Below are 57,671 nucleotides of genomic sequence, written 5' to 3' on the forward strand. Positions count from 1 at the left end.
GTCGACAGCGAGCTGATGCCCGTAGAAGTCGAGGTCGACAGGCTGTTGATCGCCGTGTTCGTCGCGAACAGTTGCGAGCCGTTGATCGCGTCCGTACTGGTTGCCGTCACCCGACCGGCCGCCACGTTCGTGATCTGGCGCTCCGTACCCGGTGCACCCACGCTTACCACGCTCGTCGGGTTGGTACCCGCGTAGTTGTACGTCACCCCACCGATCGTGCCCGCCGCCGTCGGGTTCGGTGCCGCCGTCACCGAGCCAGAACCGAGCGCGACATCGTTGGCATTGGACGCTGTCGCGTTCGCACCCAACGCGACACCGTTCGTTGCGGCCGCCTTAGCAGTGTCACCGAGAGCGACACTGCTCGAGCCCACCGCAGAAGCACTGTGCCCCAATGCCGTTGAATTGGTTCCAGATGCGGAAGCTCCTTGTCCAATTGCGGTCGCTATACTGCCGCTTGCATGCGCCTGCGCACCGACCGCCGTTGCGCTGCCAGTCGACGCCACCGCCCCGCCGCCAAGAGCAGTTGCGTTTCCCCCAGTTGCCGTGGCCTGATTCCCGACTGCAGTCGCCGCATTCCCACCGTCAGCGACCGCATTGTTGCCGATCGCAATGCTCAATTGGGTACTTGCAGTCGGTGCACCTGAGCCATTGCCACCGATTGATATCGCACCTTGCTGGTTACCCGGCGTCGTCCCTCCACCTGCCGAATACTGAGCAAATACGCAAGGCGAAACTACAAGCATCGCAGCAGCAACCGCGACAACTGCTGACTTGTTCGGCTTGCTCCGCGCCGACGCCAACTCAGAAGTCGCAACCCATGCTCCAATCGCTTCGTTCCAAATTGTTCGATATGCTTTATTCATTTTCATCACCTCTTCGGCTCAAGTGCCGTCTCACGACGCTGTTCCTCGCACCAGCCATTGATATAAATAGGAATACTAATGTAAATAGCAGCTAATCGAGCGTGTAGACGTTCAGTGCCCCGCTTGCCGCCCCTCCCTACAACCTCACCTACTACCGGTGTCGTCCGCCCTCCCATTGCACAATGTGCTGTCGAATCGACCGGCCATGCCTCCCCCCTGTCCGCCATATCTTTTCGAGCAAGAGTGCCTCTGCTTCGTCGAAATCGCTCCCATTTACCGACGCCGCGCTATCTGACGAATCTGCGTGGCCAACGTAAATCCCGAATTCCAAGCCCCGCTTATATGCCTCTCGGGCCGCACCACTGAGGCGCATAGTGACATTTCGTGCAATGAGTTCGGAGACAATCGCCTCTAACGTATTAACATACGCTCTCACATTATCGATTCGCTCACCAGATGAGCCGCACAACAATGCCGCAACCATCCAACTTGCTTGATCCAACGGAGAATCAATGCTTCCGCATTCGCCATGCTTTTTCGGCTTCTCCATCTGATACCCCTTGCGTTCCCCAATAAATCAGTCAACTCAAATGGAATCAAGTTTTTCTTGATGAACCAAATCCACCTCAAAAAATATAACCAATGGTGACCATCCCGCCCATATCTCGATACGACGCCCGCTAGTTCTGCCCGGAAGTGTGTTGTTACGCAACAACTAGCGCCGTCGTCGCGTGCAACTGCATTCGGTTCGCCCCTCTCCTGCAAGAAATCCCGAATCTGCGAGTACATCGAAACCTCGGCGTATAGGGCCGAGCCCGAGTCTGGCCGTGAATCCGCACAGATTCTGAGGCTTAGCTTCCAACAAATAGGGCCTGTACAAAAACGGTCCTTTGTATCAAATTCCTAGAAAAGCACCTCGAAGGCGGAAGAGGGCCGTTGCACCATGAGACTCCAGCTTGCTTCCCGGCTGGACAAAACGGACCCTTTTTGTCCAGTAGAATTTGGGCTAGACAACCCACGTTAACTATTCTTGACAATCAGATGCGTCGATTAAATCGCCCAGCATCGTTGAAACGTTTGCGCACCGATGACCTCGCGATCGCATTGATATGATCTCCGCCAATAATTTGACATTTAATGATGCCCCTCAACAGGATTCCAACAAGGGAAAATTTACCGTCTTCCGTCACATTCACCACGAACCGTTCTCCATTGACTGAAACCATGCCTCATAGAGTTCGAATCTCGGCTACTCGCTGATGCGACCACAAGGACTTCGCGAAAATTGCATCTTACAAATTTTTAAATTTAACAAATTGAATAAAACAAAAGTGACCTATGCTCAAGTGGCACAAAAAAATGATGAGAGTGAAAATCGGAATGGCTCGCAAGCCGATTTCTCTTTCTACATCGCGCGCAACCGGAGGGCAGCATGATCATCGGATACGCACGAGTCTCGACAGATGAACAAAATCTCCAGCTTCAGATCGACGCATTGACAGAAGCGGGTTGCGATAAGATCTTTAGCGACCAAGGTATTTCGGGAGCCGATTTTTGTCGGCCCGGGCTCGACGCTGCGCTAGCCAAACTGTCGGCAGGAGACTTGTTGATGGTATGGCGCCTGGATCGTCTCGGGCGTTCGCTCGGAAAGCTGGTCGATCTCGTGACACATCTCGAGGGACGCGGAATTCAGTTCGGCTCGATCATGGAATCAATCAACACGAAATCGTCGGGTGGCCTCCTGATCTTCCACATGATGGCCGCCCTCGCCCAATTTGAACGGAGCCTAATCAGTGAACGAACACGCGCAGGTATGGCCGCTGCCCGAGCTCGAGGACAAGCACTGGGACGCAAACATGCGCTCGACGCGAAACAACGCTTCGAGGCCATCGAAATGCTGAAGAACCATTCGGTAGCCGACGTAGCGAAGCGCTTCAGTATTCATCCACGGACATTAAAGCGCATCCTGACTGATGAAGCGACGAAACAGCCGTCGACTTAGGACATAACAATCTGACCGGTATCGTGTTATATATCGCCCGCATGTACAGTCAAATCGGGAGATCAACTACTGACCGCGGGATCTGAGTCAATCCGTGCCGTCAGTCGTTCACTCGCTTTCTGGAAATGAACACGAGCGTCTCGATCCTCGCTTGCGAGACGAGACGCGATCCGGTACCAGAGCATCGTCGTCCCCTGGCAAAATCGACATGAACTAACTTCGAGGCCACGTCGTCCACACCTACCGCTGCCGCAAGGCACTGCCTGATCGTCACTTCCGTGACTTCGGTCAATTGCATAAAACCGATCATCTTCTCATCAGTCGACATCCGGCCTCCGGATTCCACGCAAACAACGCTCTCCGAAGGTCTACCAGCCGCGCAACCTGCACATTACTGGTGTTCATCGACGATGCAACCGGACGGCTAATGGCGCTGCACTTGACGGCGAACGAATCAACGTTCAGCAATTTTGAGGCGCTGTCGAAGTATCTGGGTTCGCACGGCAAGCCGGTGGCATTCAACAGCGACAAGGCCAGTGTTTTTTACGTGAAGAAGCGCTCGGAGACCGCGGGCAAAGGCGTCACGCAGTTTGGCCGGGTGCTGCACGAACTCAATAGCGACGCTCTGTGCCAACACGAGTCGGGCCAAGGGGCGTGTGGAGCGGGCAAACTTGACGCTGCAGGATCGGCTGGTCAAGGAGCTCAGGTTGCGTAGAATTAGCACATGGGCGGGAGCCAATGCCTACGCGCCTTCCTTCATCGCTGATTTCAACCGTCGCTTTGACCTGCTCCCCGCGTTTAGTACGGTGACGGTGTAGAGTCCGTTCCAGAGAGGAACGGCAATGAAAAAGCGATTCACCGAAGAACAAATCATCGGCATCTTGAAGGAAGCTGAGGCTGGCCTGAAGCCGGCGGAGCTGTGCCGCAAGTACGGCATATCGGAAGCGACCTACTACAACTGGAAAGCGAAGTTCGGCGGGATGACGGTCTCCGAAGCGCAGCGCCTGAAGGAACTGGAGCAGGAGAACAACAAGCTCAAGCGCCTGTTGGCCGAATCAATGCTCGACAACGCCGCGCTGAAGGACCTGCTGGCCCGAAAGTAGCAAGCCCGCAGGCCAAGCGCGAAGCGGTCCGAATCTTGATGACCGAACGCGCCATGGGTGTTACCCGGGCCTGCGGGCTGGTAGGGATTTCGCGCGCGCTGTTCCACTACGAATCACGCCGCCGAGTTGACGACGAAGCGCTGACTGGCCGAATGATGGCCATCGCCGCGCAGAAGCGCCGTTACGGCTATCGCCGGATTCACGTGCTGCTGCAGCGGGATGGTTGCTTCGCCAACCACAAGCGCATCTGNTGACCTGCTCCCCGCGTTTAGTACGGTGACGGTGTAGAGTCCGTTCCAGAGAGGAACGGCAATGAAAAAGCGATTCACCGAAGAACAAATCATCGGCATCTTGAAGGAAGCTGAGGCTGGCCTGAAGCCGTCGGAGCTGTGCCGCAAGTACGGCATATCGGAAGCGACCTACTACAACTGGAAAGCGAAGTTCGGCGGGATGACGGTCTCCGAAGCGCAGCGCCTGAAGGAACTGGAGCAGGAGAACAACAAGCTCAAGCGCCTGTTGGCCGAATCAATGCTCGACAACGCCGCGCTGAAGGACCTGCTGGCCCGAAAGTAGCAAGCCCGCAGGCCAAGCGCGAAGCGGTCCGAATCTTGATGACCGAACGCGCCATGGGTGTTACCCGGGCCTGCGGGCTGGTAGGGATTTCGCGCGCGCTGTTCCACTACGAATCACGCCGCCGAGTTGACGACGAAGCGCTGACTGGCCGAATGATGGCCATCGCCGCGCAGAAGCGCCGTTACGGCTATCGCCGGATTCACGTGCTGCTGCAGCGGGATGGTTGCTTCGCCAACCACAAGCGCATCTGGCGCCTGTACAGCAAGGCGGGACTGAGCGTGCGCAAGCGGCGACGCAAGCGAATTGCGGCTGTCGAGCGCACGCCGCTGCCGTTACCAACAGGCCCGAATCAGAGTTGGTCGATGGACTTTCTATGGTCCACCCGCAAACCGCAAGCGCAGACTGGTGGCGATAGACGACTCGCGTTTATCTATCCGGCCTATAGCGATCCGATCGAAGCCGGATCTGGCCTGCATGATGTAGTCGCACGCTTCCGTCCCAATTAGTGGCGCGGCATGATGTCTGCCGGAAGTCCATACGGGTTTGGGGAAGCGACGGATGTTCGTTTGCGCCATGCTGATTGGCTGCGCGAGCTGCGGAAAGAAGCGGCATCGAGGGTAGCGATCCGTCTGGTATGCGTCAGGCGTGATAGTGCAGGTTAAACTCCGCGCCGCTTCGCATGACGGCCCATGCAATGCGTACGAGTTTGTTTGCCAGAGCGCAGACCGCAATGTGCGCATGCCGGCGTTCGGCAAGTTGGATTAGCCAGTGCTGGATCGGATCGTTGGGATGCTTGTCTTTCCATACCCATAGCGCGCGGGCGCCCTGCACGAACAGGCGACGCAGATAACTGTTTCCCCTCTTTGTAATACCTAGCAAACGTGGCTTGCCGCCGGTTGTATGCTGCTGTGGCACCAGCCCTACCCAGGCGGCGAGATCGCGTGCCCGCCGGAACGTTGATGCATTGCCGACTGCGGAGACGATGGCGGTCGACAGCAAGACACCGACACCTGGAATCGTTTGAAGGCGTCGGCAAAGGTCACTCTCACGTGAGAGACATTTGAGCCGGTCGTTCATCTGTTCAATGGTTGATTCCGTGCGGTTCCACATATCGAGCAGCATGCGTCCAAGATCGCGCATCATGGGAGTTAAGCCGGAGTCTTCCTTCTCGAGCAGAGCGGGCAACACTGTGCGAAGCGCATAGAACCCCTGTGCAATCTCGATGCCGCGATCCAGCAGCAGTCCGCGAATCTGGTTGGTCAATGCCAGGCGTTGCTGGAGCATGCGTTCGCGGGCGCGATGCAGCGCCTGGACATCCATCTGTTCCTCTGACTTGAGCGGCACAAACCGCATCGTCGGAAGTCGGACAGCTTCGGCAATAGCCTGAGCGTCGTTAAAGTCGTTCTTCTGCGATTTGACGAACGGCTTAACGTACTGTGCTGGCAGAAGTTTGACGTCGTGGCCGAAGCCCTGAAATTTGCGGGCCAGATACTGCGAGCCACAGCATGTTTCGATGCCGACAAGGCACGGTGGATGTTGTGCCATAAGCTGCAGGAGTTGATTACGCCCCAACTTCTCGCGCAGCACGACTTTGCCAGCAGCGTCGCAGCCGACGACGTGGAACCAACGCTTGCCGAGATCGATTCCTAACGTGACCGAGTTCATGGCAGCCTCCATGGGTGGTAGCGCCACTACGATAGAAGAAGCGGGTGGACCATACCATTAGTTTCTGACGGGCTAGCCTATGGTCGGCGGTTTCGATGCCTGAACGTAGTCGACGACTACACGCGCGAGTGCTTGGTCATCGAGGTCGATACTTCGCTGCCGGGCTTACGAGTGCAGCAAGTGCTCGAGCAGCTCAAGGAGATGCGAGGCTTACCCGCATCCATCACGGTCGACAACGGGCCGGAGTTCGCTGGTAAGGTGCTGGATGCATGGGCCTACGAAGCCGGTGTCACGCTGTCGTTCATTCGGCCTGGCAAGCCGGTGGAGAATGCCTATATCGAGAGCTTCAACGGGCGGTTCCGCGATGAATGCCTGAACGAGCACTGGTTCGTCTCGATGCGCCACGCCAAGCGGCTGATTGAGGAATGGCGTATCGAGTACAACACCGAGCGGCCTCATAGTTCGCTCGGCTATATGACGCCTGCGCAGTTCGCCCGGGCGCACGACACGAAGCAGCAGTTTTTAACCTCGGACTCTAACTGCAGTTCGGACTAAAACCGGGGGCAGGTCAGAGCATTACAACGAAAAGCATCCCCGTAGCGCACTGAAGTACCGCTCGCCTCGCGAGTTCCGGCGCTCAATGGATTCAGCAACCGTAGTGTGATGCTGTGCCCGGGATTACAGGGTCAACTCCACTAGGTACCTCCGTAACGTTCGAACATGGACTTGCATGATGTCGGCTATTTCAACCTCGGTGCAGGTTGCCAAGAGCAAACGCGCCCGCTCCCGCTCAACGAGCGACAATGCACGAGGGCGCCCCGGCTTGCTGCCACGTTCTCGTGCACTGGCAAGACCTGCCCGGGTTCGTTCACTGATAAGCGAACGCTCAAATTCTGCAAGCGCAGCAATCATATGAAAAGTAAGTCTGCCTGTCGGTGAACGCGTATCAATATTTTCGGTGAGCGACACGAATTCGACACCAACTTCGGCCAGTCGTCCCACCACAGCAATGAGGTGGCTAAGGGAGCGCCCCAATCGGTCGAGACGCCAGACAACCAATGTGTTGCCGGACGTGGCAGCTGTCAATGCTTCGCGAAGGCCTGGTCTGTCGAAGGAGGCACCTGAGATACCTTGGTCGGAAAATATCTGCGCACATCCGTACTTTCTGAGTGCGGAAAACTGCAAGTCCAAATGTTGGTCATCCGTTGAAACACGCGCGTAACCTATTTTCATGACGTCCTCGTATGGATTGGTTGAAATATCTCTCAGGCTCCAATGTACGACGGCGCGCACGTTGACTGGCATGACATGCCCGGCACCCCGAAAAATCACAACAACAAAACTTGGAGTGCCTTTTCTCACATGTGCCGGCCAGGTTTCCACCAAACCTAATACTGGTGGAACCAAAATCTATCGGAATACTCCTAAATTAAACACACCAAGTGATTAACTTCAACACTTGTTTATTTTTTAATATTTTTCCAATAATCTTTCGATTACATGACCTGCGGCGGAATTTTGTAGCCAGTCAGGCAGCGAGTCTCGCGTCGATATTATCGGAATCCAGCCAGGCTCGACGGACCGTGGCCGGAGGTTGGTAGCGATGAGCGCTGTGGGGCCGGCGCTCGTTATAGAACTGCCGCCAGCGCTCGATGAGCACCTTGGCCTCGGCGCGGCTGCGGAACCATTCGCGGTTTAGCAATTCGTCTCGCAGTTTGCCGTTGAAGCTTTCGACGAATCCGTTTTGCCATGGACTGCCAGGCGCAACGAAGGCCGGACCGATTGCAGCGTCTCGCAGCCAACGCATGACCTTGGCAGCGGTAAATTCGGCGCCGTTGTCCGACCGAACAAACGCGGGCTTGCCGTACAGCCGCATGAGTCGCGATAGCGTCAAGATCACGTCCTGCGACCGCAGGCTGGCGCCAACCTCGATCGCCAGACACTCGCGGGTGTATTCATCGATCACGCATAGCATCTTCAAGGCCCGGCCATCCACCAGTTGATCGTGCACGAAGTCATAGCTCCAAACCGAATTGGGCTGTGTGGCGCCTGGCAGGCGTATGTCGTCGCCGCAACGACGTCGGCGAGGACGTCGGCGCGGAATGTTGAGCTGAAGGGCTCGCCACATTCGCCGCACGCGCGATTCGCTCAACGCCAGCCAGGCCGACATCCGGCGATAGCCGAAGCGCGGCACCTCTTGCGCGGCCGCCATCAGCCTCTCGCCCAAACTCCGATCCTTCTCCGGTTGCTTGAGCGTATAGGTCGCCACTCGGCGGCTCAGTCCCAGGTAGCGACATGCCTTGCGTTGCGAGAGCCCCCGCCGAGTCAGGACTTCCAGCGCTTCGCGCCGGCCCGTCGGGGTGATCATTTTTTTCGGCTGAACTCCTTCAGGCCGTCGATGACCAGCATCTGCTCGGCGATCAGGCGCTTGAGCCGATCGTTCTCCGATTCCAGCTCCTTGAGCCGACGAGCGTCAGCCACGTCCATCCCGCCGAACTTGTTGCGCCAACGATAGAACGTCTGTTCCGAAATGTTGTGGCGCTTGCATAGATCCTTCACCGGCTCATCCCGGCTCTCGGCCTCGCGCAAGATGCGGATGATCTGCTCGTCGGTAAATCGCTTCTTCATCGAGTCCTCCTTGTCCCTAGGATAAAAGAGAACTCACTTGCCGGATGGCTACAAGAAACGTCTCAGGTCACCAGCGCTTGCCGAGATCGATTCCTAACGTGACCGAGTTCATGGCAGCCTCCATGGGTGGTAGCGCCACTACGATAGAAGAAGCGGGTGGACCATACCATTAGTCGCCGATGCGCTGTTTGATGGTGGACGCTTGCGCACGCTCACGATCGTGGACAACTACACGCGGGAATGTCTAGCCATAGAGGTCGACGGCTCATTGCGTGGCGAGCACGTTGTCGCCGCGCTGACCCGGCTTGCGCAGCATCGTCCGCTTCCCCGCTATATCAAGGCAGACAACGGCAGCGAATTCATTTCGAAGGCGCTCGACAAATGGGCGTACGAGAATGGCGTGGAGATCGACTTCTCGCGTCCTGGCAAGCCGACCGACAACGCGAAGAATGAATCATTCAACGGACGCTTTCGGGAGGAATGCCTCAACGCACATTGGTTCTTGTCGCTGGAAGATGCCAGACGCAAAATCGAAGTCTGGCGCGAGTACTATAACGAGGCGCGTCCTCACTCTGCGCTGCAGTGGATGACACCGGCGGAATTCGCCCGCCAGTGCACCGATCGGGCCGATTTGGCCCGCCCCGAAGAGCCGGAATTTTCCAACTAAGACCGGGACGGAAATTGGGCCAGCCTCAGCTAAAGCGAAAGGCTGTCGACTACAACACTCACATTATATTCCCGCGAGTGCTGCCGATCGACATTGTTATCGTTGGGCGGGATGCCCTCGGCAGGGGCGATCAGAATTCGGCGAAAGTGATGAAGTACGATCGGAATGTGCCGTGCCATGGACTATATCGTCAGGAATCTTTATTTTTACATAATTAACATTGCCATCCGGGTGTGACACCCGTGCCTTCGCAACTATTTGCTGCAATTCAGATTGTCGAGGAGTAGTTTGCGCTAGAAAACTTCCTGGACATCGGGGCGCGACTATCTACGAGCGTGGCTCGAGTGGAGGCGCGTGTCGTTGACGTAAGCAAGCTCTCAATTCGAGTAGAGCCGGTGATGTCGCGCCGACGGCGATGGAACTGCTTATCGCGGCCTTCTTCGTCCGTGAGTTGGCGGAGTCACAAGTCCGCAATCACTATGTACGCTAGCGTGACAAAGGTCGGCCTTGCACGCAAAACACTACTACTTTAGAGGCCAGAGCTTTTCAGAAGCTTCGATGGCGAAATATTCAGAGCGTCAGCGATTCGGATGAGGTTGAGGATGGTCAAATTGCGCTGGCCCCTTTCGATGCGGCCCATGTGACTTCGATCGATTCCGGTGACAAGGGCCAGCGCTTCCTGCGAGACGCCAAACTCCAGCCGACGAGCACGGACCGCCGCGCCAATCGCGGCCAGATGTCCTGCGTCGTCCCGTTTGCCAGATACCCTTTGCATCCGATGATGGTCGCGGTATGATGCTTGTTTGGCCACGGCATTTACGACCCATTTTGGGCTTGCTGCCAGTCTCTCTAGCTGTAAGACCTATGTTTTTGATTCAGGATGGAAACCGTCTGCCGCTTCAGTCGGCGGTGGCCGGTGCGGCGGTGTGGGCAGTGATGGAGCAGTGGACGCCGGGTGACTTGCTGGTTCTGCGGGTGTCTGAAAAGCGAGCGCGTGGGGTTCCCTGCGTGATTTGGACGGATCTCACATCGGGTGCGGCATCGCTGAAGCAGTTTCTCGACGGCAGTAACGTGCTGCGAGGGGCGGCGGTGGTGAGTACGCGTCGTGCGCGTCAGGTTGATGACTGGTATCTGGATCCACTGAGCGAGATCCGGGTTGGAGCGACCGAACTCGGCGAGGACGATCGCACACTGCTGACGGTGACGCAATTCACGACGGTGACGGGCCGAAAGTTTTCCGTGCCGAGCGGATTCGCGACGCGCTACGCCCGAGGCAGACGAGTCTGGCAAGCGCGGCGGTCGCGTCCGGGCTCGGCGCCGCAATGAGCGAGAAGGGCGCGTGTTACATGGACAGGCTATGTGCGCGACTTTGCCCCTCGAAGTGAGACGGGAGGAAGTCCGGGTGTTATGTGCTGAATGCGCCCTGGGTGAGCGACTATGACGGATACCCGCTTCCACAACGGGCCGACTTGGTCAGTACCTTCCGACGGCCGTAGCAGTTGGGGAAATCGTTTCTTCGTCGACACCGAGTTCACGGATTTCGAGGTCCCCCAACTCATTAGTCTCGCCATCGTTGGCGAGAACGGATCTGAATTTTACGGTGAATGCACGGACTATGAGGTAGCTCGCTGTAGTGACTTCGTTCGGGCCGCAGTGCTGCCGCAATTGGGTCGGTTCAGGGAGCGCGCAATGCCGTTTGATCAACTGCGTCAGGCGGTACGGGCTTGGATCATAGGCATTCCGGCTACCTCCAAGCCGGTGCTTTGTTACGACCTTCAGGCGGACTTAGACCTGCTGCGATTTCTGTTTAACGGCCCGTTCCCCGAGGGATGGGCGTTCGAGGATGTCCGCGGCCAGATCGACGCTCGACGGCAAGCCAAATACTTCGCGCGGCACGGCGGCGAGCACCACGCACTCCACGATGCCCGAGCTAACGCATACGCGTACATCGGTTGAGCTCGACCCAGTCGAGGAAGCAGCAAGGCCGGCAGCAATTCCACCGACCATACCGAACCTGCTTCGGACGTTTTGCGCGATTATCGGGTTGGACGGGACGCACCTCGATGATGTGAGGGGCGCGATTGACGTTGGAAGGCTGCGCTGACCTGACGTGCCCGCTTTGCCTCTTCGTCGTGGAGATAGGTCGACGTCGTCGCCACCGACGCGTGACGCAGGTTGTCTCGCACGGCGACCAGTTCCACGCCGGCGTCGAGCGCGTGGGTGGCGTGTGTATGGCGCAGCCAATGGGGGCTGGCGTGCCGTAGCTTCTCGGCAAGCGCCGGATGGCGGGCGTTCACGCGTTCGGCCGTGTCCCGAAAAAACTCACCTAACGCCTGCCGCAACCGCGCTGCGCTGATACCAGCACCGGCATGGCATTCCGTTCGATGTTCCGCAGTGAGGGTGGTCACCAATGGGGTGGCCGGATGCCAGCGGGTGCGCATGACCGGTAGCCTCCGTGCCTTCAGTGTGCGCCGTAGCGCGTCCCGCGCGAGGGGCGGCAGCGCCACGCGCCCCGCCTTTGCTCCTTTTCCCGTTACCTGCAGCCATAACGTACCGCGGGCGTCCGCCGTGATGTCGCCCAGCGTTGCGGCCACCAGTTCCTGCGCCCGCAACCCGGTCGCGTAGCCGAAATCCAGCACAAAACGCAGTCGCTCGGCAGCCGGTGCGGTCCAGCCAGTTCGCTCGAGCTGGTCGGCCGCAGCCCGCACGATCTTCCACTCACGGCCCGTCAACGCCCGCCCGGCATCAAACGGTGCACGGGCTGCGCCTCCGCGCACTGTCACTCCCGCAAACGGATTGAGCACAACGTAGTGCTGGTCCACGAGCCACTCGAAGAGGGCGCGCAGGACGGCCAGCGCATAGGCGGTTGACCGCGCCGTCAGGTGTCCCGTGAACGGGCGCCAGGCGGGCGTCGTGCGCGGGCGCGGTGGACCGATCCAGCGGGCGGCGGGCGTCGGATGGCGCAGGAAGGCCCGATAGGCGATCGCGTCGTCGGTGGTGAGCGATGAGAGGGGCTGGCGGCGCTCGACGATGGCCCATAGCAACAGCCGTTCGGCCTCGCGCCGGTAGGCACGCACCGTATGGATGCCCTCGTGGAGTACCAGCCATGCCTCGATCGCCTGGTAGTCGTTGGTGGCGGCGAGGCCGCAGGTGTCGTGCGGGGCCCGGAAGCGGCCCTGAGAACCATCGAGGTCGGCGGGCAGGGAATCCAGGGACCACTGTGGCACCCACTGAGCCGTCACGGCCTCGTAACGAACCAGCGCGGCGGCGCGCGGGCTCAGGTCCGCGTGCGCCGCGAGGAGGGTTTCGACGCGGTGCGCACCCTGGCGCCCCAGTCCCGGTATCGGCCGCCACCAGCCCCGGCGGTGGGCGATCCGCACCAGCAGGTCGGCGAAGGAGTCGATGTCGGCCGCGGCAAGCGCCCGCGCGATGCGTGGTGGCAGCCAGCGGGCCACCGGGTCGGTTGGCTGCGGCGCCGGGATGGGGGTAGTCCGCAGGACGTCGAGCGCGGTGACGACCTGTGCCGTGTGGCGGGTACGGTCCGCGGCCGGATGGGTGAACAGCGGGATCAGGTCGTCGCGGTGGCGGGCGCTTGCGCACGCGACGAGCTGGCGACGGATCCGACCCAGCAGCCCCCGCGATGACTGGCCATCGGCCCGTCGGTGCGGCAGGTAGCGCACAACGGCCGCGCGGGCTGTGAGGCCGGCGTGCCAGGCGCGCAGGGCGGCCAACGAGGCGAGATCGGGCAGGGCGGTCGCGGCGACATTTCCGCCGTCCGACCCTGCGGAGGAGGCAGGGGCAGTACTCATGAAACCAGTTTAGGTCGCCGGGAAAGCACTAGCGATAAGATTATTTATCGCAAGTTCCGTAATAGGACATCCACCGTCAAACGTGTTGTCATCTATGGGAGCAGGTCAACGGCTCGGGGCTACCTATACGGATGTTCTCGTACTCGCCGAAGCGTGGCGCAGACTCTATGCTGGCGTGCAGACCAAGCCGCGCCAACAGCGGCAGAATTGCATAGTCATGGCGCCCGCACGGAGTTGACCGGTCTGCAGTGCCAGGTTCATCCGAGGAATCCGGCCTCGGCCATCTGCAGATACTTGATGGTCGCGTCCGCGTGCCCCTCAGACACGAGAGTCTGCGCCGTTTTGTAGTCAAACTCGCGCAGCGGCTCGTTCTTGAACCAGAAAATCGCACGCTCGACATCGCCTGAGACGTCTGTGGCTGCGCGAAGCACGCGGAGCGTTTCGCGCAAAAAGCGCTGGATCGCCTCGGAATCCGGCGCACGGCTGATCGTGCTCCGATGGACATGAGCTTGCGTAGCGAGATCCTGCAGGTCGAGACGAAGCACGCTGCTGTAGCGACGCGGCGAAATCGACACCGGGCTGGCGGCGGTGTCATGCAGGTAGCTCAACAAGGCGCCGAAATCAGCCTTGAACGTCGGAATTGCTGCAGCTCGAGCGGACATTTTGCGACCTCAATTCAACATAAATACGACGTAATAGTAGCGCAAAGAATGCTGGTTGGTTCAAGAGGCGAAGGGGTTGGTCGTAAGCGGCCAGCCAACCCGTCTTGAGTTTGGCCGGGGCGCTTGGGAGTATCGTGCCCACTTAACGAATAAGCGGACACGTGAAGGCGAGGCGAAATAATCGGTCAGTGCATGTTAGCCGCGATGCTTCCGTCATGTGGAACAGACGGCTTGTCGACGGACGGAATCATCAGATTGGCCGACGGGAAGCTTCGTCGCGCGTACGGCTCGGGAATGAGCTGGTGGCTGATCGGCATGCGGAGGGAATAGGAACGGAAGGGGGAGATATATTGGGGTCTTATCAAGAGCAATTTTTTCGAAGGCCCTTTCCGGTTTTTCGAAGTCGCTGCTATTTGAGTATATGAAGCGCTGAAAGGGAGGCCCTATGGCCCGACAATTGACGAAAAAAACGCTCGCCGGCGTGACGATGACCCGATTGCCGCAGGTGCAGGCTGAGGTCGAAGAACTCCTCGAATTGCCGGAGGCGGTGTTACTAGAGCGCGCGGCAATATCAACGAAAGGTTCGGAAGGCTACTGTAGTTCCGAGGCACTGGTCGCGTTGTATCGCGAGGCGTGTCGAAGCGGCCAGGCGACGGTGGTGAACGGATTGATCTCCCGACTCATGAGCCACTGCAGCAAGCTTGCCAAGCACAAGCTCTTCATACGCGGTATCGATTCGGAAGAGGCGGTCCAGAACGTCGTGGACAGATTCGTTGACTTGCTGGTCGCCGCGGCAGGGAATGAACATTGCGAGCAGCTCGATTTCTTCGAGGTGCTATTCGACAACGCCGTTGCGTCGCTGGCTGCGAGCGAAGCGCGCCGTGCTCATGTCAGGCATTCACGGTCCTTGCCGATCGCCGAGGCGGCGGACGACGACGCACCGACTCGGGATCTTGCGGACCGAGGCAGGGCCGACCTGTCTTTGCCACTGGGGTTGACCGAGCCAGAGCGGGGCGTGTTCACCACGCAAGTGCTTGCTGAAATTGCGAATCTTCCTGAGGCGCAACGAACACTGGCCATCATGACGGTTCTTGGTGTTCAGAGTGAGTCGAACGACCCGATGGAACTGACCATTTCCGCCACGCTTGACGTCAAACCGAAGACGGTGAGGAACCGTCAGAAACGAGTCGCAGAGAAGCTCGTCAACTTTAAGGAGTGAATGATGACCATCAACAATCCTCAAGGCAAGCTGCAAATTGAGGAGGTGCTGTTGCAATTTGCAGCGGAGCGGGCGTTGCCGACCGCTGATCAGCTGAGCCACTACATTCGAGTGTTCCCTCAGTACAGGGATGAGCTCATCAATTTCGCAGCGTCGTTGGTCCATGATCAGTTCTCTGCGGAACCCGTCGAATCAGATGCCACCCGGTTGCTCGCTAGCCGCGCCGTGAGCCGCTTCCATAATCTTCGCTTCGAGCAAGAAAGGGCGCGGGCCGGACAGGTGTCGAAAAAGGTGGAAAACCCCATTGCGCCCTTGTCGCGCACGGACTTCGGCAGTCTCGTTGACGCGTTGGGTTTGCCAAAGCAAGTGGTGACCAAGCTACGAGACCGAAAGATCAGTTTTTCGACGATCCCGAGCGGTCTTATCGATGTGCTAACTCACAATCTGAAGGTCGCGCGGGATGTTACCGTTTCTCATCTGATGGCGAGACCGGAGGTGGCAAGACTGGCCACTTCGTCGTGCACATCCAGCGGGTCAACGTCCAACAAGCAGGAATCGTTCGATGAGGCTTTACGGCATGCTGGACTGTCTTCAGCTGAAATTTCAGTGCTCATGAAACGCTTTGCCGGCGAGCATTGATCATCGATTTTCCATTCCCTTCGAGGGTGTTCCACTTTTGACCAATCCTCCCATCAGTCTGACACCGAGCTATCGTACCTCCAGTTGGACTTCTGTCGGCCATGAAACGTGCAGTCACGCGCGCGTCATGGCCGACCAGATGCCATCGTGCAAGCCTCCTGACACGATTCCCTCTCTCGTTCCCCTTTGACTCGATCGTAGGCATTGCTACGTGCTGGCTTATGTGCCGGGATTCGCCGTGCTCACGTGCCTGGAGCGGGTGCCGTTCGATGTTTCCGGGATAGCAGCGGTGCGGGCTGGCCAATGGGGAGCGTGCTCGCGGGTTGCTGATTCCTTGAGTGACCTGAGAAAAAATGTGCCGCGTGACTTTCCGGTTTTTGTGAATCGAAGCGATTTCCCTTGTGAAGGCCATCATCAGCGCTCGGCTGGTAAGGTCAACGATAAGGATAGCGAATCATGACTATTTTTTACCAAATGCAAAGCTGTCGCGAGGTTCGGAGTCTGGATGTGGTCGAAGGCATCACGCTGGCTGAACTGGTCAGCGCGGTGTCCGCGGGCGTGGTTGAGCAATTGAAGGTATTCGAAGAGGACGGCGATCTGATGTTGACGGAGGAACGGCTGATAGTGGTTCTGCGCGACAAGCGTCATCCGAAGCTGCATTTCCACCCTCACTGCGAGGTCAAAGTGGTGGTTCATTTTAATGGCAGGGTGATCGAGCGCTTGGCGTCGCCTGCGATAACCGTCAGCCGCCTGAAGCAGTGGGCTGACAGCGAGTTCGGCGTCGATCCCGTGCACGCCGCGGAGCACGTGTTGCAGTTGAGCGGGACGACCGAGCGCCCGATGGGCTCGACCCACGTGGGTGCGCTCACGCAGCACGGCAGCCACTGTGTTTCGTTCGACCTTGTGCCGAACGAGCGCTTCCAGGGGTAAGACATGGACGCCGCTCAACCGAGCTTGACCCCCGACGCGCGCGCCTTTGGTGCGGATGTCGCGGCAGCGCCGTTCTGCCTCGGTGAGGTGGGCGGGAAGTGGCGTTTGCGAGAGATCGTGTGGCCGAAAGCACTGATCGACGTAACGGCGTCCGTCGGTACCTTCAGTTTGCGCTTTGACCTCAGTGGCTTCCCGGTTCAGCCGCCGACCGCTCAACTCTGGGACCCGGTGGCCAACTGCCCACTACCGTTTCACCGATGGCCGCGTGGTAAGGGCGGGCGAGTCAGCGACGTATTCAGATCTGACTGGCAGCACGGCACGGCGCTTTATCTCGCCTGTGACCGGGTGACGATCATGACGCATCCCAACTGGGTTACCCAAATGCCAACCAGGCTTTGGCGGACCAACGGATCCATCGTTCAGTATCTCGAGGAAGTTTATGTCCTTCTCAATTCGGAAGACTATTCGCCGCCTTTGGTCGCCGCAGCATAGGGTGGTATGCAACGTCTGGCTGTGGCATCGATTGGTGCGCGGACTGCGGCACCGCAGCGACGGACATAGGGAGAGTGGTGCTTTCCTGCTTGGTGATATCGACGGCGAGGTGCGCACGATAACGAACTTCGTGATGTATGACGACATCGATCCACATGCACTCGATAGTGGATACGTCCATATCGATGGTCGCCATATGGGACGTCTCTGGGCGCTCTGTCGTGAGCAAGGCGTGTCAGTGGTTGCGGATATCCATACGCATCCGGGTGGATACGGCCAGAGTGACACGGACCGGCAAAACCCGATGGTCGCGGTAAGAGGGCATATCGGAATCATCGTGCCGGAGTTCGCGGCGCGAACGGTGTCCAGGCAGAACCTGGGCATCTATGTGTACCAGGGGGCGCACAAATGGGATGAGGTCGGCGAGCACCGAAATCGGAAATTCATGTACATCGGCTTGTGAGGGAAATCGTGACCAACCAATTCGAGGCAGAGTCGTTGCACCGTACAGTCAAGCGACTGGTTGATAGTGGGCGAGCGAAGTCTTTCGACGAAGCGCAGGCTATAGCCGAAGGATTTCGCCTTCACCTTGACCTGTCGGCGTCACGCTGCCTGCACGAGCAGATCGCAGCGATTGCACTTGTGGAGTTGGGGCGACGTGCGTTCCTTGGTGGCGTATCCGTATCGGGAGCCCTTGATGTGGCGCTTCACCACACGCTTGGCGATGAGACCTTGCTGCGCGACGCGCTGACGCGTGCAGGTGCGAGTGCGGCGGAACCGGCAGACGGTGTTCCGATCATCAAGGTCGGCGCCGCCGGTGATCCGCGTTCGCGGTTTCATCTCCGCCTTCTCATGGCGGGCTGGCGCGCAGGCGTGGCCCCGGTGAATGAGCCGTTCGAGATGGTCGCGGCCAGCGAGGAATACGTCATGCCGCTTGCCACAGTGGCATCCGCGGCGTTGGCGGTGAGTCAGGCGTTTCGTTACGTCAGCGACGGATATAGCGCTGGGTCAGAAGTCATTGGCCTGTCGCTATGGGCTCCTGGGGCATTGGCTTGGTCGGCTGCGCACGCCGACGGACCTAGGCTGCAAGTGCTTCCCTCGTCTGTGTGGTTACTGGGATTGGGACACCTGGGGCAAGCATTTGCATGGTGTTTGAGTCTACTGCCGTATCCGCCCGGAAAGGGCAAGCGGCCACGTCTGCTTCTGCAGGACACGGACGTGGTTGGCGCTTCGACGGAAAGCACGTCGGTGCTCACGAACGCGGATCACATGAACCGCCAGAAGACCCGGGTCGTGGCCGACTGGATGGATCGTCAGGGTTTCGCCACGAATATCGTGGAGCGCGGTTTCGATGCGTACACGCGGCGCGGCACCGATGAACCTTCGCTGGTTTTCTGCGGCGTCGACAATCCGGAAGCCCGTCGCGCGCTCGACTCTGCCGGCTTTGGCTTCATTGTCGAAGCCGGACTGGGAAGTCGGTACGACGATTTCCAATGTCTTCGTGTGCACACGTTCCCGGCCACTCGATCGACGGCCGAAACCTGGGGGCCGCGTCCGCAGCAGCCAGAGCCAGTACTTAATGGGGCCTATGCGGTATTGATGGCGCGGGGCGCTAATCGTTGCGGCGTCGTTCAACTGGCGGGAAAGGCGGTTGGTGCGGCATTTGTCGGTGCTTTTACGGCCGCGCTCGCAGTCTCGGAGGCCCTGCGCGTCCTTCATGGGCACGCACCGAGTGAAGTGGCAGACATTGATATGTTCGCGCTGGAGTGCCGCAGCGTTGTCCAGAATCGCCGGGATCATCGTTGTATCAATCCTGGGTTCATTGCAGTCGAGTAGTTCGGTCAGGCGTGACGCTTGCAAATAAACCATGCAGAAGGAAACTTATCAATGAGCCGCTACGAGAACACATCGGTCAAGATCAAAGGCGTTGGCAACCACGTCGGAGACAAGGTCAAGGTTACGAACAACCATGTGACCAACAACATGTATCGTGAGCCGCCGAAAAATGGTGGTGGTCCGCCGGACGGATTGTTGCCCATCGCGTTTCTGGCGTTGCTGGTCGTCTGGTTTTTCTTCCGCCACTTCGAACAGATTGAATCGCTTCTCAAGAACGCGAGTGTTGTGGCGATCATCCCGAGTGCATTGGCATCGCTCATCGCATTTGGGCGGGATCGCGATCTTGCGCCCACGACGCTGGCTCTCCTTCCAGCCACTGGTGCGGCGCTAACGGCGTACCTGCTGCTCGGGATCATTCACAACAACGTACCGCCGCAGATCCTGGCATTTGCCGCGACCGCAGCGGCCGGCAAGTTCTGGGCGACTTTGATCCGGGAAGACTTCCAGGTCGTGGTGCAGAACGGCGGCGCGATTGCGCTATGCGTTTTTGCAATTGCCGTCAACGGGCTTGCAGGGCTGCGTGCGTTCGCGGCCACTAATAACAGCTGGTGTGGATGGCTGTGGACGCTGACGTGGCGTTATTCTCCCGTACGGCATCTCTGGAGCCAGTTCATGTTGTTGGGCGGGGCGCTGCTTTTGACGACCGGTCGCGCATACGAACTGTTCGTCTGGTTTCAGGAGGCCATGCGAGCCGCGTTAGCGTGAGAGCGTGCCGGTGTCGTCTAAGGAAGCGGGCAAACAGGCTGACCACGATGGGACTGCTTGACGAAATGAGTGTCATGTAGTCTCATCTGCACATTTTGGTCGGTTTCATGCACGTGAAGTCCTCAAAATTGCACATTTCAGGCGTGCTTCAAGAGCTCTGTGGCGCTGCGATGAGCGCGCCGGGCGGGACAGAGCTCGTACAGCGTCTGGCGGACGAACTTTTGAGCGCGGGGCACGCGAGGGAGGCGGAAACAATTCGCAAGCTTGTCCCGTCGCCTGAAGCCAGGGAGCCCGCCGCAGACGCCCCAGATGGGGCCTCATCGCTGCTTGCTGGCGAGCCGCTGACGCGCAGTTCGCGAGTACCCGTCGATCGGGAAACGGCGGCACCGGTCGCCACGGTCCTGGTGGCCACGTCAATGCCGGAAGTCAGCCCGATCTTGCCCGACGCCTTATCGACGGCCGTGAATACCTGGGTGACAGAGTGGAGCCGTGCCAGCGAACTGAAGGCAGTCGGCATTGAACCCGCGCGGAGTTGCGTATTGTTCGGTGATCCTGGAACCGGTAAAACCGAACTCGCGCTCTGGCTGGCGCGTCAGATGAAATTGCCGGTCATCCTTGCGCGATTGGACGGCCTGATGTCGTCCTTTCTAGGGACGACCTCCCGCAATATTGGTAATTTGTTCGCATTCGCGAATCGTCATCGTGCCTTGTTGATTCTGGATGAATTTGACGCAATCGCGAAGCTGCGGGATGACCCCAATGAAGTCGGTGAAATCAAACGCGTCGTTAATACGCTGCTTCAAAACCTGGACGAGCGCGCCCGTCACGGACTGACTATAGGTATTACCAATCATCCCCAGTTGCTGGATCCCGCGGTCTGGCGCCGGTTTGAGTTGCAAATTGAGATGCCCAAGCCGGATCAGCACGCACGAACGAAAATCATCGAACGATACGCGAAGCCACTCGAATTTGGTCGTGCGCAATCGAAGTTGCTCGCGTGCATTTTGGAAGGCGCGTCCGGCGCTGAAATTCAAGACGTAGTTAAGTCGCTAAAAAAGAGTTGGATTTTGGATGGGGTGAATGTATCCTTTGCCGAGCGTCTGCAGACGGTGATTTGCACGCATGCGGCGAGAGTGCCGAAGCAAGCGATTGAAATTGTTAATACACCGTTGAAAGAATTTGCTCGAGTCGTGCTTGAGCGATATTCATTCACAACTGTAGAGGTGGGCGAAATATTTGGTGTCAACAGGACAACGATAAGCCGCTGGGTGACTTGACCCGGCACCGGGGAAAGTGATGGCTGCGGACTATCCGCTGTTGTATGTGTCGAATCCGTCGGCTTTGCAGCGGGATCGAAAGACGACCCCAGGCGGAAAAAAGACAGATTTCTACGCCGATCGCGATGCCGCATTCGCGGCACATCGCGCATCCATTACCAACAGTATTCGAACGATCCAGGCGCAGCTTGGTGAGAGCAGCGCGCGTTTCGGTCTATCCGGATTCGTCAAGGTCCGCCTTCAGGAAAAGGCTTGGGCGAAATCCCATCGCCCCGTCCAAAGGCTGTTTACGCGAGACACGGCACCGGTTGTTGGCGGGGCTGACATAGGGGAGCTCGTCGTTCGTGCTGATGGTGCTGGGTTGAGCCGGGTGATTGAGAGGATCGAGGCGGCCGATGCGAACACGAAGCGCCGGCTCGACAAGCACGGTGACCTCGTTTTAAATCCAAATCGCGAGCGGTCCGAACTGGGCGCGCTGGAAAATCTTCACCTGTGGTCAGCGGCGGACCGCCGTGTTCCGGACGCGAAGCACGCCGTCGGGCGGCTCAATGAGCAGAAACTGGCGCCCATGTATTCGGTGCGCTTTTTCGAACCGATTTCGGACGCGTTGGCTAAGCTTCAGTCGATGCCCGCTGCGCTGCGATCCGCTGATCAGCCCGCTGACACGTTTGTCCGTTCGCTGGCCGAACTCAGTCGTTCCTTGGGCATCTATGTCGTACTCGAGAACGGGCTCGAGTCGATTTCATCGGCATACATTGGTTTGACGGAGTCTCCCGGCTTTGCCGTGCTGGACGGTTTTGCCGCGTTATCAAAAGTTGGCGAGCAACTGCGGGTCGACGGAGATTACTCGTTGAATGCGCATCGGGCCTTGTTGGCGCTACTGGGCGAGCATCCCGACATCCGGACGGTTGCGATACCGCAGTCGTTTGTCACGGATCAGCGCTCCCCGCTTGTCGAGGCTGCAGTGGGCCAGAGAATCCAGCGGACTTCAACGGTTGTTTCATTGCTTCCCGCCGAGATTCCCGAACCGGTCGAGCGCGTTACTTATCCCACGGTCGCGGTCGTTGACGGCGGCATCGCGAATACGTTGGGTAGTTGGGTCAAGGCCGTTTATGGTGGCATCCCAGAAAACCACCGCGATCTTGAACATGGAACGTACATTGCTGGATTGCTGGTCGGTGCTCGGGAGCTCAATCCTGAGTATGGGGCGCGCCTGGAAGACGACGGTTGCTGGCTGATCGATATTGCTCTCCAGACCAAGGACGCATTTGCAGGGGAATACTATGAAAACGGTTCGGCAAAGTTTCTCGACAGTCTCGATCAAGTTGTCGGGGAGTGTCGACGGAACCATCCCGTGCGTGTCTTTAATTTCAGTCTGAACAATCAAACTGCAGTTTCACAAAGTGATTTCAGTGAGGAGGCAATCTGGCTTGATGAGATTGCTCGTCGTCACGACGTGTTCTTTGTGATCTCGGCAGGTAATGCTATAGGCAGCGATGCGCGTCCGGAATGGGACGATAACCTGATGAATGCGGCGATTCAACTTATTGAAAGCAGGTCGGATACGCTTCGGGGCCCTGCGGATTCGCTGATGAACGTCTCGGTCGGTGCGACCAACGGCCAAGGTGTGCCCAATTGCATCCCGGATGCGCCAGCTCGATATAGTCGTCGTGGCCCAGGCGTGCGGGGATCGGTGAAGCCTGACATCTGTCACATTGGCGGCGCGGATACGACTGACGTGTCGGGACTGACCGGGCTGGCTAGCGTCACCGAGGATGGCTTGGTGGCTGCAGTGAAGGGCACCAGCATGGCGGTCCCCTTGGCGGCCAAGACATTGGCCCAGCTCGACCTCGAGTTGGGGCATGAGGCTCGGCGCGAGATCGTGCAGGCCATCTTTCTTCACAACACGTATTTTCCTGCGCCACTACGCACTTTGAAGGCACGACGCGTGGGCCGAGGACTGGTCGGCTTCGGCTATCCGCGTCCGAGTTCGGAAACGCTGATTTTGAATAGGCACACGTTCGGCGTGGTCGTATGCGACAACCTGAAAAAGGACGACAACTGCGTGATCGATTTCAGGTGGCCGCGCGAACTCGTTGATGCCGAAGGGCGTTGCCGAGGGATTGCTCGTCTCACCCTGGTCTACTCGCCGCCGCTTGATTTTGATTACGGTGCTGAGGCGGCACGTATCAGCCTGGTGCCTTCACTGCGCCAGCGAGAGGATGAGACGCAACCACGCGACGTCAGCGAGGATGACGAGGAGGAGGATGAAGAATCGGAAGATGCCACCAAGGTCGGGTGGATCGGCAGGATCAATCCGGTTCATTCGCGTGGCTTGAAGCGCACGTCACGTGAGTCGGCCTTGCTGTTGGATGGACTCAAATGGAGTCCCGTCAAGGTGCTGGAAGGCAGTTTTCGCGGCATCGGCCGCTCGGCCGAGTGGCGCATGACCGTCAATTATGTCGCGCGGAATCAGGTGGAGTTTCCCGAGGACGGGGTTCCGTTTGCGGCGGTGTTGACGATTACAGATCCGGACGGCAAAGCGAACGTCTACGAGGATCTCAAGCAGGAACTGGTGGCGAATTCGGCCACCGTGTTGAACGACATTCGAATCGCGCTTCGTGTGCGTTCGCGGACGCAGCGGTAGTTTTCTCGGATAGCTAGAAATGACGTCGAACACCCAAAAATACATCGTTATGACCGCGACCGTCGAAGGTTCGACGTTTGTCGGTCCGTTTCAACGTTCCAGTTTCCAGAGCGGAGGCGTCACGGCTCTTCTGCGCAATGCGTTTCCGGCCGGTGCAAACATTCCTGTTACGTCGTCCGCGGTCGATGATGTTGCGATGCTCGAGTTGACCGACGACCAGGCGCGCTCGTTCGAGGTCGCTAACGGAGCGATCAAGTTACATCCGGTTCGAACGTATCGTCTCGCAGCGATCGAAATCGACCGCGCGTTGATGGCGGCCGGCCCGTACTCGTTTGGCATCGTGCCCCAGGTAACGAACACCCCATTTCGCATTCGAGTGGAGGGCCCCCGTGGTCAGCCTGTCGCGAACGCGGGGGTCGTTGTCTGCGAGTGGGGAACGAATAATGTTTTGGAGGGCAAGACGGACGCCACCGGACATGCAACGATTCCCACGGGAGTCGGACTTGCTAATTTTGTGAGAGTCACGCCGTTTGCTGATTTCTGGGGGCAGTCCAAATCCGGGATCATGGCGATTCACGGGCCTGTCGTCTTCACGCTTGATGCGCTTGATCCAACGTATGTCGATAGCTTCAAGTTCCATTACCCGCCGAATCAGCCGCTGCAGGGCGGGACGCAGGTGGGTCGTCGGGTCAAGGTGGCCGTGATCGACACGGGGGTGGACGACCATCCGGATCTTGGCAATGTAACCCATCGCATTTCTCACACGCAGGCCGACGATGCGGACGATCTGGGTGACAACGGTACCGGGCACGGGACACATGTCGCTGGAATCATCGGGGGCCGGGGGCGCGTGAGCGGGCTTGCGCCGAATGCAGAGTTGATGAGCTTTCGCGTGTTCGAGCGTGACGCCGTAGAGGCGGACACGCTGTACATATTTGAAGCGGTTCGCAATGCCGTGGATCACGGTGCCGACATCATCAATCTGAGTCTCGGGCAGGAAAAGGTCGACGACGTGCTTGAATCGGCGATCAAGTACGCTGAAGAGAACGGCGTACTGGTTGTTGCAGCCTCCGGCAACGACGGGCACAGTGCCCCGGTATTTCCCGCTAGCTATCCGGAGGTAGTTTCGGTCGCGGCCGTTGGGCGATCTGGTACATTCCCGTCTGGCTCGGTGCACGCAAGTTGGCCGAAACGGGCGAAGGGAACCGACTCGAAGGATTTCGTGCCCGCGTTCTCGAACCATGGAAAGGTCGAACTGGCAGCGCCCGGCGTCGCGGTCATATCGACCGTCGGTGTTAGCGGCTATGCTGCAAAGGACGGGACGTCAATGGCGTGTCCGATCGTCTCCGGTTTCGCGGCGCGGTTGCTTGAGACTGCGCCTGAGTTGGCAGGACGACCGCGTTCCTCTGACCGTTTGGTCGACCTGAAGTCGTTGCTGTACAAGACATGTAATTCGCTTGGGTTCGATAAATTTGACGTAGGGAGTGGATTGCCTCACTGATCGGAGCTGCGTCATGAGTCGATATTTGCTGTTTTTCAAAGGATCCGGTGACATCCCGCAGGATGACCTTCGGACTATTCGGGACCACGCTGGAGTGACGGTCCTGGACGTGCGGCCATCAAAGACTTTGGTCCTCGAACTGGACGGTTGCGCGGGCGACTTTCTTGCGGACGTCGGCAAGATGAAAGACTGGGTAGCCAGCGAGCAAAGAAAGTATCGATTGAACTAGGGCCCGTGCCGCAGTTGGAGCAACGCCGATTGTGATGGTGCGTCGAACTCGGCTACTGTGCCCGTTGGCCCATTGCATCGATTAGTGGATGCCGTCGTACCAGGCGGTGCTCCCCATGTAGGTTTGCCCGAATGGATCCGGCATAGTGCGGGTGCAGCGTGCGGTGCTATGCGGACTCGCGGGCGAATTCGACGACAACTTGATTGGAATTGTGATTAATCAAGCGTTAGAGTATTTGCGACACGGGTTCCGGCATCGCGACGGTCGCGGGAAGGATGTCGAGATAGAGCATGTCGCTGCAGGAGTCGCAGAGACGTTGCTTTGGTTCACGGCCGGGCCGCGCAACTTGTCGAGCCGGGGTTGGGGTTGCGGCCATGCGTAAAGCATCTGACAGGGCGCGCCGTACGTTGAGCAAAGCGCATCTCTTGCCGTTGCCTGCTGCGCAAGTGCGACGACTGTCACTGAAGCACCATTGCGCGCTCGCTTCATTGCTGAACGGGCACGGTAGTGTCGATGGAATTGTGACGCTGTCGAATGTACTGGAACTGGCGTTCCGATTGCGCGACGAAAGGGAGACGGTGCTGTACCGCGAGGCGCAGGCGGCCTTGAGTGCGTGTGTCGAGCGAGCGGGGCGCGGCGATGCATGGTGCGCAACTGATGACGAACGAAGAGCGCTCGAAGCGTTGCTCGTCGCGCACGACGTTCAGCTCGCGTCGGTACCGGTACATCGTTACCTTGATGCGCTGGAGCGCGTGCAGCGTGAGTGTGCGTTGGGTGTCAATTTTGCGATTCCCGAGCACGATTGAGTGCAGATGAATCGATCGCGGCAATTCAAGCTTCCGCATCGCGCCCGTGTGCCTGTGAATCGGGCCGAAATTCGGGATCGCGCACGCTTTTAGACTGAAGGTGTGCCACGAGGTAGAGGGTAAGTTATTGATGTTATAGGTATTTTTTTGAATTCGTTGGTATGTTCCACGCCTCATAGAGTAGTTTCCATCCGGCCGTGGGATGTCGACTTTCTTCGATCTCCGCGTGCAGCGCTTTCCAGGCATCGTTCCAGCGCAGCTGGGCACTCCATTCTCTAGCAAATTCCTTGAGAAATCGGCGGTCAGGTAGACGTCCTGAGCTGCCGAAGCGGCTGACGCCGTTATCGAAACGATTACTTCTCTGCCAATTTCGCTTTGCGACCTCTTCCATTTTGACGAGCAGCCGCGACTTCCGGCGTCTTTTCAGGGGGGGCGGGGTACCAGTGGTATCTGCGCCTCGTGTGCAAGGACGTATTGATTCAATGGACCACTGATGTAGCGAAACACCGGGTCGTCTGTCGTCTCTACGGAATGAAGATGTGCAATTGCGCGAGCCCATTCTTGCTGCTTCGCTTCTGGTGCGTGCTCGAGGATAGCGAGGCGGTAGTGCGCCCATGTGCGGACGTGTTCAAGCGCGGGCATGCCTGGCAGGGGCTCTTCTAGCAGGCTCAAGATACCCCTCACGAACTCCACAGAAACGCCACCCTCGATCAACTCCCAGATCGGAGAGGCCGACCATAGGTGAGCTATGACACCGCCCGGTAGCTCTCGGATGGCTGCGGTCAGGTTCTGCCCATATTTGCCTCGCGGGCCCGGACGCGGTTCACGTTCCCCCCGCAGATATTGATAGAAGATCTTGCTGTTACTCGTAGCATGGCCAGGCGGTTCATTTCCGCAGGCTGTTCGATCCCGGTTGAACAAGTTGCTCAACCACGACGCAGTTCTATGCGTATAGATAACAGCAGCTGCGGCATATGCCATCCCCCGTAGTCCTTCCAGCCGACGACGCATCGGCACCTTTCTTTTGTCTTGTACGTCATCGGGAGGCGACTGCAGCTTTCGCCAGTACCGAGATTCGTTGAACGACGGGTGATTCATCTGTTTGAGCAGATTCGCGAAAAGAACACAAATACACCATTACACACTAGTGAAAACCACTATGAATATCGGCCAATTCTTGTTCTCCGAGGTGTCCCTATTTTTTTAAGTCCGTTTTTTTACTATTTTCACCACGTTTACTAAGCTGCCCAGCAGTGAATGCGTGTCGAGCTCTTGCCGCCAAAGGCGAGATTACATGGTGCCCTTTAATGGGTGCCGCGGAGGAAACGCTATGGACGAACCTTAATTGCTTGGCTGAAAGGAAAAAAGGCCTCTGGGCGGCAACCCAAAAAGGCCTTTTCGGAACTGCATCGAATTGTGGAAATCGACAGTCCCATCCTAGTCGGCCCTTCCCACGGAGTCAAGCGAGCCCCGATTTTTTTGAAAAATCGTGGGGGGGCGCTCGTCCCAACGTACCTCGAGTTGCGCGCGCATCAAATATCGTCGTACCGATCAGCGGTTCAGAGCGTCTGGTCACTGCGGGTTGTACCTCGCCTAAACACGCCGCGCGCAAGCTCGTCGACTTATGCCGTAAGTCCGTATTGGTAATGGAGGGCATCATCATGTTCGACACACGTGAAGTTCATGGAAATCCCAGCAAGTCTACAAGGGCCAGGTGTATCGATCCACGATGGGGGGAAGGGAGTCTCTCCCAAAAAAACAGGGACCGCTACATCAGAGAGGGACGTGGCTCGGGTGAGTGGGGTACGTACGCGCCGGGCCGGACACTCAGCGAATTGCGCGGCATCGGTCGTCTGCACCGGTTCTCCTGTAGTCGGTGCGGCGGACGCCAGGTTGTGTTGGCTTCGGATTTGATTTTGTCCATCTTTCTGAAACAGCATTGGGACCGTCAAACGCGAGAACTGCGTGAATACTACCCGGTACTGGATGTTGACGAGACGGCGCGTATCGCTCGCTTCATAGGTGTTAACCATCCGACGTATAGGGACGGGAGTCCACGCATCCTGATTACGGATTTGATGGTCTACAAGACCGGCTCGCGCGGCTCCAGTTGGGTTGCAATTGAATCGGCTTCGATGCGCAGGCGTTCGACGAAAGCTTCCGTGAAGCGATTGATTCTCGAGGAATATTGGCGGCGTCTGGGTATTCAATGGCGTACGCAGTACTCGGCGGGATTGAACGATTGCTACGCGAGGAATCTATGGCAGTTGTTCGGGATCAACGAGCAATTTCTCGCGTACGGTCTCAGTGAACGTGAGCAGATGGCGCAAGAGGCCGTGAGTCGGCGATTGCGTCGTTACAGTTACGCGCGGATTCTGGACGTCTGCTTTGCCGTGGCCCGTGCGTGCGATTTCACGATAGCTGAATGCGTTCGAGCAGCGCTTCAATTGATTGCCGGTCGTACGATCGTTTGCCGCCTTGACGTACCCCTTCTACTGAATCAACCGGCGAGCTCCGTCCGAATTTTGAGCGACCCGCAGGAGATACGACACCCATTCCCAGGGCACGAATCCAATGTCGTCAACAATGTCCGAGCGACTTGGGATGGAGAACGTGGTCAGAGCAATGAAAGGCGCAAACTCTAGAGCTACGCTTTCAGTCAATGGGAGGCACTGTCGAGCGCTTCACATAGACCATTTTCCGACTGGAGGTGATATGAAAGATAAGGAGCCGCGCTCCGCATTGCCGGCGGTTGGAGAACTGGTGCGTGATAAATCAAACGGGAGGTTGTACCGAGTCGTGCTCGCCGGCGGTGGAGCGCCTGACGTAGCGCTGTGTCACGTATTTGGAAGTCGATTGGAGATAAAGCACATCTCGGTCGAGGAGTTCCAAAGACGCGCAGCGCATGGCTATCAAAACGAGGATCAGTTTGTTTATGTAGAAGACGATCCTTTTGACGCATACAAGCGAGTCATAGGTCGTACCAAGGGACACGAATCAAAGAGTGTCGAGAACTGGAATCGAATCGAGGGGCTGGTAGGGGATCGAAATCTCTTCAAAAAGTTATTGTATGGGGGTACGACTCGGAAGTTGATTTTTGAACAACACGCTAACGGTCAAGGCGTCAGTATACAGTTGATCCGGCGACTACATCGTTTCTATCTGCAACGAGGCATGACTCCTTTGTCGGTGGCTAGCAATTTTTGGCGATGTGGTCGGATGGAGCAACCGGCACGTTTCCGTGACAGTGATGACGTAAATGAAAAAATAAAGCAAAGAGTATTCAAAAGCCGCCCAGGTCGTCGATCGACCGACGGTGGCCATTACGCAATTCCTTCCGAGCTATTGAACCGACTCTTTCAGCAATACGTTGACATCTACCTGACTAGCAAGGAGGGGCCTTGGCAGATTGACATTCCCAACGCGCTAGCTAAGCGGATCAAGCTCAAGATTCCAGACACACGGTTTCCGGCACGTCGTACCCCTCAAAAGGCAAAACAACGTGGTCGGGAAAAATGTAGGGATACGGGACAATGGCCGCATGCGCCACCGATGCGCGACGGTCCACGCCGGCGCCAAACCATGCAACGGTTGGTGGACCATCTTAACTACGTTTGCCGTTGCACGCGTGAAGTCAGAGATCTCACGGGGCAAGTTATCGCTCTCGAACTGGCTCCATTTGAAGAGGTCACAGTCCGGCAGTTCCAGCACTATTGGCTAACACGGGTTCCGGTCGCTGTCCGTAAGCGCCGCGCTATGGGCGAGCGGAAATACGCGTTAACTGGACGTCCGAAGCATGGGCATGCGCTACAGCATAGTGCGGGACCCGGCACCGAATACATGATTGACGCTACGGTCGCGGATGTATTTCTGGTGTCACGATATGACCGAACCGTTGTGGTCGGGCGTCCCACCGTTTATCTAGTGATGGACGTTTGGAGCCGCATGATTGCAGGTGTGCTTGTCACCCTCGATCCGCCATCGTTTGCGGCGGTAGCGCTAGTCTTCGAGAATATCGTAACACCCAAAGACGAATTCTGTGCACGGTACGACCTTCAAATCGATCCAGAGCAGTGGCCCTGTCACGATCTTCCTGGAAACGGCATGTCGGCCGATCGCGGTAGCGACTACATGAAGATTGATGCTTGGAAAAGAGTCAACCAGCAACTGCATCTACCGATCAGCAACGTCGAAGCGCGTAATCCAGTGAGGCATGCATTGATTGAGCGCAGGTTTGGCACCATACCGGTTCATTTCCAGCGAGAAAGTTTTGGTGTTGTGGAAAAAGATGCGACCGCCCGCGGATCACCGCACTATGCGTGGGATGCGACTGACACGCTCAGCGAATTCACAAAGAAATTGCTTCGGGCCATCCTTGTCTATATTCAAACGCCTATTGGACGGGAAGGCGCGGAGCCAGACATGATCTTTCAGGGCATGGCTGATACACCGCTCAATCGATGGAACTGGGGCATGGAAAATCGTACAGGGTCCTTGCGTCACCATTCGCTAGACGAAGTCCGTATGGCGACCTGGCCACGCTCGACCGCCTTGCCTACGGAACGCGGGCTCCTATGGCAGGGTGTGTATTACACGTCACCCTACATCGAAAGCACGCTCATTCATTGTTGGGGGCAGAAAGCTCGTGAACCAGTACCAATTCAGTTCAATCCAGGTGACATGTCCCGCATCTTATTGGAAGGAAAGGGGCACCTTGAGTATGGCTATCAAGCGGGGACCAACAAGCAGCTACCCGGCGATGTTGACCTTATGGAGTGGAACATCCGAAGTCTGATTGACCGTGTAAATTCAAGGCGAGAGAAGCGAAAGCTGCAGCCGCAGCGAGTGATGGAAATCCTCAATAACACCGAGGAAAGTCGGAAATCAAAGAGGGAACAAAAAGTGACTCTGAAACGGGCAGGGCTAAGTCATCCTGAGACAGTTGGGATGCGAGAGGCGCGTGAACGAGAGCGATATGCGAACAGGAAATCGAAGCGATCACTCCTGACGAAAAAGCAACATGATTCGAGCCGAGCAGAGATTCAAAATGAATCGGAGATCGAAGCGCGCGTTCGTCGAAATATGTTGGATTTGCTCGGTGACTAGGGAGGTAAAAATAAGGATGACATGATGTGGAGTTGAGAGGGTGGCGTAGTAAAAATTTACAAATTAGGAATGCTATCATGAAAAGCGCAAAAAAATCTAGTTCAGGTTGTGAATTATATCGTGATGTTCCTCTTGATCCGGCGGGAGACGATATTTTCCGAAATACTTGTCCATCGGTGGAGGCTGTTTATCATTCTTCAAGTCTGGAGTTGCAGGAACATGGTGAAAATCCTCTGATACTAGCATTGCCACCGTTCGGACCATTGAAGCCGATTCTCAATGGAATGGCGATGGCATTTAACGTACCTCACGCTCCGCACTATCGAAAATGGTCGATTGACAGAAAGATTCTCGCCATCAGTCGCATCTCTCAGGTGCTAGTACTACAGGGTGAACTCGTCGAACTGTTGAGTTGGTTGCACACTGCGATGCGATACCGCTACTCTGGTCTAGTCCCAACCCGTTCCCTGAGGAAACGAGTACAAGAAAACTATGCGTTAGTGCAGGCGGGTTCGCCCCGACCGATCTGTCTGCCAGGGGATTCTCATGCGCTCAGTAAATTCGTGTTTGGAATTTCTGGAGCAGGGAAAACGACGTTGGCGAAAATGGTGCTGAGTACGTTTCCAATGATCATTGAGCATCGCGAGTACCAAGGAGTTCCAGCGAGATTCATGCAGGTGGTATGGGTTTTTGTTTCCTGTCCCGCTAACGGGTCGGTACTGACCCTGATGAAGGGAATTCTGCATTGGTTTGACCTGTACCTTGGGACGTACTATGTCAATGAAATATCATCAAGATCAAATACAACTGATTATATTTTGAAGGTGGAGGATGTGCTGCGTCGCCATTTTACGGGTGTGCTGGTGATTGATGAAATCCAGTTCGCCTTGCGGTCAGCATATAAAACTCAATTGATCGATTTTCTAACGAATTTGCTAAACAGTAATGGTTGCACATTCATCTTGCTCGGAACGCCTGAGGCTCGAAAGTACATGGTTCGGAGCTTGCGCACTACTCGTCGCTCGTCTGGTGATGGGGCTATTCCGATGAATCCATTCTCTATGGATGTGCTATGGAAGCGTCTGGCAAAAGCAATTATTAACATAGATTTTCTTCCGATGCCGCCAAGTGATCCGGAGGAAATCATGGCGGTATTGCACGAAGTTAGCGCCGGTTTGCCGGCATTTGCCAAACTGGCATGGAAGCTAACCCAATATAAGGGGCTGCAGGCGAATAATGAGAGTGTCACGCCGGGACTTGTGCGGGAGGCTGTCAAGGCTGGTTTCGGGCCAGTGGAAAATTTACTGCAAGCGTTGCGGACCAGGGACTATGTTACGTTGGCCAAATGCGTGGACCTCGCAACTGCGGACGTCGAGGCGTTTCGGGAGAGAATGACGCGTGAAAAGCGACGGCGGCAGATCGGCACGAAGCTGGTGGACGATGCTTTTTTGGAAAAATTCTCCGCCTCTGTTGCAGTGTTGATTGAAATGGGACGATCAGAAATTGAGGCTGAGTCTCTAGTACGTCGAGTCCTGGAAACTGACCGCACGCTTTCATTCGAGGAAGTAGTGCGCCGAGCGTTGCCGCCCGAAGACTCACCCCAGGGCGCGTCTATCAAACAGAGGGGGCGAAAAAGAGTGAATTTCAGGAAAGCCTGATCGGTTCGGAAGTTTTTCTCATCAGATAGGAAAATGGAGGGTCGCGTGGCCGTTTTTCTCGATATGCCTTTGCCTGATGAGGCCTTATTTAGCATTGTCGCACGATATCTCGAGGATGCGAAAGTGACGTCAAGGAGCGCATTTCAGAAATACCCCTCTGGCTCGGATGTCGGCCTGCTGATTGGTATTGCACGCGGATTGGATCGCATAGCAATCGAAACGGCCATGGTATGGGGAATGAGCGTAGACGAAATTCGAGAAAGGTTAACTATTTACCCATACTATGCTGAGTTGTGTAGTCCGAAGCGAGGAGACGCTAGTCAAGATGATTCTACGAGTCAGTCGACATGGCTAAACAGAGCGACTCCGGGGCGTCTCGGTATGAGACATTGCGAGATGTGCTGGAAGGAGGACATCGCTTCCGATATTCCGAGATATTGGCGGCGGACCCATCAGTTACCCGGCGTACTAACATGCTTAGTACATCGATATCCGCTTAGCTATAGCGGTTGTGGTGCCACGCAATCATTGATCGCAACAGGTCGACAATTTGATGCGGGGCGGTGCATTGAACCTGTCGGTTCGACAAATCAACACGAGGCGCGATATCGATTTGCAAAGCTCTCGGCCAAGGTACTAGCTGGTAGAAAAGATGCTTGCCGGTATCTCGAAAGAGAGGCACGAATCGCTTGTGCGCGAGCCATTGGATATACGAATGAAAAATCTGTCGACATTCGGGATGTGGTGGGGGACCTTGCGAGGCTAATGGGTTATGCGTATTTTGAAAGAATCGGCATATCATTGCACAATGATTATTGGATGCGCAGAGTATTCTGGAGGGAAAAAAGCGAATCAAGTAGTGTGCTGAAATACGTGCTTTTGGAGTTCTTGCTTCAAGAACATGTTGACAGAATGCGAAGAGTGGTAGTTCCTATATGCCCTAGGGCAGTGTCAGTGGCTGATCCGCAACATCGACTTTCGATTCGAGAGCTTGGAGAATGTGAGTCACATTGTATCTGCTCGTGTGGTTTCTCTTTCCTTTATTCCCGTAGCTCCACCGAGAGCGCCGCTGTGTTGAAGCCGACGCATGATGGTATCGATCTAGCAATGACGGCTGGATATCTCATTTCACGAGGATATTCGATGAGTAAGGCGAGCTATCACTTGGGTGTCGAGAAGGGGAGGCTGGAAAATATGTTGAGCGTCCAGCAGGAATTCGGTTCGTGGAGATGTCAGAGGAGACGTGCAACACACCTAGCTGCGTGGATTGAACTCGTCGATCGTTACATCGAAGCGAATGCGGCGCTGGCGAACGACCGCGGACACTGGTGTGTCGTCGCGGAACTAGAACGAAGTTTGCCGAGCCACCTCATTCCATCCAGGCGTACTTTTGAGAATGGTGAGATTCATGGCGATCTATCTCGATGAACCTTTAGATGACGAACCACTCTTCGGTATCGTGGCCCGCTATCTCGAATCTGTTCCGGCTCTACCACTAAAGCCGATGATACGTCGCCTGTTCGGACGGTGGATCATAGCGTCATATGCTGCTGGCGGATTGGATTCCGTTGCACGCGAAACAACAGGCTGCTGGCACCTTTCACCGACACAGATCGCATGCGATATGACAGATTTCCCGTATTTTGCATCAATCTTGACGCCCGAAAGAACTAAGATGATGTTGGAAAGGGTGTGTGGGGTATCCTCTTTAGGCGTTACAAAGGCGCGCCCGATGACGACTTGGACAACTCCCTGGCACGGACACAGATTTTGTCCGGTGTGCTTTCGCGAGGACAAGTTAACAGATGGCTTTCCACATTGGAGACGTAGCCATCAGCTCCCTGGCGTCATTGTCTGCCATTTACACAACGAAGTGCTATGGGAACTTGACCGGTATGCCGAAAAAGGAACTATGGGATATATATCTCCTGACAAAGCTGTTCGACTAGGAATATCGCCGATCAAACTCCGATTGACCAGCCGACAAAAGAAAAATTGTCAAATGGTCGCACAAGTATCTGCAGATTTATTGAAAGATAGACTTTCGATCGATGTTGCTAATTTTCCGAACGAGTTTTGGGATTTTATGATTGGCGCTTCACGATACCTGGCCGGTGCGAAGCGTGGCATTTGTATGGAAAGGCTAATTAATAAATGCTTCGGAGATGATTATGTAAAAAAATATGTGGTTGCTAGGGGGCGGCAAGATCTTGCGGATATTTTCTCTTATCGAGGTCGAAGGAAGCCGATTCAGAATGTGATCGCGTTATCATTGATGCGTCTGGTCGCGGAAAACCCACGGCTCTTGGAAGATCGACAGTTCGCGGATATTTATAACTATTCAAAATCAAACGAAATAAAAATAAGGATGCCTAGTAAAAGGCTACCTCGCTTTCCTTGCCCGAGTCGATTAGCAAAACATGGGCCCGGTTATCTCGTTCGAAGGGTGCGTTCAGACCTAGGTCGATTACGCGCGGCCTGCGACTGCGGCATGCGATTTTCATACGTCGAAACGGCGGAGGGTTTCGCGTTGTTGCGCGTTTCTAGATGGGGCCCGGATTACCACAAAGAGATGCTTCGATTGGATGCGCTCGGGATGAAGCCAGGGGGGGCATCGCTCGCCGACTCGCGGTGCCTGAGAAGACTGTAAAAAATTTCCTTAATCGATGCCGTTGAGACAGCCCAGGTTGATCGCTAGTTACCTCACGGGAATCGGAAGTCGCTAGGCGAAGCGTAGAGGTTGAAATTTCCGCCGTCTGGACTGAGCAGGCCGTCAATGCTCGGTACGCATCTTCGACATGTCCCTGTTTTACATGGCATCGGAGCCCGCGTTTCTACTGCCGAGTGCAGACTCTTGTCTGTTTCTCGGTCTCTCTCTTAGCGCATTTCGACCCAAGTGCCAACTTTTCCGTGGCATCTGATGGCGTTTAGTGAATTGCCGTCCTCCGTATTGGCTGGCAATTCACGTGCGGACATTTATGTGTGTCTACAGTTGATAGGTGTCGACATACAAAAGGATTACGGCCGGAAGAAGGGGGCGGAACGCCGAAGCCTCTCGCCGGCCGCCTGCTCACTTGCGCAACGATCCGGTCAGTTGCCGCAATTCGTCCAGCAGCTTGACCGCGGGTGTGGGTAGCGTGCCGCGCCGGCGCCGAAACGCGGTCAACGTGCGTTGCGCATCCAGGCCTTCGATGTCCAGCGCGTCAATGACGCCGGCCTTGCTTTCGGTGTCGTACATCGGCTCGGCCATCCATGAGACGAAGCCGCATCGTGCTACCAGGCTTTTGAGCACGGTGACCGAACGGGTCTCGACGGCAATGGCCGGCATCGGGAGGCCTCGGGCTTCGAAGGTTTCTTGCATGTGGGCATAAGGTCCGGTTCCCTTGGGCGTGATGGCCCACCGTTGTGTCAGCGTGTCCTCGAGCCGAAGGCCGCGCGTCGAGCGCAACGGATGATCGGTCGCCGCGACCACGAAACTCCGGTCGGTCCATGAACAATCGGTGAGCGCAGCGACCTCGTCGGTTTCGATTCCCGAGGTGCAGAGCGCCAGGTCGATCTCGTAAGCGAGCAAACCCTCGACGAGACGGTCCCACACGCCTTCAATCACCTCGACGCGCAGGTTGGGCCATTTATCGAGCACGCACGCGATGGCCATCGGCAGCACGAGGCTCGCGATGCTGCCCACCGCGCCCACCTTGATGACGCCTTTCGCGAGGCCGCGCATCGCGTCCAGTTCCTCGCGCGCCTGCTCGGCTTCCCTTTGCAGCAACATGGCATGCGGCATCAACGCCTCGCCCAGCGCGGTCAGCTGCATCCCTTTCGTGTGGCGCTCGAACAGCGGCGCCCCGACCGATTCCTCGAGCCGCTTGATCGATCTGCTCAGCGCGGGCTGGGTCATGTCGAGCAGCGTCGCGGCTCGTCCCAGGCTACCGGCGGACACGATCGTCGTGAACATCGTCAACTGCTGCAGATTGAAACTCATCGCGGCGAACCTGATTGAAAGGGAATAAAGGGGGCGAACAAGATCCCGAGTCGGATGGCGCTAGGTGTCTTCCCTGAAAGGAACCGCCGCGTACGCTCGCGGCGGCTGCCGGAAAACCGGTGCTGGCGGCGCTCAGCCCCGCCCGGTAAGGCTTCCGGCCTGAATGGACCCGTCAGGCCACTCGGCGATGTCATGCATGAATGTAATGACTTTGAGCATTTTTGGCAATTTTCAAACAAGGTATCGAATCCCATACTGCGGCTCATCCCATCACCGCCAGCCCGAGTGGCGAACCGCAGAGGATTCGAGATGCAACGAAACACAAGTGGGCAGCCGACCGTTCGCGACGCCGTCGTGGACTTGATGCGGCGCCTCGGCATGACGTCCGTGTTTGCCAATCCCGGCTCGACCGAGCTACCGATGTTCCGCGACTTCCCGGAGGATTTCCGGTACGTGCTGGGCTTGCAGGAAGCGGTCGTTGTCGGCATGGCGGACGGGTATGCGCAGGCGACCGGCAACGCCGCGCTGGTCAACCTGCATTCGGCGGCCGGTGTCGGCAATGCGATGGGCAACATCTTCACGGCGTTCAAGAACCGCACGCCGCTGATCGTGACTGCCGGCCAGCAGGCCCGCTCGATCCTGCCGTTCGATCCGTTTCTGTCGGCGTCGCAGGCAACCGAGTTGCCGCGCCCCTACGTGAAATGGAGCATCGAACCGGCTCGTGCCGCGGATGTGCCGCTGGCGCTCGCCCGTGCGTACCACGTGGCGATGCAGGAGCCGCGTGGCCCCGTGTTCGTTTCCATTCCGGTCGACGACTGGGATCAGCCGGCCGACTTCGTCGAGGCGACACGGGTCAGCACCCGGTTCCGTCCCGATCCGGAACGGATCGCGGAGATCGGCGACGCGCTGGACAGCTGCCAGCGGCCGGCCATCGTCGTCGGCGCGGAACTCGATCGCGCCGATGCCTGGAGCGAGGTTATCCAGATCGCCGAGCGCCACAACGCGCGGGTTTACGTCGCGCCGATGTCGTCGCGCTGCAGCTTCCCTGAAGATCATCGGCTCTTCGCCGGATTCCTTCCGGCGATGCGCGAAAAAATCGTCCGGATTCTGCACGGGCATGACCTGATCTTCGTCGTCGGGGCGCCGGCGTTCGCGTATCACGTCGAAGGCAGTGGGCCGCATGTGCCTGACGGTGCGGCGTTGTACCAGCTCATCGACGATCCGGCCACCGCGGCGTGGACGCCGGCCGGTACGTCGGTGGTGGCGAACATTCGCCTGGGGCTGGCGGACCTGCTCGCCCGTCCGGCGCCGCGGGGTCGGCCGCTACCGGCGCCTCGCGAGGCCGTCGAGCGCGCCGAGCCCACGGCGGTCATGTCGGTCGCCTATGCGTTGCAGACGCTGTCCGAGGTCCGCCATGCAGCCGATATCGTGGTCGAGGAGGCGCCGAGTTCGCGCCCCGTCATGCAACGGTATCTGCCGTTCACGCGCGGTCAGACGTTCTACACGATGGCAAGCGGCGGTCTGGGCTACGGCATGCCCGCCGCGGTGGGCGTGGCTTTGGGCAAACCGGGCAGCCGCGTGATCGGCCTCATCGGCGACGGCTCGGCGATGTATTCGCCGCAAGCGATCTACAGCGCGGTCCAGCTCGCTCTCCCGATCACATTCGTCATCCTGAATAATTCACGCTACGCCGCCTTGCAGGAATTCGCGCCCGTATTTGGCTTTTCCGCGTCGGATCCGGTGCAGGGCACCGATCTCCCTGGGCTGGATTTCGTGTCTCTGGCCCACGGCATGGGCTGCAAGGGGGTTCGGGTGAGCGACGCACGGTTGCTCAAGTCCGCGCTGGAAGACGCGTTGTCGTCGGGTGAAACGCGCCTTGTGGAAATCGTCGTGGCCTGACCGTGAATCGGCGATTCGGCAGGCCGGCATGTCAAACATATTCGAGGAGACGGAAGTGAATCAGGTAGCGATGCTGATCAATGGCGAGCGCACGATGGCTCGCGACGGGGCGACATTCGAGCGCCGTAATCCGCTCGACGACACGGTCGCCTCGACGGCGCCGGCCGCGACCGTCGCCGATGCACAAGCCGCGGTGCACGCCGCGGCCGCCGCGTTTCCCGCATGGTCGGCGATGGGGCCGGGCGAGCGACGCGCGTTGCTGAATCGAGCGGCGGAGGCACTCGAGGCAAAGGGCGACGCTTTCGCGCTGGCAATGGCAACCGAAACGGGCGCGTCCCGCCTGTGGGCCGATTTCAACGTCAAGCTTGCGGCCGACGGGTTGCGCGAAGCCGCTGCGATGATCACGCAGATCTCGGGCGAAGTGATTCCGTCGGACGTACCCGGCAGTCTCGCGCTGGGGGTTCGGCAGGCTGCCGGCGTCGTGCTCGGGATCGCACCGTGGAACGCTCCCGTCATCCTGGGCGTGCGTGCGGTTGCGTTGCCGCTGGCGTGCGGCAATACCGTCGTGCTCAAAGGCTCCGAGATTTGCCCCGCGACCCACGGCCTCATCATCGAGGCATTGCAGGACGCGGGACTGCCGCGCGGCGTCGTGAACTTCGTCACGAATGCGCCGGCGAATGCCGGCGACATTGTCGAAGCGCTGATTGCCGAGCCCGCGGTCAGGCGGGTGAACTTCACGGGTTCGACGCGCGTCGGCCGCATCATCGCGACCCAGTGCGCGAAGTATCTGAAGCCTTCGGTACTTGAACTCGGCGGAAAGGCGCCGTTTCTGGTGCTTCACGATGCCGACCTCGACGCTGCCGTGCAAGGCGCGGCATTCGGCGCGTTCGCCAATTCCGGCCAGATCTGCATGTCCACCGAACGCATCGTCGTCGACACGACGATCGCCGACGAATTCGTCGCGCGTCTGGCCGAGAAGGCCAAGAGCCTGCCGCTTGGCGATCCGAGAAAGGGCCCGGCCGTCCTCGGTTCCGTCGTGGACATGGCGACCGTCAGGCGATGCAACGACCTGATCGACGACGCGCTGGCGAAAGGCGCGACCCTGGTGTGCGGTGGGAAATCCGATACCACGCTGATGCCGGCCACGTTGCTCGATTACGTGACGGCGGACATGCATATCTACCGGGAGGAGTCGTTCGGGCCCGTCAAGGCGATCGTCCGCGTCGATGGAGACGAAGCGGCCATCGCATGCGCGAACGACAATGAATATGGTCTGTCGGCGGCGGTCTTCAGCCGTGATGTCGCGCGCGCGTTGACGGTCGCGCGGCGTATCGAGTCCGGGCTTTGCCACGTCAACGGGCCGACGGTTCACGACGAGGCGCAAATGCCGTTTGGCGGGATGAAGTCCAGTGGTTTCGGGCATTTCGGCGGCAAAGCCGGAGTCGCGGAATTTACCGATTTGCGCTGGATCACCGTGCAAACGACGCCTCGTCACTACCCGTTCTGATCGTTGCCGCGGTCGGGGGCGCGTCTTTTTCATGGTGGAAGAGACGGGCCTCCGGATCGTGGACGCGAACAAAACAACAACGATATACCGGTGAGTAGCCTTCGCTCCTCGAACGACGAGCGATCGGCACAAGGAGACTGCAATGCCTGTCGTCAATTTCGAGTTGTCGCTCGATCGCATCCGGTTCGAGCTTGACCGTCACGTCGGAACACGGATTACCCGGCGATGCGATTCAGACTTGACCGATCTGGCGGGGAGAGCGAAATGAACGATCGTAATCCTCTTCTGCCGACGGTAGACATCGGCCGTACCCTCGACGATGGACCGTTCTCGGCGTTCCAGCGAACGGTCGTCCTGCTCGCCGCGCTTGCGATCGTGATGGATGGATTCGACGGGCAACTCATCGGGTTCGCCATTCCCAGCCTGATCAAGGAATGGGGCATCACGCGCAACGCATTCGCGCCCGCCGTCGCAGCCGGCCTCGTCGGCATGGGGATTGGCAGCGCGTTCGCCGGGCTGTTCGCGGACAGGTTCGGCCGGCGCTGGGCCATCATCGGGAGCGTGCTGGTATTCGGCTTGGCGACGAGTTCGATCGCGCTGTCGCCGGACGTCACGACCATCGCGATCCTGCGCTTCTTCGCGGGACTGGGTATCGGCGGTGCGCTGCCGAGCGCGACGACCATGACGGCGGAATTCACGCCTGCGCGCCGGCGCACGCTCGCCGTGACCGCTACCATCGTTTGCGTACCGCTCGGGGGCATGCTGGCGGGGCTGTTCGCGAGCGTCGTGCTGCCTCATTACGGTTGGCGGGGACTCTTTCTGATCGGCGGCACGCTTCCCGTGGCACTGGCGCTGCTGCTGTATTTCGTCATGCCGGAATCACCGCGTTATCTTGCCCGCCGTCACGAACGCTGGAACGAATTGCGTCACCTGCTGACCCGCATGTCCCGCTCGATTCAGCCGGACGCCGTGTTCGCCGATCAGAAGGAGCAGAAGGCGGGACCGCGCCCGGGCTTTCGTGCGCTGTTCGCGGACCATCAGGGCCGTGACACTGTGGCGATCTGGGTCGCATTCTTCATGAACCTGGTCGCGGTCTACAGTGCATTCAGCTGGTTGCCGACGATGCTGGCGGGCGAGGGGCTCAGCCCGTCGGTGGCCGGTTCCGGTCTGACCGCCTACAACCTCGGCGGCGTATTCGGCGCAATGGGCTGCGCGCTGGCAATCGGTCGGTTCGGATCGCGCTGGCCTTTGCTTGTCTGTTGCCTGATGGCATCCGCGAGCGCGCTGTTCCTGCGCGGTCTCGACGTGTCCGCCCACACGACGTTGCTCGTGTTCGGAATCGGTCTGCACGGCCTCTTCGTGAACGCGGTCCAGTCGACGATGTATGCCCTTTGCGCGTACGTCTATCCCACCGAGATTCGCGCGACCGGGACCGCGTCCGCGCTCGCGTTCGGGCGGCTTGGCGCGATTCTCAGCGCGTTCGCGGGGGCATTCGTGATCACGCAGGGCGGTGCGTCCGCATACCTGGGCATGCTGGGCGCCGCGATGGCGATGGTGTTCATCTGCCTGATGATCGTGCGTCGCCATATTCCGCCCATCAATGGCGCTTGATCTCGCTCGTCCGGTCGACAGCGGCGCGCGAAACCGCACGCCGGCGCGCCGCGTTTTTTTGCATCACGATTGACTCCGACAGTACCCCGATCATGACAACAGGATTTCCCGGCATGTTCTCCGTCAGCGACTATCGAGACGAAGCCAGACGGCGGCTGCCACGCATGGTGTTCGACTATCTGGAAGGCGCGGCGGACGATGAATCGGGGCTGACGCATAACCGTTCGGCGTTCGATACATTGCAGTTGTTGCCGCGCCGGCTGTCGGACGTCAGCACACGCGCGCAGTCCGTGGCGTTGTTGGGCCGGCGGAACCCGTTACCGCTGGTGATCGCGCCAACGGGCCTCAATGGCGCTTTCTGGCCGAAGGGCGACCTCGCCCTTGCGCGCGCGGCGGGCAAGGCCGGTATTCCGTTCGCGCTGTCGACGGCTTCCAACATGTCCATCGAGGAGGTGGCAAAGGGTGCCGACGGAGAACTGTGGTTTCAACTGTACGTCGTTCATCGCAACCTCGCGAAGAGCCTGGTCAATCGTGCCCGCGCGGCGCGCTATTCGACCCTGATCCTCACCACCGATGTCGCGGTCAACGGCTTTCGCCGACGCGATCTTCGCAACGGTTTCGCGATGCCGTTCAAGGCCAGTGCACGTGCGGCGGTCGACGGACTATCGCACCCGCGCTGGCTTTGGTCCTATCTGATGAACGGCATGCCCGAGCTGAAGAATTTCGCGACGGACGATGCATCGGACACGGCCTCGCAGGCCGCGATCCTGCGCCGGCAGATGGATGCGAGTTTCGGTTGGGACGACCTGCGCCGCCTGCGGGACGAATGGCCGGGCAAGCTCCTCGTCAAGGGCATCGTGACGGCCGACGATGCCGCGCGGTGCGTCGCGCTCGGCGCGGACGGCGTCATCGTTTCGAACCATGGCGGCAGGCAACTCGCCGCCCTGCCGGCGACAGCCGACGTGCTGCCGGACATCGTCGAGCGCATCGCGGGCGCGACGGTCATGCTCGACAGCGGCATACGGACGGGGGCCGACGTCGTCAAGGCGATCGCGCTGGGGGGCCCAGGCCGTGATGCTGGGGCGCGCCACGTTATACGGGTTGGCGGCCAGAGGGGAAGCCGGCGTGAGCGACGTCATCGAAATGATCAAACGGGAAACGGACCGGACGCTTGCCCTCATCGGTTGTCGCTCGGTGGAGGCGCTCGATCGCAGCTACGTTTCGAAGCGGCCGTCCGGGGGTATTGCGCATTGACGCCGGATTTTGGATGCGCAATGGTCCGGGATAACGCTCTCGCGTATCTGCCGCCGGAACCTCGTGCCATGAATCAAGTGACGACCACGGATCATTACCATCGCGACGACAGGCTTCAGGCATGGGCGGATCAGGTTCGGGCCAGCTGCGTCCCGATGGTTTTCCGGACCGAGTCCGATCAGGGGTTTCATGGCGAGATTTCGAGCGTGAACACCGACGGCGTGTGTGTGTCGCGGATCTCGGCGGTCGATCACGTCGCGGCGCATGACTGGGACGAAGTGCGGCGCACGGCGGACGACTACCTGCTTGTGGCGATCCAGATCGAAGGGCGAGGCGCGATCGAGCAGGATGCCCGCACCGCGTTCGTCGGCCCTGCCGACATGGTGCTGTTCGATTCGTCGCGCAGTTTCGTCTGGCATTTCTCCGGGCAGCATTACACGATCCGCTTTCCCCGCAAGGCGCTGGAGAAATGGGTGCCGTGCGGCCGGCAGCACACCGCGGTGAGGATTCCCGCGGCCACCGGGATCCGCCGGATCGCCGCGGACCATATCGCGTCCCTGCACCGGGCGCTTTCGTCGGACGAAGGCGCCACGACCGGTTGCGAGCGGCTTGGCGATGTGTCCGCGAACCTGGTCGCGCTGGCGTTGGCGGATTATTTCAACACGGTCCCGCTGCCCAAATCCAACGTGAAAGAGATGCATCTGCTCCGCGCACGTGCGTTGATCCGTGACCGTATTCGCGAACCGGAACTGGGACCCGAACAGATCGCCGATGCACTGGGGGTATCCAGCCGTTATCTTTACCGGCTGTTCGCCGAGGTCGGAGAGTCGATCGGCGAGATCATCTGTACGGCCCGACTCGACGGATGCGGCGAGTGGCTTCGGCAACGCGCCTACGCAAACCGCTCGATTACCGATATTGCGATGGCGTGGGGTTTCAATAACGCATCGCATTTCAGTCGCACGTTTCGACGTCGCTTCGGCATGTCCGCGCGCGACTACCGTGCGACGCATCGCGACGCTGCCTGAATCGCCGCTGAGCGGGCTGCACGTCGATCCCGCGTGCTGGCAGCATAAGCAAAAATCCTGTTCTGTCAGAGTCAAGCGTCCGCCATATTGGCCCCGGACACTTCGTCTACAACGTTGCGGGCGTCCCGTCCCGCGAGTCGTGGAGGAGTATCTTGGCGCTCAATCATCCCCAGTTCAAAGCGGCTGTCGTGCAGGCCGCCCCGGCCTTCCTCGATCTTCAGGCCGGAATCGAAAAGTCCATCCGCTTGATTGAAGAGGCGGCGCGGGCCGGCGCCGCGCTGATCGCATTCCCTGAAGTGTGGCTGCCGGGCTATCCGTTCTACGTCTGGCTCGGTACACCGGCCTGGTATATGAGCAAGGGCTATGTTCAGCGCTACTTCGACAACTCGCTGAGCTACGACAGTCCGGAAGCCGATGCACTGAGGGACGCGGCGAGGAAAAACCGCATCACGGTCGTGATGGGCCTCTCGGAGCGCAAGGGCCACTCGTTGTATATCGCCCAATGGATGATCGGCCCCGACGGCGAGACCCTGCTGCAACGGCAGAAACTCAAACCCACCCACCTCGAACGGACGGTTTTCGGTGACGGGGAGGGCAGCGGCCTGACCGTGATCGACAGTCCGTTGGGCAAGCTCGGCGCGCTGTGTTGTGCCGAACACGTGCAGCCTTTGACCAAAGCCGCCATGTATGCGCAAGGCGAACAGGTCCATGTTGCCGCGTGGCCGAGCTTTTCCCTCTATGAATTCGCCAGCGCATTGAGCCATCAGGTGAACAACGCGGTTTCGCGGACCTATGCCGTCGAAGGCGGGTGCTTCGTCCTCGCGCCGTCGACCGTCGTCACCGAGGAGATGGTCGAGCATCTTTGCGACACCGAGGACAAACGTCAGCTGTTGCGGGCGGGCGGTGGCCATAGCGTTGGATATGGGCCCGACGGGGCGGAGTTGTTCGACAAGATCGACGAAACCGCGGAAGGCCTGCTCTACGCCAATATCGATCTCGGCACGCAATCGCTGTCGAAGTGCGTGTTCGATCCCGCGGGGCATTACTCGCGGCCCGACGTGCTGCGATTGCTGATCGACCGGCGACCGCGCCCCCCTGTCGCCGAAATACTCGACGGAACGCCGGCGGAGACGGCCGCCGACGATCTAGCCTCATCAGACGGCGGCTGCCCGACCGGGCTTGCGGGCAGCGGCGGAGATCGGTAGCGGGACCATCGGGCTCGCCATGTCGTGTCATGGCGGGCCGGCCGGAGGTTTTCGCTTCGCGGCCCGGTGGGCTTGGCGGTTTTTCTTCGAATCAACGGTCATTCAGTCACGACGATATAGTTAGGATGGCGATATGAAATACAAGGAAAGTAGCGAATACGAATGGAAGATGGTCATCTTTCTTGCGGTACTGTTCGGCATCGTGGGTCTCGACCGTCTGGTCATCGTGTACCTGTTTCCGGTTCTGCTGCCGGAGCTGAAACTGAACAATACGCAGGCAGGCGCCATCGCTTCGGTGCTCGCGTTGACCTGGGCCATTTCGACATGGGTGCTCGGGAGCCTGTCCGACCGCCACGGGCGCCGCAAGATTCTGCTCGGGTCGTCGATCTTCTTCTCGGTGATGACTGCCTTTACCGGCGTCGCCAAGTCGTTCCACGGCATGCTGCTCGTGCGAGGCCTTCTTGGCGTGGGCGAGGGGGGCGTGTTCAGCGCCAGCGTCGCGACCATCGACGAAATATCGACGCCGAGCCGGCGCGGCCTGAATCTGGGCATCCACCAGTCGTTTTTCCCTCTTCTGGGTATCGGCCTCGGACCGATCATCGCGACCCAACTCGTGATGCATATGCGCTGGGAGTGGGTGTTTTTCGTGCTCGGCATTCCGGGGCTGCTGCTGACGTTCCTGATCGGCCGGACCATGCGAAAGGCGGAGGCCGGTCGCGACACGCAGGCCCGCTCGGCATCGGGTGGCCCCTTGACCGTGCTGAGATACAAGAACATCTGGCTGACCACGGTCATCGGATCGCTGTTCCAGACGGGCCTGTTCGTGTTCTCGACGTTCGTCGCGCTCTATCTGACCAAAGTCGTGGGCCTCGGTCTCGGCACGGTCGGCCTGATCATATCCGGATGGGGTTTCGGCGGGTTTATCGGGATGATCGCCGTTCCGGCGATATCGGATCGGCTCGGGCGGCGGATCGTGCTCGTCGTTTCCGCGGCTTGTTACGGCATCCTGATGTTGGCGTTTGTTCTTTGTCACGCGTCGCCGGTCGTCATGTTCGCCAACCTCTTTGCTGCCGGGATTTGCGGCTTCGGCATCGCACCGCTCTTTCTTGCCGTGATTCCCTGCGAATCCGTCCCGTCCACGCTGACCGGCTCGGCCGTGGGCGTTCCCACCGCAGTCAGTGAACTGATTGGCGGGGTCCTGATGCCGGTGGTGGCAGGCGGGCTCGCCGACACGTTCGGTCTGGGTTATCCGATGCTGATCGTCGGAGGCGTGTCGCTGGTGAGCGCGCTCGTGGGAATGTTTCTCGATGAAACGGTGCCTGCGGCGACGTCGAAGCATGCCGTCTCGACCATCGACGCGGCCTGACCGTTCGGCAACGGGCAGGCGGATGTCGGACCGTTGCGCGGACTCGCGCGACCAGGGCCACTGACGTCGGTCGCGGGGCTGTACCAGGGGCGGTGAAGCGACGCTGTCAGGGCTGACTGCGTCGTCATTTCTGACGATGCGCGACAAAAAGGCCGACGCGCAATCTACGAAGACCGCAATGTACGAGAGACGTAGATGCCCACCCTGCCGCAGCTTTCAGTCGTCGACGCAAAAGGCGCGATCGATCGACGCGATATCTCCTGCCTGGAATACGTACAGGCGCTGGTGGATCAACAGGCCAACACCGAGTCGCTGAACGGGTTCGCGCATTTCAACCCCGAGACGTTGTTGCAATCGGCGCGAGCCCACGACGAACCGCTCGCAGCCCGGACAGGCCGGATGTCACTTGCCGGCATTCCGTTGGCGATCAAGGACAACATCGACTGCGCGGGCATGCCGACAGCGGCTGGAACGGCCGCGCTTCGCCACGCCGTTCCGCGAGCGCAGGCGCCAGTCGTGGCGCGTGTGGTCGAGGCGGGGGCGTTGGTCGCCGGCAAAGCGAACATGCACGAACTCGCTTTCGGCTGCACCAACGACAACGGATTTTTTGGCCCGGCCCGCAACCCGTATGACCCGTCCAGAATTCCCGGCGGAAGCAGCGGTGGGTCGGCCGTGCTGGTGGCGAGCGGGGCGGTGCCGGCGGCGCTCGGCACCGACACGGGCGGATCGGTGCGCATCCCGGCGGCGCTGTGCGGGCTGGTCGGCTTTCGTCCCACGCACGGACGTTATCCGTCCGAGGGCGTCGTGCCGATATCGCCCACGCGCGACACGGTCGGCCCGATCGCCCGCACCGTCGCCGACGTGATGTTGCTGGACGCGATCCTGTCTGGAGGGGGTTCAGCGCCGCCCGTTGCCGACGATGCACGTGACGTTCGCCTGGCAGTTCCGTACTCGACGTTGTGGGAGGGGTTGTCGCCCGACGCACGGCCGGTACTCGAACGTGCGCTGCAGACGCTGAAGGATGCGGGCTTCGATCTGGTTGACGTGGACCTGCGACGTTATCCGTTTTTTCGTGCGAAGAAGAACGCAACCATTCCTTTTTTCGAGTTCGGCGGCGCCGTGGGCCGCTATCTGGAAACAGGCGGCGTGGCCGTGACGTTCCCGGAGATCGTTGCCCAGATCAGGAGCCCGGATGTGATCCGGATCGTCGGCGACATCCTGGGGGCCGGTGCGATTTCCGCGGCCGAATACGCCGAAGCGCTCCTCGCGCGAGAGCGGTCCCGCACGTCCTACGTGGCGTGTCTTCGCGAAGTGGAGGCAGATGCGCTGCTGTTTCCCACCGTGCTGATTCCCGCTTGCCGCATCGGCGCCGAAACCGTGGCGGTCGGGTCTGAAGCGCTCGATGTCTTTGCCGCATACACACGAAATACCGAACCGGGCAGCAACGCAGGGGTACCCGGCATCACCGTTCCCGCAGGCCTGACCCGGGACGGCCTCCCGGTTGGATTGGCGCTGGACGGTGCGCCGTATTCGGATCAGCGAATCCTGCAGATCGGCAAGGAAATGGAGCGCGTCCTGTGTGCGGCGACGTTCCCGCGTCTCGACGCACACGTTCAATCATCCGGCAACGGCTTAACGAGGAAGGCAAGCAAATGAATCGTCGACATATCCTGAAAAGTATTGCGCTCGGTGCCGCCAGTGCCGCGGTGGGCGCCGGGGGGGCTCGTTCCGGTGTCGGTTCGCGCGGCAAACCAGCCGCTGAAGTTGGCGCTGATGGCGCCGATGAGCGGGCCGGCCGCATTTTTCGGTCAAGCCTGCAAAAACTGCGCAGCGATGGCGATCGACGAGATCAACGCGCGCGGGGGCGTGTTGGGGCGCCCGCTCGAGTTGCTGGTGGGAGATGCCGGCGCCGCGCCTTCCGAGTCCGCGCAGACGGCGCTGCGCCTGTGGAAGCGCGACAAGGCGGAGGTCTTTGTCGGATCGCACGATAGTGCTGTCCGCACGGCGCTGGAAAGTCTGTTCCGAGGCCAGGTGCCTTACTTCTATACCCCGATGTACGAAGGGGGCGATTGCGCGAAGGGCACGTTCTTCGTTGGCGAGACGCCCGCGCAGCAACTGACGCCGGTCATTCCGTGGTTGACCGCCCAGCACCAGGTCAAGCGCTGGTTCCTGATCGGCAACGACTACGTCTGGCCGCGCAAGTCGAACGAAGTGGCGAAAAAGGCGATTCAGGGTTCCGGCGCGACCGTGGTCGGCGAAGAGTACGTTCCGTTCGACGTCGACAACTTCGACGCGGTACTGGGCAAAATTCGCGACAGCAAGGCGGATGCGGTGTTCATCACGCTGGTGGGCGGGTCGGCCGTCACGTTCAACAGAAGTTTTGCGAGCTTCGGTCTCGGCGACAGGATGATCCGCTTCGGCACGATGATCGAGGAAAACACGTTGATCGGGATCGGTGCGTCCAACACCAGGAACCTCTACTCGGCGTCCGGCTTTTTCGCGACGCCGACCGCAACGTCCGCGCCGTTTCTGGAGCGTTATCACAAGCGGTTCGGCGCGTCGGCGGTTTTGAGCAGCATCGGCGAGTCGACGTACGAGGGCGTCCTGATGTATGACGCGATGGCCAGGAAGGCGAATTCCGCGTCGATCGGCGATCTGACGAAGGCTTCCGACGGGGCAGGCTACAAAGGCCCGCGCGGCGTGGTCACGATGAAGTCCCGCAACGTGACGGCCGACATCTTCCTCGCCAGGGCATCAGGTGTGCGATACGACATCGTCAAGACGTTCTCGCAGCTTGGCTCGGCCGAGACCTGTGCGAGCGGAGCGGGTGCGGGTTGACGTCATGCTGCTTTCCCATCTTCTCAATCTCGGGTACGCGTGTGCGGCCCTCGCGCTCACGACGATCGGTCTGGCCATCGTGTTCGGGCTGCTGGGCGTGCTGAACATGGCGCATGGCGAGTTCATCATGCTGGGCGCGTACTCGGTGGTCGTCGTGCAGCGTTTCGGATTACCCGCTTTGCTTGCCATACCCGTGGCGATCGTCGTATGCGCTGCCGTGGGTTGGATCGTCGAACGCGTGCTGGTTCGTCCCTTGTATGAGCGGCCGTTCGATACCTTGCTCGCCACCTGGGGCGTTTCGATCCTGCTGCGCGAAGGGGTGGTCGCATTGTTCGGAAAGGGTTACCAGGACGTGACTGGCGCGGATGGCGCATCGATCGATGTCCTGGGCACCCCGTATCCGGCATTCCGGCTTGCGATGATGCTCGCGGTGGGCCTGGCATTCGCCGCGCTCGCGGCATGGTACGGCCGCAGCCAGACGGGCGCGCGGATTCGGGGCATGGTCGCGAATCCCCTTCTTGCCAGGGCGGCCGGCATCAATACGACCCGGCTGGCCAGCGGCACGTTCATCACGGGGGTGGTGCTGGCCGGGTTGGCGGGGGTGTTGCTCGCGCCGATCGTGCGGGTCGAGCCGTACATGGGCCTCGACTATCTGCTCAATTCGTTTTTCGTGCTCGTGGTCGGCGGCCTGGGCAACTTGCTCGGTCTCGCGGTCGGCACGTTCGTCATCGGCGGAACGCAGGTCGCGGTGTCGAGTTTCATCGATCAGACGTCGGGTTACACCGCCGTTCTGATCCTGTCCATCTATTTCTTGTGGAGTCGCCCGAATGGCCTCGTCTCGCGCCGTTGAAACGGCCCTCCAGGTTGTCACGGCTGCGGTTCTTCTGAGCTTGCCGCTGTGGGCCGGTGACTACAGTGCAAACCAGATCGGGCTTCTGTTGCTGTATGGAATGGCAACGCAAGGCGTTGCGTTGTGCTGGGGGAATGCGGGCTTTTTGCCGCTGGGCCAAAGCCTGTTCTTCGGGCTGGGCGCGTATGTCAGCGCCTTGGTATTGCGCGCCGCGGCCGCGGCCGGCGGCGAATGGCAGATCGTCCTGCTTCCGCTTGCAGTCGCGGTACCGGCGGCCCTGGCCTATGCCATCGGATTGATCGTCTTTGCGCGCCGGATCGACAGCGGGCCGTTTTTTTCGCTGATTACCCTTGCGTCATGCATGTTGGGATTTCTGTTGGCCAATCAATGGAGCAGCGTCACCGGCGGCTTCAACGGGCTCACCGATATTCCCGACCTGCCGATGACCGACCGGTATGGAAACCTGTATTACGTGATCGCCGTGGCCGCGGTTGTCGTCACGGCGGGGATCACCTGGTTGAGTCGCCGCCCCATCGGGACGCTCTGGGCCGCCCTCTCGGAGAATGAGGATCGCCTCCAGTTCCTTGGATTCGCGACGCACCGGCTGAAGGCTGCCGCTTTCGGCCTCTCGGGCGCGATCGCGGGTCTGGGCGGCGCGCTGTATGCGCCTCACGAGGGTCTCGTTGGCCCTCAGGCGGTCGGCGTCGCGTTGTCGGCGCAGTTCGTCATCTGGGCAGCCGTCGGGGGGAAGCGCAGTCCGTTGGGTGCGCAACTCGGTGCCGTCGTGATCGGGCTGCTCGCCGCGACCTGGCGCGATCTGTTCACCTATTGGGAAGTGCTGGTCGCGCTGATTTTCATCGGTGTGGTGCGGCTGTTTCCCGATGGCCTGGCCGGCGCGGCCGCCGCGCTTGCCCGGATGGCGGGTCTGCGCGTCGCGAACAGCATTCCGGAGAAACGGCTAGATGCTCACGAGATCGCGACGATCGACAGGCGGCCGGCTCAATCCGTGCTGCTCAGTTTCCGCAAGGTGGAAGTCAGCCAGGGGGGCGTCAACATTCTCAACGGGCTCGATCTCGAGGTGGGAGCCGGGGTCATCCATTGTTTCATTGGCCCGAATGGCGCCGGCAAGACGTCGACATTCAACGCAATGACGGGCCGCTTGCCGGTCCGTTCAGGTGAAATTCACTTTCGCGGGACCGAGATTTCGTCCTCTCAGGCGTGGCAGGTCGCCCGACTGGGCATCGGCCGCAAGTTTCAGATTCCCGCGGTGTTTGCCCGGTTGTCGGTCGACCAGAATCTTCAGATCGCCCTGTGGGCGAACCGGATACGTCCTCGGGAGATGCTGAGCGCGGCGCCGCTGCATTGGAATTCGGTTCAACGCGTACGCACGCTCGGGAAATTCGGGTTTCTCGAATCGAATCTGGCGGTTCGTGCGGGCGATCTGTCTCAAGGGATGCGCCAGATGCTGGAGTTCGCGATGGTGGCGATCACCGAGCCGCGTCTTTTGCTCCTCGACGAACCGTGCGCCGGCCTCTCGGCGCACGAAACCCGTCACATGATGGACGCGATCACGTCGACCGTGGGCGAACTGGAGGCGTCAGCCATCGTGATCGAGCATGACATGAGCGCACTCGAAAAGATCGCCGGCAACGTGGTGGTCCTGCATCAGGGAAGAAGCCTCGCGGTCGGATCGCTGTCGCAGATCAAGATGTCGGCAGACGTCAAGGCCGTCTACTCGGGAGGAAGAAAGTGAGCGAACGCCGGCGGGAAGCCGTGTTGAGGTTTTCGTCGATCGTCGCGGGTTACGGCGACACGATGGTGCTCAAGGGAATCAGCGGCGAGGTGGCCGCGGGTAATGTCCTGGGGGTGTTTGGCCGCAACGGTGTGGGCAAGTCGACACTGATGCGCGCCCTGACAGGTGTTATCCAGCCCACTTCCGGGGCAGTCACGGTCAACGGCGGTGAAGTAGGAAAAGTACCGTCGCACCAACGGCGACGTCTGGGGATGAGCTATGCGCCGCAGGAACGGGTTGTCTTCGACAATTTGAGCGTTGCAGACAACCTGACCCTCGGATTCAGGACAAGAAGCCTGGAAGCATACGAAGAATTGTTCGAGATTTTCCCGCGTCTGAAAGAGCGGTTGCCGCAGGCAGCCGGGAAACTGAGCGGGGGTGAAAAGAAGCTGCTTTCCTTCGCCAGGATCATCGCGGAGCGTTCGCCGCTCACGCTGATCGACGAGCCGTCGGAAGGCGTTCAGCAGGAGAACCTGGAGCGGATGGCATCCGTTATCCGGTCTCGAATCGAGGAAGGCGCGGCGTTCGTGGTGGTCGAACAGAATCTGACGTTTCTCACTTCGATCGCGGACCATTTCATCGGTCTGGATCATGGAGAGGTCGTGCTGTCGGGCGACTCGATCGATATGTCGCGCGACCGGCTCGAAGCCGTATTGGCGGTTTAGGCTTTCGTATCAGGCAATTCGCCGCTCGTGCGTACCTGACGTACCTGAGCGTCGGCCGCGCCGTTCAATCGTCGTCACGGCGCGGCCGTTCCGGCCGCGGCGACGGAAGCAGCCAGCTCCGCACGGTTGGAGAATCCCTTCTTGTCCATGATCCGCCGCAAATGGGTGCGTACGGTCGACAAGCTGATGCAGAGAAGGCGGCCGATATCCTGATCGGTACAACCCTTTGCGACGAGCTGGGCGATCTCGCTCTCACGGTCCGTGAGCCCCGTCGCGCTGCCTGCCCGACGTTTGATGGCGCGGCAAAGGAACGGCTCGATCGCATCGAGCACGAGTTTGTCGCGCAGCTCGAATTCAGGCCGATTCCTGGTTCGCCAGATTCTCAGGTCGCTGAGCTGGCGTTCGCCGTCGAAAACGAACACGTTGATCCCGTGATGCAAACCATCCTGCGCGAGAAACTCGTTATAGAACTCGCTTTTCTCCAGGGCAGGCCGGTCCATCACTTCTTCCACGAACGTGGCCCGGCGCATCCTGCAGAGCTGCGCCGTCATCGGGTCATTGTGCTGATACCAGCTTGTGTAGCGACGCACGTGATCCGAGTCGACGTTGACCGCAATCGGGTCGACGTAGGTCCCTTTCTCGGCATCCCAGTTGTAGGACACGCAGAAATCGGATCGCAACAACCGGGTCAAGTCTGACAAAACGACACGTCTGACATCCACGATCGGTCCGAGCTCTTCGAGCCGCCCGATGATGTCGCCGAAAAGTCGGAGTTCGTCGAGCGTGAGATCGTGAACTGGTGGCTTCAAGGGGGCCTCATCGGTAGGAGGAGTCGGGAGACGGCACGCGCGACAGTCTTGGAAGACTGGTTCGCATTACGCATCAATCATAGCAGCGTAAAAAATCCCGATCAGCAACGAACGTGCGGCCTTTGCCGGTCCGTTGTATTCATGCCGCAGTCGCGTCCGCCGCCTGTTTTCGGGCCGAAAGGGATGCCCGCGGCGGACCCTGAATGCCGCCGCCACTGACCGGGATTTCCGCATCGACATTTCTGACGATGGGGCTCAAAAAACGCCGGTCATAAAGTGGACGCGCAGTGGGAAGCGGACGTGTTGAGACCGTTCGTCGTGGAGGCAAGCCGGAGGTTTACCCGCAGACGCCTGCCCATTGATCAAACGATTTCAGCGCATTTTCAGCGGGACGTGTTCCTCAGCCATTTTCGTCAACGAAAACTACGCCATAAAATTAGGATAGCGATATGAACAGGATCATCAAGCGAAGCATGGTGGTGTGCGCCGCGGTCGGGTGCGGCGTGGCACATGCGCAGTCGTCAGTGACGCTGTACGGGCTGGTCGATGCGGGCATCACGTACACGAACAATGCAACGTCGGGCACCGGACATGGCGCGCTCGTGCAGTTCACGTCCGGGTCGTCGCAGGGAGATCGTTGGGGGCTGACGGGCAAAGAGGACCTGGGTGGCGGGCTCAAGGCGATCTTCACGCTCGAAAGCGGTTTTCAACTTTCCAACGGGGCCTTGGCGCAAAGCGGGCTGTTGTTCAACCGCGCGGCCTTCGTCGGCCTCGACGGGCGGTTCGGGACGCTGACGCTCGGGCGGCAATACGACTTCATCGGCGATATTTTCCCCGCGTACTCGATCGCGGGAAACACGGCCGCGGGTATCCTCGCGTGGGGCATTCCGGCGTATGCGGCTGGCGGGTATACGCTGGATAACCGACTGTGGGGCGACAACGTCAATAACTCGGTGAAGTATCTTTCGCCGACGATTTCGGGCTTCAGTGTCGGTGCCATGTACGGTTTCGGCAATGTGGCCGGCTCATTGGGCACCAACAGCGCGATGAACTTCCTGCTGAACTACAACCGGGGCGGGCTCGCCGCATCGCTGTCGTATTTCAAGCAGCATAACGCGACCCGCTCCGCGAATTTGACGGAATACGCCGGCGGTGCAACATACAGCCTGGGGAAAGCGCAGATATTCGGTGTGGTGACCGATGTCCAGTTGAGCAGCGGCACCCAAGCGCGCGCGCTGACCTATGACGGCGGCGTGACTTACTTTGTCAGGCCCGACCTCTCGCTCGGCGCCGGGTTCCAGTTCCAGCAGCGCAACAACGGGGTCGGCAGCGCGAATCAGGCGACCATCGGGGCCGATTACTTCATTTCCAAACGCACGGACGTGTATTTCGTCGGGGCGCTCGCGCATGATCATGCGCACGGCGCTCAAATCGAAGCAGCGCTCGGATCGCCGTCCAGCACGAGTTTTCAGACCGCGGCGAGGATCGGCATTAGGCACAAGTTCTGACTGGTGCGGCGGCACGTGCCGGTGGTGCAGGGGCGGGCCGGCAGCGCTTGGTCGTGCGTCGAAATACGATGCGTATGTGAGTGGATGCGTCGCGCGGCGTCCGGTTCGTGCGATCCGTCCGCTACCCGGCGCGGCTACATCGCGGCACTGTAAAGATGATGTGCGTCGGTCAGTGCGTCGGCGACAAGCTGCAGGCCGTCGCGGCAGCGCTCCTGATCCTGCGGGCCGCCGAGGCAGAGGCGAATCGCGTCCGGCGGGTTGCCGTCGGTCGAGAATGCCGCGCTTGCCACGGCGGCGACACTCCGGCTTCGCAGATATTGCGCGAGATCCGGTGCTGTCCACTGGCACTCGCCGGGAATCGGCAACCAGAGATGAAAACCGTCGGGATGCGCGTCGAAAGGCCATGCGCCGAGAACGCGGCTGGCGATCGCCTGCCGTGAATGCGCTTCGGATCGGATGGCGGCCAGCATCTCGCTTGCCGTGCCGTCATTGATCCACTGGGTGGACAGCAGCATCGTGAACGGGCTCGGCATCACGGTCGTGGCGCGCAATGCCCCCGCGATACGCTGTGTTTCGCGCACCGTCGGCGCCAGCAGATAGGCGATTCGCAGCCCGGCGCCGAGGTTCTTCGACATGCCGGTCACGTAGTAGGTCAGTTCGGGGGCCAGCAACGCCAGTGGCGGCGGGGCGCTCTGCGGGAGCATCGCATACGCGTCGTCCTCGATGATGGGCACGTTGTAGCGCATCGCGATATCCGCCAGCGCTTCGCGGCGCCTGAACGGTATCGTGAGCGTGCTTGGATTCTGCAGGGTCGGGTTGCAGTACAGCGCCGCGGGCTGTCCGCTTCGGCAGAGCGATTCGAACGCATGCGGCAACGGCCCGTCGTCGTCCCGCGGCAGCGGCTGCAACTGGACGCCCAGTTGCGATGCGATGGCCTTGATGCCGGGGTACGCGAGTGAATCGAGGCAGATCGAATCACCGCGGCGCGCAAGCCGGGAGACGAGCGCGACGAGCGCGCTGTGGATTCCCGGACAAACGAGCACGGTATCGCTGCTGCAGCCGGGCAGGCGATGGGCCAGCCATGCGCGGCCGGCGGCGCGATCCGCCGGTGTGCCGCCGAAATCCTGATATCGCATCAGTTGGTAAGGGTCCGCGGCGGCGAACAATGCCGCCGCCGATTGTTGCAGCCGGCCGACCATCTCGGCCGGTTCAGGGGGCATGTTCATCGACATCTCGATGCTGCTCCCGCCCGACAGCTGGACCGTTTGCGTCGGGCCGCGCACGAACGTGCCGCTTCCTGCCCGCGTATCGAGCAAGCCGCGTCGGCGGGCTTCCGCATACGCGCGGGCGACCGTCGTGTAGTTCAGGTTCAGCGCCCCGGCGAGATCGCGCAGCCCGGGCAGGCGGTCGCGCGGTTTCAGCCGGCCGGCCGCAAGATCTTCCTCGATGAGGTCGGGGATCAGCTGATAGGCCGGTTTCCTGCTTTCCAGCAAGCGCTTCGACCAATGATGGATTGCGTAATCCATACCTGTTTCCATTTGACGATTCATCAAAACGTTAGCATGGCGCATTAATCGAAAAATATATATATCGCGCCGTGGAAGCCGACTGATTGCATTGATTGCATCGTGTATCGGATTGATGCATCGATGCACGCCGGGCGCGCACCGGTTCATGCGTGCTGCATCAGTCAGGTGCGCCGTTCGGCCCGGACGGGCCGTTTTCAGTTGGATCCGGATTGGGGCACGCAAGGATCGAACCGACTGCAGCGGCATTTTTGGATTGAATGATTGCAGAGTGATTGCATCGGGTTGCGGCCCGGTTGGCATATGCGTTGCGTTAATGAGTTCGCCCGGATTCGAAAGCGTTCGGGAATCTCATTCAACTCATTTCCAGACGGAGCGTGCCATGCCCGCAGTCAATCAGCCTCTGCACAAGAAGGGAGATTTCCTCGTCGACTACGAGGAAAAAGTATTCGAAGACGTCAAGGCGGAAGCGGGCGAGAAGGCGCTCGTGACGTTCCACACGGTTGCGTTCGAGGGGTCGATCGGCTTCGTGAACCTCCTGCAGGCGACCCGCCTGCAGCGCAAGGGGTTCGAGACGTCGGTGCTGCTCTACGGCCCCGGCGTGACGCTCGGCCTGCAACGCGGGTTCCCGACACTGGGCGACGAGGCGTTTCCCGGCCATCTGAACTTCAACAAGCAGCTCGTGAAGTTCATGGAGGAAGGCGGGAAAGTCTATGCGTGCCGCTTTGCATTGCAGGCGCTTTACGGGCATGGC

General features: G+C 59.3%; 45 protein-coding genes and 7 pseudogenes (1 of these 52 only partly in view). 40 read left to right on the forward strand and 12 right to left on the reverse strand.

The window, feature by feature from the left end:
• Positions 1-755, reverse strand: a pseudogene (locus tag HWX00_RS37570) (hypothetical protein); the annotation flags it as partial.
• A gap of 30 nt (positions 756-785) precedes the next feature.
• Positions 786-869 (reverse strand): annotated as a pseudogene (locus tag HWX00_RS37575) (ESPR domain-containing protein); the annotation flags it as partial.
• 1,426 nt (positions 870-2,295) lie between these two features.
• Here HWX00_RS37575 and HWX00_RS34530 point away from each other — a divergent pair.
• On the forward strand, positions 2,296-2,865 hold the full coding sequence (locus tag HWX00_RS34530) for a recombinase family protein (protein WP_175029397.1): 570 nt from the start codon (positions 2,296-2,298) through the stop codon (positions 2,863-2,865).
• A 100-nt stretch (positions 2,866-2,965) separates the two neighbouring features.
• Here HWX00_RS34530 and HWX00_RS34535 read toward each other — a convergent pair whose 3' ends face one another.
• The gene (locus tag HWX00_RS34535; protein WP_175029398.1) at positions 2,966-3,193 is read right to left on the reverse strand and encodes a hypothetical protein; all 228 of its coding nucleotides are present in this window, start codon (positions 3,191-3,193) and stop codon (positions 2,966-2,968) included.
• 57 nt (positions 3,194-3,250) lie between these two features.
• On the opposite strand from HWX00_RS34535, the pseudogene HWX00_RS37490 reads away from it, so the two are divergent.
• From HWX00_RS37490 to HWX00_RS34560, 4 genes and pseudogenes are all read left to right on the forward strand, one after another.
• A pseudogene (locus HWX00_RS37490) lies at positions 3,251-3,668 on the forward strand (transposase family protein); the annotation flags it as partial.
• Positions 3,669-3,707: 39 nt separating this feature from the next.
• A pseudogene (locus HWX00_RS37085) lies at positions 3,708-4,216 on the forward strand (transposase); the annotation flags it as partial.
• 64 nt (positions 4,217-4,280) lie between these two features.
• Complete coding sequence (locus HWX00_RS34555; RefSeq protein WP_175868184.1) at positions 4,281-4,541, forward strand: transposase; 261 nt, start codon at positions 4,281-4,283, stop codon at positions 4,539-4,541.
• Between the two features lie 38 nt (positions 4,542-4,579).
• Positions 4,580-5,047, forward strand: a complete 468-nt coding sequence (locus HWX00_RS34560) for an IS3 family transposase (protein WP_175868185.1) — start codon at positions 4,580-4,582, stop codon at positions 5,045-5,047.
• A 133-nt stretch (positions 5,048-5,180) separates the two neighbouring features.
• Here the strand turns inward: HWX00_RS34560 and HWX00_RS34565 are convergent, their stop codons facing one another.
• A complete protein-coding gene (locus HWX00_RS34565) occupies positions 5,181-6,206 on the reverse strand; it encodes an IS110 family RNA-guided transposase (RefSeq protein WP_175029428.1) in 1,026 nt (341 codons plus the stop codon).
• Positions 6,207-6,251: 45 nt separating this feature from the next.
• On the opposite strand from HWX00_RS34565, the pseudogene HWX00_RS34570 reads away from it, so the two are divergent.
• A pseudogene (locus tag HWX00_RS34570) lies at positions 6,252-6,761 on the forward strand (integrase core domain-containing protein); the annotation flags it as partial.
• A 123-nt stretch (positions 6,762-6,884) separates the two neighbouring features.
• Here the strand turns inward: HWX00_RS34570 and HWX00_RS34575 are convergent.
• Together HWX00_RS34575 and HWX00_RS34580 are read right to left on the reverse strand one after the other, a co-directional pair.
• Entirely contained in the window at positions 6,885-7,589 is a 705-nt protein-coding gene (locus tag HWX00_RS34575; protein WP_404823875.1) for a recombinase family protein, read from the reverse strand.
• A gap of 145 nt (positions 7,590-7,734) precedes the next feature.
• Positions 7,735-8,834, reverse strand: a protein-coding gene (locus tag HWX00_RS34580; RefSeq protein WP_175028349.1) for an IS3 family transposase whose coding sequence is annotated in 2 segments (ribosomal slippage) — positions 7,735-8,582 and positions 8,582-8,834 — 1,101 coding nt in all. Because the reading frame shifts where the segments join, the coding sequence is not laid out codon by codon here.
• A gap of 157 nt (positions 8,835-8,991) precedes the next feature.
• On the opposite strand from HWX00_RS34580, the pseudogene HWX00_RS34585 reads away from it, so the two are divergent.
• A pseudogene (locus HWX00_RS34585) lies at positions 8,992-9,501 on the forward strand (IS3 family transposase); the annotation flags it as partial.
• A gap of 529 nt (positions 9,502-10,030) precedes the next feature.
• Here the strand turns inward: HWX00_RS34585 and HWX00_RS34590 are convergent.
• Positions 10,031-10,276: a helix-turn-helix domain-containing protein gene (locus tag HWX00_RS34590; protein WP_175028353.1), complete on the reverse strand. Its 246-nt coding sequence runs from the start codon at positions 10,274-10,276 to the stop codon at positions 10,031-10,033.
• Positions 10,277-10,365: 89 nt separating this feature from the next.
• Here HWX00_RS34590 and HWX00_RS34595 point away from each other — a divergent pair, with 89 nt between their 5' ends.
• Both HWX00_RS34595 and HWX00_RS34600 read left to right on the forward strand, forming a co-directional pair.
• Positions 10,366-10,827: a hypothetical protein gene (locus tag HWX00_RS34595; RefSeq protein WP_175028348.1), complete on the forward strand. Its 462-nt coding sequence runs from the start codon at positions 10,366-10,368 to the stop codon at positions 10,825-10,827.
• Positions 10,828-10,938: 111 nt separating this feature from the next.
• Positions 10,939-11,457: a 3'-5' exonuclease family protein gene (locus HWX00_RS34600; RefSeq protein WP_175028347.1), complete on the forward strand. Its 519-nt coding sequence runs from the start codon at positions 10,939-10,941 to the stop codon at positions 11,455-11,457.
• Positions 11,458-11,537: 80 nt separating this feature from the next.
• Here the strand turns inward: HWX00_RS34600 and HWX00_RS34605 are convergent, their stop codons facing one another.
• Both HWX00_RS34605 and HWX00_RS34610 read right to left on the reverse strand, forming a co-directional pair.
• A complete protein-coding gene (locus tag HWX00_RS34605) occupies positions 11,538-13,310 on the reverse strand; it encodes a phage integrase family protein (protein WP_175028346.1) in 1,773 nt (590 codons plus the stop codon).
• A 257-nt stretch (positions 13,311-13,567) separates the two neighbouring features.
• Positions 13,568-13,972, reverse strand: a complete 405-nt coding sequence (locus HWX00_RS34610) for a DUF2384 domain-containing protein (protein ID WP_175028345.1) — start codon at positions 13,970-13,972, stop codon at positions 13,568-13,570.
• Between the two features lie 445 nt (positions 13,973-14,417).
• Here HWX00_RS34610 and HWX00_RS34615 point away from each other — a divergent pair, with 445 nt between their 5' ends.
• From HWX00_RS34615 to HWX00_RS34695, 17 genes are all read left to right on the forward strand, one after another.
• Positions 14,418-15,191: a hypothetical protein gene (locus HWX00_RS34615; protein ID WP_175028344.1), complete on the forward strand. Its 774-nt coding sequence runs from the start codon at positions 14,418-14,420 to the stop codon at positions 15,189-15,191.
• Between the two features lie 3 nt (positions 15,192-15,194).
• Positions 15,195-15,830, forward strand: a complete 636-nt coding sequence (locus HWX00_RS34620) for a hypothetical protein (protein WP_175028343.1) — start codon at positions 15,195-15,197, stop codon at positions 15,828-15,830.
• A gap of 456 nt (positions 15,831-16,286) precedes the next feature.
• Positions 16,287-16,760 (forward strand): hypothetical protein, encoded by a 474-nt coding sequence (locus HWX00_RS34625; RefSeq protein ID WP_175028342.1) that lies wholly within the window; start codon positions 16,287-16,289, stop codon positions 16,758-16,760.
• A 3-nt stretch (positions 16,761-16,763) separates the two neighbouring features.
• Complete coding sequence (locus HWX00_RS34630) at positions 16,764-17,252, forward strand: DUF7665 family protein (RefSeq protein WP_175028341.1); 489 nt, start codon at positions 16,764-16,766, stop codon at positions 17,250-17,252.
• A 1-nt stretch (position 17,253) separates the two neighbouring features.
• On the forward strand, positions 17,254-17,715 hold the full coding sequence (locus HWX00_RS34635) for a Mov34/MPN/PAD-1 family protein (RefSeq protein WP_175028340.1): 462 nt from the start codon (positions 17,254-17,256) through the stop codon (positions 17,713-17,715).
• Between the two features lie 8 nt (positions 17,716-17,723).
• Positions 17,724-19,088, forward strand: coding sequence for a thiamine biosynthesis protein ThiF (locus HWX00_RS34640; protein ID WP_175028339.1), 1,365 nt, complete (start codon positions 17,724-17,726; stop codon positions 19,086-19,088).
• A 51-nt stretch (positions 19,089-19,139) separates the two neighbouring features.
• Positions 19,140-19,853, forward strand: a complete 714-nt coding sequence (locus tag HWX00_RS34645; protein ID WP_175028338.1) for a hypothetical protein — start codon at positions 19,140-19,142, stop codon at positions 19,851-19,853.
• A gap of 107 nt (positions 19,854-19,960) precedes the next feature.
• Entirely contained in the window at positions 19,961-21,130 is a 1,170-nt protein-coding gene (locus HWX00_RS34650) for an AAA family ATPase (RefSeq protein WP_175028337.1), read from the forward strand.
• Between the two features lie 19 nt (positions 21,131-21,149).
• Positions 21,150-23,777, forward strand: a complete 2,628-nt coding sequence (locus HWX00_RS34655; RefSeq protein WP_175028336.1) for a S8 family serine peptidase — start codon at positions 21,150-21,152, stop codon at positions 23,775-23,777.
• A 19-nt stretch (positions 23,778-23,796) separates the two neighbouring features.
• Positions 23,797-25,278 carry a S8 family peptidase gene (locus HWX00_RS34660; RefSeq protein ID WP_175028335.1) on the forward strand — a complete coding sequence of 494 codons (1,482 nt, stop codon included), beginning with the start codon at positions 23,797-23,799 and terminating at the stop codon, positions 25,276-25,278.
• Between the two features lie 13 nt (positions 25,279-25,291).
• Positions 25,292-25,507, forward strand: coding sequence for a hypothetical protein (locus HWX00_RS34665; protein WP_175028334.1), 216 nt, complete (start codon positions 25,292-25,294; stop codon positions 25,505-25,507).
• A gap of 290 nt (positions 25,508-25,797) precedes the next feature.
• A complete protein-coding gene (locus HWX00_RS34670) occupies positions 25,798-26,313 on the forward strand; it encodes a hypothetical protein (RefSeq protein WP_226194279.1) in 516 nt (171 codons plus the stop codon).
• Between the two features lie 1,916 nt (positions 26,314-28,229).
• Positions 28,230-28,958: a PDDEXK family nuclease gene (locus HWX00_RS34675; protein WP_175868186.1), complete on the forward strand. Its 729-nt coding sequence runs from the start codon at positions 28,230-28,232 to the stop codon at positions 28,956-28,958.
• 70 nt (positions 28,959-29,028) lie between these two features.
• On the forward strand, positions 29,029-31,419 hold the full coding sequence (locus HWX00_RS34680) for a hypothetical protein (RefSeq protein ID WP_175028332.1): 2,391 nt from the start codon (positions 29,029-29,031) through the stop codon (positions 31,417-31,419).
• Between the two features lie 77 nt (positions 31,420-31,496).
• The gene (locus tag HWX00_RS34685) at positions 31,497-33,077 is read left to right on the forward strand and encodes an ATP-binding protein (RefSeq protein ID WP_175028331.1); all 1,581 of its coding nucleotides are present in this window, start codon (positions 31,497-31,499) and stop codon (positions 33,075-33,077) included.
• 63 nt (positions 33,078-33,140) lie between these two features.
• Positions 33,141-34,505, forward strand: a complete 1,365-nt coding sequence (locus tag HWX00_RS37495) for a TniQ family protein (RefSeq protein WP_226194298.1) — start codon at positions 33,141-33,143, stop codon at positions 34,503-34,505.
• The gene (locus tag HWX00_RS34695) at positions 34,486-35,727 is read left to right on the forward strand and encodes a TniQ family protein (RefSeq protein WP_175028329.1); all 1,242 of its coding nucleotides are present in this window, start codon (positions 34,486-34,488) and stop codon (positions 35,725-35,727) included. Before HWX00_RS37495 ends, HWX00_RS34695 begins: the two co-directional genes overlap by 20 nt.
• Positions 35,728-36,147: 420 nt before the next feature.
• Here the strand turns inward: HWX00_RS34695 and HWX00_RS34700 are convergent, their stop codons facing one another.
• Positions 36,148-37,059 carry a LysR family transcriptional regulator gene (locus HWX00_RS34700; protein WP_034189481.1) on the reverse strand — a complete coding sequence of 304 codons (912 nt, stop codon included), beginning with the start codon at positions 37,057-37,059 and terminating at the stop codon, positions 36,148-36,150.
• 309 nt (positions 37,060-37,368) lie between these two features.
• On the opposite strand from HWX00_RS34700, the gene mdlC reads away from it, so the two are divergent.
• The 12 genes and pseudogenes from mdlC to HWX00_RS34760 all read left to right on the forward strand — a co-directional run bounded on the left by mdlC (position 37,369) and on the right by HWX00_RS34760 (position 53,074).
• A complete protein-coding gene (gene mdlC / locus HWX00_RS34705; protein WP_175028328.1) occupies positions 37,369-38,958 on the forward strand; it encodes a benzoylformate decarboxylase in 1,590 nt (529 codons plus the stop codon).
• A 28-nt stretch (positions 38,959-38,986) separates the two neighbouring features.
• Positions 38,987-40,465: an aldehyde dehydrogenase gene (locus HWX00_RS34710; RefSeq protein ID WP_264166515.1), complete on the forward strand. Its 1,479-nt coding sequence runs from the start codon at positions 38,987-38,989 to the stop codon at positions 40,463-40,465.
• A 264-nt stretch (positions 40,466-40,729) separates the two neighbouring features.
• Positions 40,730-42,076: an MFS transporter gene (locus HWX00_RS34715; RefSeq protein ID WP_034189484.1), complete on the forward strand. Its 1,347-nt coding sequence runs from the start codon at positions 40,730-40,732 to the stop codon at positions 42,074-42,076.
• A 92-nt stretch (positions 42,077-42,168) separates the two neighbouring features.
• Positions 42,169-43,330, forward strand: a pseudogene (locus HWX00_RS34720) (alpha-hydroxy-acid oxidizing protein).
• A gap of 68 nt (positions 43,331-43,398) precedes the next feature.
• Positions 43,399-44,358, forward strand: a complete 960-nt coding sequence (locus tag HWX00_RS34725) for an AraC-like ligand-binding domain-containing protein (protein ID WP_175028326.1) — start codon at positions 43,399-43,401, stop codon at positions 44,356-44,358.
• 152 nt (positions 44,359-44,510) lie between these two features.
• Complete coding sequence (locus HWX00_RS34730; RefSeq protein WP_069706335.1) at positions 44,511-45,563, forward strand: carbon-nitrogen hydrolase family protein; 1,053 nt, start codon at positions 44,511-44,513, stop codon at positions 45,561-45,563.
• A gap of 133 nt (positions 45,564-45,696) precedes the next feature.
• Complete coding sequence (locus tag HWX00_RS34735; protein WP_208456750.1) at positions 45,697-46,929, forward strand: MFS transporter; 1,233 nt, start codon at positions 45,697-45,699, stop codon at positions 46,927-46,929.
• 195 nt (positions 46,930-47,124) lie between these two features.
• The gene (gene iaaH / locus HWX00_RS34740) at positions 47,125-48,585 is read left to right on the forward strand and encodes an indoleacetamide hydrolase (protein ID WP_175028325.1); all 1,461 of its coding nucleotides are present in this window, start codon (positions 47,125-47,127) and stop codon (positions 48,583-48,585) included.
• A 75-nt stretch (positions 48,586-48,660) separates the two neighbouring features.
• Positions 48,661-49,767, forward strand: coding sequence for a substrate-binding domain-containing protein (locus HWX00_RS34745; protein WP_244131211.1), 1,107 nt, complete (start codon positions 48,661-48,663; stop codon positions 49,765-49,767).
• 4 nt (positions 49,768-49,771) lie between these two features.
• On the forward strand, positions 49,772-50,617 hold the full coding sequence (locus HWX00_RS34750; RefSeq protein ID WP_175028324.1) for a branched-chain amino acid ABC transporter permease: 846 nt from the start codon (positions 49,772-49,774) through the stop codon (positions 50,615-50,617).
• Entirely contained in the window at positions 50,595-52,370 is a 1,776-nt protein-coding gene (locus tag HWX00_RS34755) for a branched-chain amino acid ABC transporter ATP-binding protein/permease (protein WP_175028323.1), read from the forward strand. Before HWX00_RS34750 ends, HWX00_RS34755 begins: the two co-directional genes overlap by 23 nt.
• The gene (locus HWX00_RS34760; RefSeq protein ID WP_226104047.1) at positions 52,367-53,074 is read left to right on the forward strand and encodes an ABC transporter ATP-binding protein; all 708 of its coding nucleotides are present in this window, start codon (positions 52,367-52,369) and stop codon (positions 53,072-53,074) included. The genes HWX00_RS34755 and HWX00_RS34760 overlap by 4 nt, the downstream gene beginning before the upstream one ends.
• Positions 53,075-53,148: 74 nt before the next feature.
• On the opposite strand, the gene HWX00_RS34765 is transcribed toward HWX00_RS34760, so the two are convergent.
• Positions 53,149-53,883 (reverse strand): helix-turn-helix transcriptional regulator, encoded by a 735-nt coding sequence (locus tag HWX00_RS34765; protein WP_034189490.1) that lies wholly within the window; start codon positions 53,881-53,883, stop codon positions 53,149-53,151.
• A 449-nt stretch (positions 53,884-54,332) separates the two neighbouring features.
• On the opposite strand from HWX00_RS34765, the gene HWX00_RS34770 reads away from it, so the two are divergent.
• A complete protein-coding gene (locus tag HWX00_RS34770; protein ID WP_051701016.1) occupies positions 54,333-55,391 on the forward strand; it encodes a porin in 1,059 nt (352 codons plus the stop codon).
• Positions 55,392-55,525: 134 nt separating this feature from the next.
• On the opposite strand, the gene HWX00_RS34775 is transcribed toward HWX00_RS34770, so the two are convergent.
• Complete coding sequence (locus HWX00_RS34775) at positions 55,526-56,917, reverse strand: aminotransferase-like domain-containing protein (protein ID WP_124671341.1); 1,392 nt, start codon at positions 56,915-56,917, stop codon at positions 55,526-55,528.
• 382 nt (positions 56,918-57,299) lie between these two features.
• Here HWX00_RS34775 and HWX00_RS34780 point away from each other — a divergent pair, with 382 nt between their 5' ends.
• Positions 57,300-57,671: the 5' portion of an MSMEG_0572/Sll0783 family nitrogen starvation response protein gene (locus HWX00_RS34780; protein WP_034189492.1), read on the forward strand. The gene runs 111 nt beyond the window's last position; only the first 372 of its 483 coding nucleotides appear in the window; its start codon is at positions 57,300-57,302; its stop codon lies off the right edge, out of view.

This window comes from Burkholderia seminalis DSM 23518 (assembly GCF_902832885.1).
GTDB classification, from domain to species: domain Bacteria; phylum Pseudomonadota; class Gammaproteobacteria; order Burkholderiales; family Burkholderiaceae; genus Burkholderia; species Burkholderia seminalis.

What these genes read in the sequence shown, in the direction of transcription:
- HWX00_RS34625 (WP_175028342.1), top strand. Translation starts at nt 16,287, where the DNA reads ATGACTATTTTTTACCAAATGCAAAGCTGTCGCGAGGTTCGGAGTCTG.
- HWX00_RS34590 (WP_175028353.1), bottom strand. Translation starts at nt 10,276, where the DNA reads ATGCAAAGGGTATCTGGCAAACGGGACGACGCAGGACATCTGGCCGCG.
- HWX00_RS34555 (WP_175868184.1), top strand. Translation starts at nt 4,281, where the DNA reads ATGAAAAAGCGATTCACCGAAGAACAAATCATCGGCATCTTGAAGGAA.
- HWX00_RS34665 (WP_175028334.1), top strand. Translation starts at nt 25,292, where the DNA reads ATGAGTCGATATTTGCTGTTTTTCAAAGGATCCGGTGACATCCCGCAG.
- HWX00_RS34530 (WP_175029397.1), top strand. Translation starts at nt 2,296, where the DNA reads ATGATCATCGGATACGCACGAGTCTCGACAGATGAACAAAATCTCCAG.
- iaaH (WP_175028325.1), top strand. Translation starts at nt 47,125, where the DNA reads ATGCCCACCCTGCCGCAGCTTTCAGTCGTCGACGCAAAAGGCGCGATC.
- HWX00_RS34680 (WP_175028332.1), top strand. Translation starts at nt 29,029, where the DNA reads ATGAAAGATAAGGAGCCGCGCTCCGCATTGCCGGCGGTTGGAGAACTG.
- HWX00_RS34735 (WP_208456750.1), top strand. Translation starts at nt 45,697, where the DNA reads ATGAAATACAAGGAAAGTAGCGAATACGAATGGAAGATGGTCATCTTT.
- mdlC (WP_175028328.1), top strand. Translation starts at nt 37,369, where the DNA reads ATGCAACGAAACACAAGTGGGCAGCCGACCGTTCGCGACGCCGTCGTG.
- HWX00_RS34620 (WP_175028343.1), top strand. Translation starts at nt 15,195, where the DNA reads ATGACCATCAACAATCCTCAAGGCAAGCTGCAAATTGAGGAGGTGCTG.
- HWX00_RS34650 (WP_175028337.1), top strand. Translation starts at nt 19,961, where the DNA reads ATGCACGTGAAGTCCTCAAAATTGCACATTTCAGGCGTGCTTCAAGAG.
- HWX00_RS34685 (WP_175028331.1), top strand. Translation starts at nt 31,497, where the DNA reads ATGAAAAGCGCAAAAAAATCTAGTTCAGGTTGTGAATTATATCGTGAT.
- HWX00_RS34770 (WP_051701016.1), top strand. Translation starts at nt 54,333, where the DNA reads ATGAACAGGATCATCAAGCGAAGCATGGTGGTGTGCGCCGCGGTCGGG.
- HWX00_RS34695 (WP_175028329.1), top strand. Translation starts at nt 34,486, where the DNA reads ATGGCGATCTATCTCGATGAACCTTTAGATGACGAACCACTCTTCGGT.
- HWX00_RS34725 (WP_175028326.1), top strand. Translation starts at nt 43,399, where the DNA reads ATGAATCAAGTGACGACCACGGATCATTACCATCGCGACGACAGGCTT.
- HWX00_RS34750 (WP_175028324.1), top strand. Translation starts at nt 49,772, where the DNA reads ATGCTGCTTTCCCATCTTCTCAATCTCGGGTACGCGTGTGCGGCCCTC.
- HWX00_RS34535 (WP_175029398.1), bottom strand. Translation starts at nt 3,193, where the DNA reads ATGTCGACTGATGAGAAGATGATCGGTTTTATGCAATTGACCGAAGTC.
- HWX00_RS34560 (WP_175868185.1), top strand. Translation starts at nt 4,580, where the DNA reads ATGACCGAACGCGCCATGGGTGTTACCCGGGCCTGCGGGCTGGTAGGG.
- HWX00_RS34630 (WP_175028341.1), top strand. Translation starts at nt 16,764, where the DNA reads ATGGACGCCGCTCAACCGAGCTTGACCCCCGACGCGCGCGCCTTTGGT.
- HWX00_RS34700 (WP_034189481.1), bottom strand. Translation starts at nt 37,059, where the DNA reads ATGAGTTTCAATCTGCAGCAGTTGACGATGTTCACGACGATCGTGTCC.
- HWX00_RS34775 (WP_124671341.1), bottom strand. Translation starts at nt 56,917, where the DNA reads ATGGATTACGCAATCCATCATTGGTCGAAGCGCTTGCTGGAAAGCAGG.
- HWX00_RS34615 (WP_175028344.1), top strand. Translation starts at nt 14,418, where the DNA reads ATGGCCCGACAATTGACGAAAAAAACGCTCGCCGGCGTGACGATGACC.
- HWX00_RS34565 (WP_175029428.1), bottom strand. Translation starts at nt 6,206, where the DNA reads ATGAACTCGGTCACGTTAGGAATCGATCTCGGCAAGCGTTGGTTCCAC.
- HWX00_RS34595 (WP_175028348.1), top strand. Translation starts at nt 10,366, where the DNA reads ATGTTTTTGATTCAGGATGGAAACCGTCTGCCGCTTCAGTCGGCGGTG.
- HWX00_RS34610 (WP_175028345.1), bottom strand. Translation starts at nt 13,972, where the DNA reads ATGTCCGCTCGAGCTGCAGCAATTCCGACGTTCAAGGCTGATTTCGGC.
- HWX00_RS34645 (WP_175028338.1), top strand. Translation starts at nt 19,140, where the DNA reads ATGAGCCGCTACGAGAACACATCGGTCAAGATCAAAGGCGTTGGCAAC.
- HWX00_RS34755 (WP_175028323.1), top strand. Translation starts at nt 50,595, where the DNA reads ATGGCCTCGTCTCGCGCCGTTGAAACGGCCCTCCAGGTTGTCACGGCT.
- HWX00_RS34715 (WP_034189484.1), top strand. Translation starts at nt 40,730, where the DNA reads ATGAACGATCGTAATCCTCTTCTGCCGACGGTAGACATCGGCCGTACC.
- HWX00_RS34660 (WP_175028335.1), top strand. Translation starts at nt 23,797, where the DNA reads ATGACGTCGAACACCCAAAAATACATCGTTATGACCGCGACCGTCGAA.
- HWX00_RS34670 (WP_226194279.1), top strand. Translation starts at nt 25,798, where the DNA reads ATGTCGCTGCAGGAGTCGCAGAGACGTTGCTTTGGTTCACGGCCGGGC.
- HWX00_RS34655 (WP_175028336.1), top strand. Translation starts at nt 21,150, where the DNA reads ATGGCTGCGGACTATCCGCTGTTGTATGTGTCGAATCCGTCGGCTTTG.
- HWX00_RS37495 (WP_226194298.1), top strand. Translation starts at nt 33,141, where the DNA reads ATGCCTTTGCCTGATGAGGCCTTATTTAGCATTGTCGCACGATATCTC.
- HWX00_RS34710 (WP_264166515.1), top strand. Translation starts at nt 38,987, where the DNA reads ATGTCAAACATATTCGAGGAGACGGAAGTGAATCAGGTAGCGATGCTG.
- HWX00_RS34605 (WP_175028346.1), bottom strand. Translation starts at nt 13,310, where the DNA reads ATGAGTACTGCCCCTGCCTCCTCCGCAGGGTCGGACGGCGGAAATGTC.
- HWX00_RS34600 (WP_175028347.1), top strand. Translation starts at nt 10,939, where the DNA reads ATGACGGATACCCGCTTCCACAACGGGCCGACTTGGTCAGTACCTTCC.